Origin of the sequence: Ciceribacter sp. L1K22 (assembly GCF_017599385.1) — a bacterium.
Taxonomy (GTDB): Bacteria; Pseudomonadota; Alphaproteobacteria; order Rhizobiales; family Rhizobiaceae; genus Allorhizobium.
Window position 1 is genome coordinate 1633848 of sequence record NZ_JAGFPK010000001.1, and the last position, 56357, is coordinate 1690204.

Sequence of the window (56357 nt, forward strand, 5' to 3'; positions counted from 1 at the left end):
GGTCGGGTTGGCGGGAACAACGAGGGTCGGATTATCGGGCGACTTGACGTCGATTTCACCGGCCTTCGTGGCGATCACGTCCGTCAATTTGCCGTCGGAGGTGAATTTGAGGAGGTAAGGGCCGAACTCTTCGCCGATCCAGAAACCGTCAGCAACGGGTTGAATCGATTCCACGTCGAAATCCGCACCCGTCAGATAGCGCTGCTCAGCACCTTCCATCACGATCGGGAAGGGCGCCTTCTTGTCGGGATCGGAGAGGAACAGGGTCTCCAGGACCTCTACCTTGCCGGCCTCCCAGTCGAACTTCACATGATGCAGCATCAGCATCGAGTCGGACGAGTTGATCTTCGAACCGAAGCCGTTGTCGGAGAGGCTCCAGAACGTGCCGTCCTCCATGGTCTTGATGCCGGAGAAGCCCTGCATGGCTTGGCCGTCGAACGGCATGGAAAGCCCGGTCGGACGCACGCCGTCCTTGCCTGGTACGGTGCCGAGACCTTCAGCCCGCTTGCGGTCAGCGGTCGTGAATTTCGCCGAGGTCTTCAGGTGTTCCGGCGCATCGGCGGGTGCCGGGATAATTGTGTTGGCCGGCAGGATGGCGTGGCTGACAAGCTTGGCGGTAAAGACCTTTTCTTCTGCAAGCGCGGGGCTGGTGGAGAGGACGAAAAGAGCGACGGAGGCGAGGAAATGTTTGTGCATGGGTCACCTTCTTCATGGAAAAGGGATTGGGACGAGGCATGCATAAGCACGCCCCGTGTCACGTCCGTTGCTGTTCGATGAAGTTTCGGTGACTGTCCTCAGGTCGATGAAAGCGCCTGCCAGCGGCCTGGCGTGATGCCGTAGGCGCGCCGGAAATGCCGCGTGAAATGCGCCTGGTCGGCAAAGCCCGCAGCGTAGGCGGCGTCCGCAAGTCCCAAGCCGTCCCGTACGAAGCGCCGGGCGGTGTCGAGTCGCCGCATCACCAGATAACGGTGCGGGCTGGTGCCGAAGGCGCGGCGGAACTGCCGGGCGATGGTGTAGCGGTCGAGACCGGCTATCTCTTCAAGTTCTTGGGAAGGAACATCGCGGACGACGTTGCTGGCCAGATGCTCGCGGCACGCGATCATTGCAGCGGACACTCCGCGCTGGACCCTTGAACCCGGATCGTCGCTATGGCGACGCAACCCGTCGGCGATCGTCGCCAAGATTCCATCGACAGCAAGCTCAGATGGCTCCTCGTCGAGAGACGCGAGCGCTCCTCCGAGTTGTCCGCGGAAGACCGCGTCACTGACGACAGGATCGGCAACGAAAGGCAGCACGCCGCAATGCCCCAGGGCATCGGCAATCTTTTCCGGCGCCACGTATATCATCCGGTAGACGAGGCCGCTTTCCGTGCCGGCGGCTCCGTCGTGCAGTTCGTCGGGGTGAAGCACGATGATGTTGCCGGGCAGGCTGGCTCGGCGCGAACCGCGATAGCTGAAGGTTTGGACGCCCGACAGCGTGACGCCAATGCCATAGGTGTCGTGTCGGTGGGGTGAAAACCCGTCGCCGCGGAACGCGGCCTCGATGTGTTCGAGCCCCGACAGACCGCCCAGCAACCGCAAACGGTCGCCCGTCACGTCGCTGCACGATCGTTCAAGACCCTTCGAAGGCGCTTTGGCTATAGCCGCGTCCGGGCCGGTTTCGCCCACATAGCCACGAAGGGAATTGTCGCTCATGTTCGATACCAAGATCGTCGTCGTCCTCAGGGAAGACCTGGCCAGCTGGCAGAAGCTCAACGTGACCGCGTTTCTGATAAGCGGCATAGTCGCGCAAGCGCCGTCGGTGATCGGCGAACTTTATCGCGACGCGGTGGGCAACGTCTACAATCCCATGGCCGGACAACCGATCGTCATCCTCTCCGCCGATCAGGAGGTCTTACGCACTATTCACCGACGCTCGCTCGAACGCGAGGTCACCAGTTCGCTTTACATCGAGGAGATGTTTTCGACCGGCCATGATGTCGCGAACCGAGCGGTGTTTGCGGAATTTGGGCCTCAAGACGCCAAGGTCGTCGGCATTGCTCTGCGAACCGACAAGAAGATCGCCGACAAGATCACGAAGGGTGCCAGGCTTCACGCATGAAATCGGTGGCCAGTTCGATGCCGACGGGAGCCAGAACGATAACGGCACCGAACGGCGTCGAAACTCCTGCCAGCAGGAAAGCTGCGACGCTCGCGGCAAGATAGGTTGCCCAGAGCCACCGCTGCCGTGTCCTCAGACCCGCTACACTGACGGCGAGATTCGCCAGCGCCAAGGAAACGGCGATCGCGAATGCCGGCGCCGCCTCAACGAGGTCGCGCTGGCGCAGATCGCTGGTCAGCAGGGCGAGCGCGGCTATGCCAAGTACGAAGACCAGCAGCTTTTTCGAGGAGATCACTCCCGACAATTATGCCTCCAGCGCCAGAACGGCGAAACTCGCCAGCCAGTGTTCACCCATGTAATCGCCGGCGATGTGGGGCAGGGCGGCGTCAAGGTGTCGTTCCGCGGTCGACATCATCGCCGCAGTTCGCGGATCGCCATCGGGCAGGGCGGTTGCCAGGGACCGTAAGCACCAGGCCCGGCTGAGGTTCAGCCCGTCCAGATGCGCGATCTTGCCGTCGGAACGATCGGAGACATTTACGGGCGTGAAGATTGTCCGGGGCCGTTCTTGGTGAAGATCAGGCAGAAATCGATCGAACCAGGGCCGAAAGGCATCGGGCGTGAGTAGCCGCCGCATGCATTCCGCCTCAATCAGCGTCGATGACAGGAAGTCGTCGCCGGATGGCTCTCCCCAGGCCAGACAGTCTGTGTCTGGCCCGTACCAGCGCACGGCCGTCTCCCGCAGAAGCGCGAGCAGGTCCGCGTCCTCGATCGCTTCCGCGTAATCGGCCGCGAGTCGCAGGGCGAATGCCGTGTTGAAATGCGTGCCGACACGAACCGGATACGTGGCGATTGGCAGGAAGTCTCGGAAGCGCTCGACAAACATTGCGGAGAGTGGCGATAGGGCATCAAACCATCTTTGGTCGCGACAGCTAACTAGTTCGGCAGACAGTTTTAGCAGCCAGCCCCAGCCATAGGGGCGTTCGAACCCTCGTGCGGTCGGCGCAGCGAGATAGCGGCATTCGGCGTCGATCTTATTAGGCACGAGATGGTCATCGAACAGGCGTTTGATATCGTCGGCGGACGGCAATCCCGGAAAGCGGTTCAAAAGACGCGCCAGCATCCAGTAGCCATGCACGCAGGAATGCCAGTCGTAGCTTCCGTAAAACACGGGATGAAGATCGCGGGGCGTGCGCGCATCCGCGTCCGACGAGAGCGCGTGGCCGGGCTTGTTGGGATATTCCCGCGTCACATGGGAAAGCGCGATACGCGCGAACCGTTCCGCTGTTTCGGCATCAAGTTCATGGCGCGTCGCCATCGGCTGCCTCCATGTCAAGCGCGTCACCCCAGTCGGCCCGTCTTGCATGCCGGAACAGGTCGCCGTCGCGCCGGCTGACGGTTACATCCGATGCCGTGCCATCGGCCCGGCAAAGCTTCACGCGCGCTACGCCACTCGCGAGCTTCGGCGGCGCCAGCACACGCGCCGCCGGCAACTGCGCCGGCTGACGGGAGGCGGCGATGAAAATGTATTTTTCGTCCTCCCACGGCACCTCGCCACGCTTGGCCAGTCGATGGACACGCGATCGCGCCACCCGGCGCGAGAAATGGCACCAGTCCGGCGAGACGATGGGACAGTCCATCTGGTGAGGGCAAGGGGCTACCAGATTTGCGCCGAGGGTCAGCAGCGCCTGCCGGGCTGCCAGTATACGCTTCCATCCCGCCGGCGTACCCGGTTCGACAACGATGATAGTATGGCCCGTCAGCCTCCAAAGTCTCTCCACGACATCGTGGAGACTGCGCTCCGGCAGTTCGTCCAGCACGTAGCAAAGTGTCACGAGATCGGCCGGCGCAAGTGCCGGTGGCTTGAGAGTAATGTCGCCCTCGAGCCAGTGACAGTCGACGGAAGATGCTAAAGACAGCTTTTGCCCGACAGAGCGGATCGCCGCGCTCGCCTCGACCATGGAGGCGCTTTGCAATGTGGACCAGCAATCGGCAGAAGCCCAGAGCGCCGTTCCCGGTCCGGCGCCGAAATCGGTAAGGCTGACGGGCAGAAAATCTGGCGAAGCGTCCGCTACCATCTCCATCGCAGCCCGAACGGCGGCAAAGGTCGCCGGAAGCCGCGTGGCCAGATAGGCCTTGGCGGCCAGTCCGTCATCGATATGGAAACGTCCGTCGCGCACCTCGCGCCTGTAGCGATCGGAAAGCCGTTCGCCGGCGCGGGCGAGTTTCTCGATCGGCTCACCCTCAAGCATTCTATCTACGGCCTGTCGGAGCGGGGCGGGAAGTTCCACGGCTTTATCCCGCGCGCGCAGCGGCCCATTCGGGTCGCAGGATCGACATCATGATGAGATTGCGCCGGGTGTCGTCCGGCAGCAGCGCTGCTTCGCGCTTGACGCCTTCGATGCTGAAACCGCATTTGCGATACAGTTGCACAGCCGAGGCGTTTCCGTCGATCGCGTGAAGCCAGAAACGGTGCGCAGACGTGTTTTCGAACGTCCAGTCGATGATAGCGGGCAGGATTTGTGATCCGAGACCTTTGCCTGTTTCCACCACGGCCAGCCGCTTCAGGCAGACATTCCCATCGCGACCGCCAAGTTCGTTCAGGATTGCAAAACCGCACTCGGGAGCGATGAGATAGGCCCAGCTGGGATCTACCAGGAGCCGTTGATGCTCCGCTTCATCGAAGCGGCGGACAACCTTGTCATATCCCGGAAGCCGTTCCGTCCGCATGATGAAAGGAATGTCGTGCGCGGTCGCGGCGCGGAGACCAGGCACGCTAGAGTTCCACCGCCTCGATGCGCTTGCCTGCGAAGCGCAGCGCAATGCCGCCGCCGATCAGCTTCAATGCCGCCTCGCCAAACAATTCGCGGCGCCAGCCATGCATGGCCGGCACGTTTGCCTGTTCACCCTCAACCGCAATCTTGTCGAGATCGTCGCTGTTAGCGATCATCTTGGCGGCGACACCGTGCTTTTCGGAGATCAGGCGCAACAGGACCTTGAGTAGCTCCACGGCCGAGGCGGCGCCATCGGGCGTGTGGCTGTGCCGAGGTACTTGCGGCATGTCGGCCTTGGGAAGCGCCAGCGCCGCATTCACGGCTTCTACGATCGCAGATCCGGCCGACGAACGCTCCCAACCCTTCGGAATGGTCCTGAGCCGACCGAGCGCTTCCGTATCCTTCGGCTGCTGCTGTGCGATTTCGAAGATCGCATCGTCCTTCAGCACGCGCGAGCGCGGTACGTTGCGCGAACGGGCCTCGCGCTCCCGCCATGCAGCGACGAATTTCATCACCGCCAGTTCCTGCGGCTTGCGCAAACGCATCTTGAGCCGCTGCCACGCATCATCGGGATGCATGTCGTAGGTCTCTCGCGATTCCAGGATCGCCATTTCCTCGACCAGCCAGCTGGCACGGTCTTCGCGCTCCAGCTCTTCCTTGAGCTTGAGGTAGACGTCGCGCAGGTGTGTGACATCAGCCAGCGCGTAGTCCAGTTGCTTTTCCGACAACGGCCGGCGGCTCCAGTCGGTGAAGCGCGATGACTTGTCGATGTGCACACCCTTCACTTTCTGTACGAGCTGGTCGTAGGAAACGCTGTCGCCGAAACCGCAGACCATGGCGGCCACCTGCGTGTCGAAGATCGGATGCGGAATGAGATTGCCGAGATGGAAGACGATTTCGATGTCCTGCCGCGCGGCGTGGAACACCTTCACCACCGAACCGTCGGCCATCAACTCGAAAAACGGCTGGAGGTCGATACCCTTGGCGAGCGGGTCGACGATCACTTCGAGGTCGGGGCTGGCCATCTGGATGAGACAAAGCTCCGGCCAGAAGGTCGTTTCCCGAAGGAATTCGGTATCGATCGTGATGAAATCGGATTTGGCAAGGATCTGGCAGGCTTCCGCCAGAGCGTCAGTTGTTTCGATCATTTCGGCTCGACTAGGTGGAAAAGACGTATCGTCCTTCCTTTCCCTTTAGGCCCGACATGTCAATACAAAGCACCTGCAACGATGCTGCCCCATGTCCCAGCAGAGATATTTCTGACGTTCTTGTTGTTGTCGTGCGTCAGTGACCGTTGCCACGGTGGACTAGATCACTCTGACATAACTCGTCATGCCCGTCTTCTGGTGTTCGATGATATGGCAATGCAGCACCCAGTCGCCGGGATTGTCAGCGACCAGAGCAAGCTGAACCTTCTCGTCAGGCAAAACCAGATAGGTATCGCTCGGCAGCTTCGTCACCACCTGCTTCGATGAGGAGACCGGCACAAAGTTCATGCCGTGCAGATGGATCGGATGGGCATGCGGGGTGACGTTCTCGAGGTTGATGAGATAGGTCCGGCCGAGTTTCATCTCCGCCAAGGGCGCCGTCGGATCGTCGGTGTCGCCGGGCCAGGGCTTCTTGTTGATTGCCCAGAACGAATATCCAAGCGTGCCACAGATGGACTCGACCGACGCCTGTTCTGCCGTGGCGCTGAGAACGAGAGGTATCTCGGTCGCCGAGCCGAGATCGTACTCGACCGGCGCGTTCGGCGAGAGTGGAGGGACATCCTCAAGTGTCCGTGTCAGCGAAGCGCCGGTCGCTCGGAAGCGCGCCACGATCTTAGGGGTTGACGGGCGCACGTCGACAAGTTGCGCGACGCTTCCTTCGCTTGCGGGCATTCGGACCACCAGATCGAGCCGCTGTCCGGGTGACAAGGTTGCCATACCGAGTGCAGCGGGTGAGGGGAGAGGCTGACCATCCAGCGCCACGATGACGGCGTCTGCGCCTTCCAGTCTCAGATTGTAAAGCCGCGTAACGTCGGAGGCGACCAGCCTCAGCCGGACGAGCCCTCCCGTGGGAGCATCGTAGCTTGGCTCTATCGTCCAGTTGGCGGTCCTGACAGTGCCGAAGGTTCCCGACTTGGCGGCGTCACGCGCCTTGAACTGTTCAATGAACTGGCCGTCACCTCCGAGCCGCCAGTCTCGCAGGTTGAGAGCGATTTCCGCGTCGAAAACCGGATCGGCAGCATCCTCGACGATCAGCATCCCTGTAAGTCCGCGACCCATTTGCGTCAGCGTGTTGCAGTGCGGGTGATACCAGAACGTTCCGGCGTCCGGCGCGCTGAATGTGTAGTCGAAGCTGTCACCGGGGTAGACGTAGGGCTGTGTCAGAAAGGGGACGCCATCGACGGCGTTCGGAATCCGCAGGCCATGCCAGTGAATCGTCGTCGGCTCGTCGAGACGGTTGACCAGACGGGCGGAAAAGGGTTCGCCACGCTTGATCCGGAGCGTCGGTGGCATCAGATCCGCAGAAAGGCTCGATGAGCGGTAGGTCATGGCCTTTTGTGTGGCATTGGGTGCCATGATCGGCACATCGGCGAACGTTGTCTCGATGATAACCGGCTCGGATGCGGCACGTGCGGTGCCACGAACACCTGACAGGCCGAAGCCGACGCCATAGGCACCGACAGCGGCGGCCCCACCTGTCAATAAGGTACGTCGTGTTAGCATGGCGACGGGCTCCGCGCGAAGAATTGGCTTTCCCTGGCCATAAACCTGACGACCGAGGTCATCAATATCCAACTGTCGCGCATCTTGCCGCAGGTTCGATCTATTCCGCGCCGTCACGACCCTTGCCGCTGCCGGCGAGCTTGGCGAAGAATGTCGATGTCCTGAGCAACGAACGGAACCGCATCCGGCGCTCCGAGGTGGGGACCCCCTCGCGAACGTTCATCCGGAGGATCGTGTAGGCCATGAAGCCGCCGAGCACGACGATCATATAGATGAACAGAGCATGCGGTCCGAAAATGTCCATCATCACGGAGGCGAAGAGCGGGCCGATGATGGCGCCGATCGACCAGAAGAACAGAGTGCCCGCCGACACCAGTGCATGTTGTCCCGGCGCCGCATGGTCGTTGGCGTGGGCGGAGCACAGCGAATAAAGGGGCATGGCGAACGCGCCGAAGGCGAAGATGCCGATATAGTTCAGCCAGATGTTCTCACCCGCGCCGAAGGCGATGAAAAGCCCCGCCAGGAAGGACCCGAGGGTCGCCGCGAGGATGATCAGGCGCCGATCCAGTTTGTCGGAATAGTGCCCCAGGGGATACTGAAGCACGACGCCCGCGAAAATGCCGACACTCATGAATGTCGCGATGGACGTGACGGACATGCCGATGCCGTCGGCATAGATTGGGCCGAGGGAGCGGAAGCTGGAATTGGTGAAGCCGACGACCATGCACCCGACCGTGGCCAGCGGCGAGACTTTCCACAACACCCGCAGATCGAAGCGCACGTGTTCGGGAGCCGCCGGACTGGATTTGTCGGTGAGCGAGATTGGCACCAGCGATAGCGTCAGCGCCATGGAGATGATGACGAAAAGCTCGAAGCCGCCGATGCCGACCGCCGGAATGACGTACTGCGCCAGCGTCACCGCTCCCAGATCGACGAACCGGTAGAGTGACAGCGTCCGCGCGCGCGTCGCATTGGTCACCTTGGCGTTCAGCCAGCTTTCCACCACGGCGAAGAGACCGGCGAAGCAGATGCCCTGCACCAGCCGCATGGCAAACCACGACGTTGGATCGATGAAAAGCAGCATCAGGATCGAACCGGCCGAGGCTATGGCGGCCAGCGCCGAGAAGGTCCGGATATGGCCGATCGCCCGGATGATCCGGGTGACGTAGATGCAACCAATGGCAAAACCGATGTTATAGCCGGTCCCCACCACGCCGATCATCGAGGGCGAAAACCCTTCCTGAAGCGCGCGCAACGAGATGAACGTCGCCTGCAGACCGTTGCCGCCGATCAGGATGCCGGCGGTGACGAGCAGTGGAACGAGCGGGCGTATGGACGACATCGTGTCTCGGCGACTGGCTGGACCACGGAATCGTTCCGTGTGGTCCAGCCGTTTTACCGATCATCTCTGGTTGAATACAGGGGGGCGTATCGATGGACCCATCACAAAATGCGATTGGATCAGAATTGGGTGGCACCGGACCTTAACCCGTCAGAGAAACGGCTGCCCGTCGATGGCCTGAAAAAACGTCAGCGCGACGACGACGACGCTGGCAATCGCGCCGGCAACAATTCCCGGCCTTGCCATCGCGGGGGCGGTTCGATCGAGGAACAGTCCCAGAATGGGCAGGGCCTGCATGATATGCGTGGCGAAGAAGTGCGGCACCCTCAGGTCGCCGCCGGTACGCGACCATCCGAACAGGAAAAGCCCGCCCGCATCGCTTCGGACACCGCCAACCCAATGGCCTGGTCCGTCGATCTGGCCGCTGCCGAGCGTGAAGGCGGTGACAAGCGTCAACACGCTGCCGAGTATGAGGCCCCAGCCGCCTCCCAGTCTTAGGCCTGTTCCTGTTCCGGGCGCGGGTCGAAGCAGGAGATAAAGCCCGACAACCAAGCTCGATAGGACGAGAAAAGCCGCGCCGAAGCCCATGAGACTGTAGGCGAGCCGTTCCGCATCCGTGTCGAAGTTGAAGTGCGACGCCCGCCCGCGCGCGGCCTGAAATGTTATGTAAACGATTTCCCCGGTGGACGTCACTGCCGCGGTCAACGCCGCTGCGAGAAGGCCTCGACCGTGTCGGGCTGTCGCGTCGATCCCCGGCAGCAGGAGCAATAGTGTTGCAAGCATCACGACCAGCGAAGCCTGGAACTTGAGCGGTTTTACCCACACGCTGATGTCGTTTAACAGCCGCTCGTCCAACAAGAAGGCTAAGATGCTGGGGAAGGCAAGCGCCAGCTGGAAGCCGATGGCAACGGTCAGAATGTGTTCCGGCGTCGAGGATCTGCCTGGGGGGGCGCTGGCTGACTGCGCCAGAGATTGGGGTCCATCAATAAAGAGCGTCATGGGTCAGGTCCTCTGACGCGCGAGCACCATCTCGGTGACGCGGGTGATGTAGAACAGGAGAAGTCCGATCGGCCCGAACATGAATGTGCCGATCAGCATTGGAACCTGGAGCAGCCGGTTGTAGCCGCGCCGGTCGGCTTCGACCGCGATCCAGGTTCCGATGAACAGATCGAACGCCAGATAGTGCACCCATCCCGCGACCAGGCCGCCGTCGCTTAGAAACAGCGCCCTCACTTCGGCGATGGAGCCGAAACCGCCACCCTCGATCCGAAAGAAGTAGACGAAGATGAGCACCGCATAGGTGAGGCTGAGCGCGCCGATCAGGCCGAAGCGGAGCCCCGCGATCAGCATCGGCCACCGGGGCAAAAGGATCAGGGCGACCCAACCGATCATGGCTGCGGTGCTTGCGAGGGAAAAGAGAGTTTCGAACATCGCATCCTCATCTTGACGGTGACAAGATAAAGATGAGGCAAAACTTGGCAATGTCAAGATCGCTTTTGACAGCGGCCTGCAGGCGGATTAAGAAGACCCATGACCCGGCGGAAGGCGTATCATCACGGAGACCTCAGGAAGGCGCTTGTGGAAGCCGGCCTGTCGATGATCGAGGAGCTGGGATCCGAAGGCCTGTCACTACGCAAGATCGCCGCGCGCGTCGGCGTTTCGCACGCGGCGCCAGAGCACCATTTCTCGACTTTGCGCCATCTGCTGACGGCGCTGGCCGCCGAAGGGTTTCGCGGCTTTCGGCAGTCGATGTTGACGGCGATGCAGGCTTCGCCCGGCGGGCCAGCCGAGCAACTGCGCGCCGCCTTGGAGGGATACCTCGCCTTCGCCCGGTTGCAGCCCCACCTGTTCAGGCTTATGTTCGACAAGACCCGGCTCGACTGGGAGGATCCTGTCCTCGGCGAGGCGGGGCAGGCTGCCCGTGACGTGCTGAGCGACATCTGCCGCCCGGCGGTGGTCCGCCTCGGACTGGACACGCCGGCCGGCCGGCTTTCGGTCGAGCATCTTGTCTGGTCATATGCGCACGGCTATGCGCATCTCTTTATCGACAAGAAGATCGAAAGCGATAGCGAAAGGATCGGAGTCCCCGTAACAACGCCGCTGGACCTAGCGAGGCTGCTTGTGCCGGATTGACCATCGTATTGCATGGAACAAATGCTCCTGACAGGTCGACAAGGTCGTGGTCCGATCCGCTTCCGCCGATGACGCGATCGTTTCCGCGCCTGATGGTGTCACAGCCTGCGCCGCTATCGTACCGATCAGGATGCCGGCGGTGCTAAACGGGAGTATGAGCGAAAGGACGGATGACAGTATATCGGGAAATAGTGGAATGCGGCACGAGTCCGAACCTCCTCCGCGCGCGGCGGTAATTCGAGAGGTCAAGCGCGGAAAAAAGTGTAGGACTGTGTGCCTTTGAACTCAACGCGAAACGCAACAAAGTCGTTTACGTCTCGTGAACGACCACAACGACAGGGATAGCGTCGAAATGAAGACGGATGCAGCCGCGCGCTGGTCTGTGGATACGTACCGGACCCTTCTTTTCTTCTAGCCGACGCATGAGCAGCGCCAGCCGGGTTTCAAGATTGTCTTTGAATTCCGGTAGTTGCAGGCTTTTGGCTCGGCGTAGTTCGCGGTTGAGGAACTCGCGGCGACCGGTGCTGAGTAGTTCGTCCGCGAAATATTTGAGTAGCCGGCCACCCACGCCACGGATCACATACACATCATTGATGAAGATAGATCCGTCGCGCGGATAGAAACGCAGGTGGACCCGCCGGGCAGGCTGGTGGACGAGAGGCGGCAGTTGGAGAGGCGCGGCGTCGGCCCAGTCGTTGCGATCCGCCATGGCGATCGAAAACGAAAGGTCAAATCTTCTTCCTATTGTCGAATGACAGCCTCTGTCCCACTGTACGGCAAATGAAATGCCGCCCATGGCCGGGCAGGACGGTTGCGGTGTCTTGTCCGACGGTGACCCGAATGCGGGGCCGGGGCCAAAGAGATAGTTTTTGGCGATCATGGGGCCTCACTCGCATTTCCCGATCGGCGCCCGTTCAGCCGAGCATCGATATGCCGTGGCGGGCGCAGGCTTCTTGCACTTGCGCGATTTCGGCGGCGCTCGGTGGACCATATTCGGGCTCCTCGACGCGGCCGAGATCTTTGAAGAACTGTTTCATCGCGGTATCGACGATCACCAGCATTTCCGCCGGCCTGCCTCCCGTGTTGACATAATTGTGCGGTTCGCCTGAGCCGATGGTGACGACGCTGCCCGGGCCGGCGACGATGTGGCGCGGCGGCAGAGTGTCGAAGAGGCCGAAGGTGATCTCGCCGTCGAGAACGCGGAAAATCTCGGCGGAGTCATGCATATGCGGAGGTGTTCCGGAACCCGGCGGCACCATCACTTCAAGAACTGAGAGGTTTTTTCCTTCGACATCGCCCATGAAACGGACCTTGTCGCGGACGACCCACAGGGTCTCCGCGCTATCCGGGCTTACGAAAGTTGCAGACATGTTCATTTCTCCTTGATGGGCGTTTCGCCCCTTGCGGTATTGATGAGGGTTTCAATTGCCCAGGACGCGGCTTCTCCCGCCTTTTGACCATCGATGCCGGCATAATCCTTGAGCGTCTCCCAGGCGCTGGCGCTGTAGAGGAGGTGGACTAGCGCTTCAATTTTCGCGGCGTCTTCCGCGCTTGCGCCTTCAATCCGATCCTTGAGGCAGTCATGGAAGGCTGCACGACGCGCGTCAACCGAGCGGAGCCGCATTGCTTGCCCAGCAGGCGTGTGCAAACTAGCGCGGATGATGCCCTCATGTTTGTCGAAGGCCGGGAAGGTGGTCTTCGGCCCGGATGCTAATTCCTCAAGCGAGGATGGCCGGGCCTGCGCCTCTAGCTGGTCGTTGATGTGGACCCATAGCTCGTCGAGTAGCGCGTCCTTGTTTGAGAAGTGACGGAACACCGTCCGCCGTTCAACGCCTGCAGTCTTGGCGATGTCATCCATCGAGAAATCGGCATGTGGGCTCCGCTCCAACAGATTCATCGTCGCATTGAGGATTTTTTCGCGGGTCTCGGTGGTCTGCTGTTCGCGAAGGGGGCTCGTATATTTGCGGGTCTGTGACACTGCCGACTCCTAACGACGTAAATTAATGTCACTGCACGTATCATCAATTCATCATGTGTGTCAATTGGTGTTTCGGCGAGCCGAGAATTTTCCAGGTTCCTTTCGCGGTCGCCCCCGCGCTTATGCGAACATCGGATTAATGGCGTGCGAGGGCGCACGGCGAACGGTGCCGTCTATGCACGCCCCGGACAGGTGTGCATCTGTCCGGGGCGCATTGGTCGAGGGTTCGCGGGGGAGAGTATGAACCTCGACCAAATCGGTGTCAGAACAGAAAGTCTCCGGCATCGAGGTTCTTGATGGAGACGTGTTCGAGGGTGATGGAGTGACCCGAGGTGATGTCGATCACGACACTGCTTCCGACCTGATGCATGTGGTTTGCCTTGAGGTCGGAATAGCTTGTGATGGCGGAGACGGCCGAGAGGTCGAGGATGTCGTGGTCCGATCCGGTGGCATCGAAGTCGGTGATCCTGTCCTTGCCCTCGCTGTTGCGGAAGACGAAGCGGTCTGTGCCGGTTCCGCCGGAGAGCTTGTCGTTGCCGCTTTGGCCGTAGAGCGTGTCGTTTCCGGCCCCGCCGCTGATCTTGTCGTTTCCGGCTCCGCCCGACAGCTTGTTGTTTCCGCTGTTGCCGGTGATGGTGTTGGCGAGCGCATTGCCGGTGGCGCTGATATTGGCTGAGCCGGAAAGCGAGATGTGCTCGACATTGCCGAGCTTGGCGATGGAGTAGGAGACGGTGGAGATGATCTTGTCGGTTCCCTGGCCGTTGCTTTCCTTGATGACGTCGGCGGTGGTGTCGACATAATAGGTGTCGTTGCCGGTCCCGCCGGCCATGGTGTCGGCTCCCTTGCCGCCGTTCAGCGTATCGTTGCCGGCGCCGCCGTTGAGAACGTCCTTGCCGTCGAGGCCGTAAAGCCTGTTGTCGTTACCATTGCCGGTGATAACATTGTCCAACGCATTGCCGGTGCCGTCGATCTTCCCGCTGCCGGTAAGGGATAGACGCTCGACCGAACCTTTGCCGGTGAGGTTGAAGCTTATCGAGCTTTTCACGGTGTCAGTGCCCTGTCCGACCATCTCGCGAATGACATCACCGGCCGAATTGATGACATAGGTATCATTGCCGTAGCCACCGATCAGGGTGTCGTCGCCGCCGCGACCGTCCAGCACGTCGTTGCCGCCATAGCCGACAATCGTCTCATCCCAATCGGTACCGCGCAGGCTCTCGCTCTGGCCGCTACCGCGAATATCCGGTGCAAAATGGCGCTGATAGATCCCATAGGACGAGCCGTCTTGCCCGAACGACACCCACGATACGACCCAGCTTCCGTCCGATAGAGCGGAGAGGACGGGCGAATACTGGGCGTTCGCTGTGGTGACGCTGATAAGCGTCTCCGAGCCGACCGCACGTCCCTCGGCATCGTATCGCTGCATATAAACGTCGTTGCTCGCATCGTCGCTCGGCTTGTTCTGCCAGGCGACCACCCAGCCGCCATCGGCAAGGGCCACGGCGCTGGAGTTGAACTGGTCGCCGGCAATCGTCGAGTTGACCGTGAGTTGCGCTCCGTCGGTGCTCCCGTCGGCGGCGTAACGCTGCTGATAGACATTGTAGCCTTCGGTGCCGTCGTCGGATGTCCAGGTGACGAGCCAGCCTCCGTCTCCAAGCGCGATGGTGGTGGGAATGAACTGCGTCCGTTCCGTTCCGATATTGATGCGGGTTTCGGTTCCGATGTGCTCGCCGTCGGATCCGAAACGCTGTTGAAACACGTCGTAGGAGGTGTCTCCCGCGCCGACCCAGCTGACGACCCAGCCACCATCCGCAAGACCGGTCACGGTCGGCGAATACTGGTGACCTGCACGGGTGGTGTTGGCGATCGTCTCGCCGCCGACCTTGTTGCCCGAGGCGTCGTACCTCTGCATCGAAACGCCCGAGGACGAGCCGTCGACCTCCGGGCTCTCCCAGGCGACAATCCACCCGCCATCCGCGAGGGTCGCGACCACCGGCGTACGCTGGTCACCGGTGCCGAACTCGTTGACCAGGGTTTCCGTGCCGACCTTCCGGCCGTCTGCGTCAAAGCGCTGCTGGTAGACCTCGCCAAAGTTCTGCGCGTCGCGGCCGGCCCAGGTGACGATCCAGCCGCCGTCGTCCAGCGCGAAGACGCTGGTTTCCTGCTGGCTGCCGATGGTCGAGGTGTTGATCAGCGTTTCCCCACCGATCGGCTGACCATTGGCGCCGTAGTGTTGCTGGTAAGTCCCGTAGCTCGAGCCGTCCTGGCTCTCGGAGGACCATGTTACGATCCAGCCACCATCGGCGAGGCCGGTGACGGCCGGCCAGGTCTGCGCGCCCGAGGTGAATGTGTTGACGCGTGTTTCCGCGCTGCCGGTTGCAAGCGTGGTCATGATTTTGCTCCTTATCCCTTTTCAAATCGCAGGCCGTAGCCGGTACGGTTCCGGATTCCGCTTTGCATTGGGTTCAAAAAATGAAGTCTCCGGCATCGAGGTTCTTGATGGAGATGTGTTCGAGGGTGATGGAATGACCCGAGGTGATGTCGATCACGACATTGCTTCCGACCTGATGCATGTGGTTTGCCTTGAGGTCGGAATAGCTGGTGATGGCGGAGACGGCCGAGAGGTCGAGGATGTCGTGGTCCGATCCGATGGCATCGAAGTCGGTGATCTTGTCCTTGCCCTCGCTGTTGCGGAAGACGAAGCGGTCTGTGCCGGTTCCGCCTGTAAGGATGTCGTTTCCGCTTTGGCCGTAGAGCGTGTCGTTTCCGGCCCCGCCACTGATCTTGTCGTTTCCGGCTCCGCCCGACAGCTTGTTGTTTCCGCTGTTGCCGGTGATGGTGTTGGCGAGCGCATTTCCGGTGGCGCTGATATTGGCTGAGCCGGAAAGCGAGATGTGCTCGACATTGCCGAGCTTGGCGATGGAGTAGGAGGCGGTGGAGATGACCTTGTCGGTTCCCTGTCCGCTCGCCTCCTGGATCACGTCGCGGGAGGAATCGACATAGTAGGTGTCGTTTCCGGTTCCCCCAGCCATGGTGTCGTTACCGGTACCGCCGATCAGCTTGTCGTTGCCGCCGCCGCTCTTGAGGACGTCGTTTCCGGCGCCGCCGTTGAGGGTGTTTGCCGCATTATTCCCGGTGATCGTATTGGCAAGAGCGTTGCCGGTGCCGTTGATGGCCGACGACCCTGTCAGGACAAGGTTCTCCGTCGCGCCCGCATTGGCTAGGCTGTAGCTGATCGTCGAACGAACCGTATCCGTGCCCTGATTGGCGTATTCGAGAACCTTGTCGCCACTGCTGTTGACGTAATAGGTATCGTTCCCCGTTCCGCCATAAATTGTGTCATTGCCGCTGCCGCCGGACAGCGTGTCGTTGCCGGCGTAGCCCATAATCTTTTCGTCCCAGTTCGTTCCGCGCAGCGTCTCGCTTTGGGCGCTGCCAAGGATGTCCGGAGCAAAATGACGTTGGACGATATCGTAGTCGCCCGTGCCTCCAGTGTCGGAGCTCCAGGTGACGACCCAGCTTCCGTCGGACAATGCCGTTACCACCGGAAGTTCCTGAGCATTGGCGTGAACGGCGTTGACCTTCTCTTCTGAGCCGACGGTTCGTCCGAAAGCATCGTAGCGTTGTTGGTAGATGTCGATGCCGTCATCGTTGGCATTAGCGGTGGATTGCCACACAACCACCCATCCGCCGTCGCTTGTTGCCGCCACCTGGGCGTAACGTTGCAAGCCGGGGCAGACATGTTCACCCGGGTTTCGCCGCCTTCTTCGAGGCCGGCCTCAGTGTAGCGTTGGAAATAGACGTCGGTTCCGCCGTGAACTGGGTCGGTGGAGTGCCAGGTAACAATCCATCCGCCGTCTGCCAGCGCCGTCACTGCAGCGGCGGATTGGTTGTCGTCTGTGGTGCTGTTGACCTGTATTTCGTCGCCGACGCGCTGGCCTGAAGCATTGTAGCGTTGTTGGTATACGCCGCTGCTGTCGCCGTCCTGACTAAAAGATTCCCAGGCAATGACCCACCCCCCGTCGGCGAGCCCGGTTACCGCCGGAAACGCCTGAGTGCCGGCATGGTAGCTGTTGACGATGTTGATCGAGCCGATTTTACCGCCGTTGGCGTCAAAGCGCTGTTGGAAGACTTCCTGTCCGTTCGACCCACCTTGACCGAACCAGGTTACAATCCATCCACCATCGGCCAGTCCGGCGACCACCGAGTAATCCTGATCGGATGAGCCGTTGGAGACGAGCGTCTCCGTACCAACTGGGTGACCGTTTGCGTCATAGCGTTGCTGGCGTATCTCGTGCCATGTTCCGTAGTGGGTAAACGTGACAACCCAACCGCCGTCGTTCAATGCGGCGACAGACGCGTCTTCCTGGAAGCTCGACGTGGTGCTGTTGACGATCTGTTCGGCGCCGCGGGCATTGCCCCTGGCGTCGTAGCGCTGTTGATGAATGCCAAAGCCGCTGTCGTCCCAACCCATCCACGTTGTGACCCAGCCACCATCGGAGAGAGCGGTCATCTTTGGAAGGTACTGGGCGCGATCGGTATCCGTATTGACGAGTGTTTCGTCGCCCGCTGTTGAAAATGTCGACATCAATCCCTCCAAAAGATCTCCGGCCCATTCGGCCTTGCCGCGCCAATTACGATTCATATTTATGAGACTTATGTCTCATTAAATGTTCCCCTACATGCAGGGCGTGATAAGGTCAATGCGTTCGTGAGACGTAAGTCTCAAAAAAAGATATGCGGCGAACTCGAAGCGACCCTGGCTTCATCGCGCAGCAGGGTGATTTCCTTGCGCCCCGAACAGGTGTGCATCTGTCCGGGGCGCATTGGTCGAGGGTTCGCGGGGGAGAGTATGAACCTCGACCAAATCGGTCTCAGAACAGGAAGTCTCCCGCATTGAGGTTCTTGATGGAGACGTGTTCGAGGGTGATGGAGTGACCCGAGGTGATGTCGATCACGACATTGCTTCCGACCTGATGCATGTGGTTTGCCTTGAGGTCGGAATAGCTTGTGATGGCGGAGACGGCCGAGAGGTCGAGGATGTCGTGGTCCGATCCGATGGCATCGAAGTCGGTGATCCTGTCCTTGCCCTCGCTGTTGCGGAAGACGAAGCGGTCTGTGCCGGTTCCGCCGGAGAGCTTGTCGTTGCCGCTTTGGCCGTAGAGCGTGTCGTTTCCGGCCCCGCCGCTGATCTTGTCGTTTCCGGCTCCGCCCGACAGCTTGTTGTTTCCGCTGTTGCCGGTGATGGTGTTGGCGAGCGCATTTCCGGTGGCGCTGATATTGGCCGAACCGGAAAGCGAGATGTTCTCGACATTGCCGAGCTTGGCGATGGAGTAGGAGACAGTGGAGATGACCTTGTCGGAACCCTGTCCGCTAGCCTCCTGGATCACGTCGCGGGAGGAATCGACATAGTAGGTGTCGTTTCCGGTTCCCCCAGCCATGGTGTCGTTACCGGTTCCGCCGATCAGCTTGTCGTTGCCGCCGCCGCCCTTGAGGACGTCGTTTCCGGCGCCGCCGTTGAGGGTGTTTGCCGCATTATTCCCGGTGATCGTATTGGCAAGAGCGTTGCCGGTGCCGTTGATGGCGGAACTGCCGGTCAGCGTCAGATTCTCCACCGAGCCAAGGGCTGCCAGGCTGAAGCTGATAGAGGAATGGACCTTGTCGACGCCCTGATTGGCCAGTTCCTGGACGCGGTCACCGCTGTTGTCGACGATATACAGATCGTTGCCGGCGCCACCGATCAAAGTGTCGGCACCTGCGCCGCCATTCAACTGGTCGTTGCCGCCGTGACCGATGATAGTTTCGTCCCATGCCGATCCCGTCAGCACGTTGCTAAGGCCGTCGCCTTCGATATCAGGCGCGAAATGGCGTTGCTGGAGTTGGTAGCTTCCGTTGGCTTGATGGGTGATCCACGTCACGATCCACGTGCCGTCCGCCAGCGTCGTAGTTGAGCCCCGTACCATTTGACTGACGCCTGGCTGGCTCAGCACGGAGGTTTCTGTTCCCACTTTCTGACCGTCAGCGCCGAACCGCTGCTGGAAATGTCCAGGCACACCGTCGCTATCCTGGCCAGCCCATACTACGATCCAGCCTCCGTCCGGCAGGGCGCATACCGAGGATGTGATGTATCCTGACGACGCGCTGTTGGCGAGAACCTCCTCGCCAACGGCCTCGCCATGACGGTCGTAGCGCTGGAAATATATGCCGTCCGGTGTTTCATCATTGGCATTCAATCCCCATGACACGACCCATCCGCCGTCGCTGAGTGCAGTGACCGACGGTTCGCCGAAAGATCCGTTGGAGCCAGCGGTGATATTGATTTCTCCGCCGGATGCTCGCCCGCTGCTATCGAAACGCTGCTGATAGATGTCCAGCGACATGCCGGCATGCTTATAGGTCACAACCCAGCCACCATCGGGCAAAGCGGTGATCGTCGGAGCGTATTGGGCGCCGGCTGTGGTTGTGTTGACGCGGCTCTCGGTGCCAACGGCATGACCGGAGGCATCGAAACGTTGCATCGCAATATCGATACCATCGCCGTCGGGCTGGCCGTAGGAGTGCCACAGCACGACCCATCCGCCATCCGCCAGGGCCGTGACCTCGGGGGAATACTGCTCGTCGGCCGTGAACGTGTTTATTTGTGCTGCCGAGCCGATGGCGACGCCGTCCGCCGAAAAGCGCTGCTGGTAGATTTCGGAGGTCTGGTCGTCCAGCGAAGCGCTCCAGGTCAGCACCCAGCCGCCGTCGCTAAGCGTCGTGGCCTTCGCGCCCTCGATATATTCGAAATGGCCGGCGGAAACGGTGACGCGCTCTCCAACGGGTGCGCCTCCAGCAGCGAAGCGCTGTTGATAGAGCGCGGTCGTGTCCTCACCTTCGACCGTCCATGACGTGATCCAGCCTCCGTCTTGGAGGGCGGTTGTCGAGGTGTGCCACAACATGGCGGTGCTGGAATCAACAATGAGGAGGTCGCTTGCGGTGGCATTCGATGACATTTCTTTCTCCAGTCCTGACCGTCCTGCGGGCTCGACCCGGGCGGCCTTTCGATCCAATCCTTCACCACGCCCTCTCGGCACGGCTCCGCCATCCCGCCGCCAAGAGGCGGAGAGGTGTATTGTTCTCAATCGTCCCGAGGTCGCCGTTCGTCAGGGGGCGCAAGCACCGCCTCCGCGCGCGGCGCGAAGGTTCCGGTCCCTGTCTCGGGTTGTCTCGTTCGGTCGCAGGCGGCGATACTGCCGACCGGCGGGCGCACCGCCATCAGCCGCGACGGCGCTCCTGTAGTCGCTGCACGTCATGGTGGCTTCCTAAATCTTCACTAAACACGTCTCGGATTTGCCGACCTGCTCATTTGTGAGACTTAAGTCTCATTTTGTGGCAGCTTCTATCGCTGGGAAAATCATTCGTCAACATCATATGAGACAATTGTCTCGTTAGGTTGCGGCGAGGTGCCGCCCGCGAGGCCGGTTGGGGAGGCAGGGCGGTCGGGCGAGGTCTTCAGGATTGACAAACGGGACGCACCATGCGTTTGTCCGCGCGATTTAAAGTCTGAGAATCCGTGCCCTTGCCGGATCACCATCAAGAAATATGCAGGATAAAACCATGCACCGTTACCGCAGCCACACCTGCGCCGCCCTTCGCAAGTCCGATGTCGGCTCCACCGTCCGCCTGTCCGGCTGGGTTCACCGCGTTCGCGACCATGGCGGCGTGTTGTTCATCGATCTTCGGGACCACTACGGCATCACGCAGGTGGTCGCTGATCCGGACAGCCCGGCCTTCAAGACGGCTGAAGCCGTACGTGGCGAATGGGTCATTCGCATCGATGGTCTGGTGAAGGCGCGTTCTGAAGACACGGTCAACAAGAACATGGCGACCGGCGAGATTGAACTCTATGCTCAGGAGATCGAGGTTCTCTCGGCCGCCAAGGAATTGCCTCTGCCGGTCTTCGGTGAGCCCGATTATCCGGAAGACGTGCGCCTCAAGTACCGCTTCCTCGACCTGCGTCGTGAGACGCTCCACCGGAACATCGTCAAGCGCACGCAGATCATCGCCGCGATGCGCTCCGGCATGGCCGATGCCGGCTTTGCGGAATATTCCACGCCGATCCTGACGGCATCTTCTCCGGAAGGCGCGCGCGACTTCCTCGTGCCCTCGCGTATCCATCAGGGCAAGTTCTTCGCCCTGCCGCAGGCCCCGCAACAGTACAAGCAGCTCTTGATGGTTGCCGGCTTCGACCGTTATTTCCAGATCGCGCCGTGCTTCCGCGACGAGGACCCGCGCGCCGACCGTCTTCCCGGCGAATTCTACCAGCTCGACGTCGAGATGAGCTTCGTTACCCAGGAAGACGTCTGGAACACGATGGAGCCGATGATGACGGCGGTGTTCGAGAAGTTCGCCGACGGCAAGCCGGTTACCAAGGAATGGCCGCGCATTCCCTACGACGTCGCGATCCGCAAGTACGGCTCCGACAAGCCGGATCTGCGCAACCCGATCGTCATGGAAGGTGTGACCGAGCACTTTCGCGACTCGGGCTTCAAGGTCTTCGCCGGAATGATTGCAGCGAACCCGAAAGTCGAGATCTGGGCGATCCCCGCCAAGACCGGCGGTTCGCGCGCGTTCTGCGACCGTATGAACGCATGGGCCCAGCAGCAGGGCCAGCCCGGCCTCGGCTACATCTTCTGGAAGGAAGAAGAGGGCAAGGTCGGCGGCTCCGGTCCGCTCGCCAAGAATATCGGCGAGGAGCGTACGGAGGCGATCCGCCAGCAACTCGGGCTGGACGCGGGCGATGCTTGCTTCTTCGTCGCTGGCGAACCCTCTAAGTTCTACAAGTTCGCGGGCGAAGCCCGCACGCGCGCCGGCGAGGAACTGAACCTCGTTGACCGCGACCGCTTTGAAATGTGCTGGATCGTCGACTTCCCGTTCTACGAATGGAGCGAGGAAGAGAAGAAGATCGATTTCGCTCACAACCCCTTCTCTATGCCGCAGGGCGGCCTTGAAGCGTTGACGACTGAAGATCCGCTGAGCCTCAAGGCCTATCAGTACGACGCGGTGTGCAACGGCTTCGAGATCGCCTCGGGCTCGATCCGTAACCAATCGCCGGAACTGATGGTGAAGGCGTTCGAAAAGGTCGGTCTGTCGCAGGCCGATGTCGAGGAGCGCTTCGGAGGCATGTATCGTGCCTTCCAGTACGGCGCACCTCCGCACGGCGGTTGCGCCTTCGGCATCGACCGCGTGGTCATGCTGCTGGTCGGCGCCAAGAACCTGCGTGAAATCTCGCTGTTCCCGATGAACCAGCAGGCCCAGGACCTCCTGATGAACGCGCCTTCGGAAGCGACGCCGACACAGCTGCGCGAACTGGCGCTGCGGGTAATCCCGCCGCAGAAGAAGGACTGACACGTCCTGCTGTGAAGCATTCGAAAAGCCCTGCAAAGCATCTGCTTCGCGGGGCTTTTTGCTGTCAGCCCTTCGGCAGCGCGTTGTCGAGGAAGAACCATTGATCCAGGTGTTGCCGGATCACGGCCTCGATCGCATCGTTCAGCAACTGGATGTCCTCCAGCAGGCGCTCCCCGGATTTCTGTTCTGGCGGAAGCGTGATCGGGGGCAGGGCTCGGCAGACGAAACGGAAGCCGTCTGTCCGCAGATTGTACCACGGGCAGATCGTCGCGCCGGTCATCCGCGCGAGACGGATCGTCATCGCCAGATTTCCTTCCAGATGCGGTTTTCGCCCGAACAGAGGTCCACGGATTTTGCCGTTCACGCCCTCATCGCAGAAAGCCGAGACGATGCCGCCGCTCTTGAGAACACGCACGGCCGGCCGAATCCCCTCCAGGCCCGGCGGCAAAAAGTTGAGGCCATTCTTCCGGCGCACGCGTTCCGAGATCCACGCCTTGGCACGCCCCGGTGGAGGCGTGTAATTGATATAGGGGACGAGACCGGCGCGCTGCAGCACAAGCGGGCCGATCTCCCAGTTTCCCAGATGCATGCCGACAAAGATGACAGGACCGCGTTTGGCTGCCTCGGTTACCCATTCGAGGTGATGCACCTCGATCCGTTCGGGATGGTTTGCCAGTCGGTTGACCACGGAAAATTCCGTCATCAAACGGCCTTGGGTCCGGCAGTTCTCGACAAACAGCTTGTCCTGGTCGGCTTTGGAGAGGTCAGGACGCAGCTTGGCGATCGTCGCGCGCGCCCGTTTCTCAGCCGATTTGTGAAAACGCGGGATCGCATAGACGCCGAGCTTTGCTCCGAAGGCGGAGCAGGCGTCCATCGGCAGAAGCTTGAGGCCGAAATGCCCGATGAGATGCAGTGCGTTCCAGACATTATCGGAGACCCAGTAGCGGAAGAACCGGCCGGAACGTTCGCCGCCGGCGAAAAGGTCTGCCAGACCCGGAGCGGCTTCCTTCTCGTAGACCCAGGCCTTGCGCTTGGCGAGATCTATGGTCTTCGGGGTCTTCTCGTCTGCCATGGGACGTCCTTTATCGACGGGGATGCAGGGTAACCGGCAGCCCGCCCTTCGGCCGCAGCGTCAGACGGCACTGGGGTTCAACCTTGTGCTCGTGGGGAACCCTGACGACGAAGCGTTGCGCGAGTATGGCAAGGCACAGGATCGCTTCCGTGAGCCCGAACTGCAACCCGGGACATACGCGGGGACCCGCCGCGAACGGCACATAGCTGTAGGGGATTGGCCTTTTACCGTCGAGGAAGCGTTGCGGCAGGAAATGATGCGGCTTTTCGAAGAGGCTGGCCGTGCGGTGCAGGATCCACGGCACGATCAGGACCAGCGAAGCGGGCTTGACGTCGATGTCGCCGATGCGGTCCGCCTCCTTCGTCTGACGGGCAAGGATCGGCACCGGCGGATAGAGACGAAGCGTCTCCTCGATCACGGCGCGGCACCATTCAAGTTGCGGAACATCATCGATCGTCGGCGCGCGTTTTCCGCAGACCCGCTTGATCTCCGCATGGATTTCCTTCTCAACCCAACGCGCCTTGGAGAGCAGGTACCAGGCCCAGGTCAGCGTCGCGGCCGTCGTCTCGTGACCGGCCATGAAAATGGTCGCGGCCTCGTTTCGCAGCGCCACCATGTCCAGGTTGAGTTCGGGGTTCTTCTGCTGCCGGCGGATCAGCAACTCGACCATTGAGTTATGGTCGCCTCGACCCGCAAGGTGATCTTCCACAACCTTGTCGATGATCTGGTGAATGCGTTTGACCGACCGGCGGAGAGAAGGAGTTCGCAACACCGGCAGACCTTCGTCGAATCCCAAAAAGTAGCCGATGTTGATGGAATCGATCAGCGCCTGATAGCTGGTGAAACTGTCAGTCACCGCGTCGGCACTGTCCTTGCCGAGATTGTTGCCGAAGACGCTGCGGGAGATGATTTCCGCCGTCAGGCCCGCCATCTCGTGCAGGACGTTCACGTTCGCGCCGGCACCGAGAGAGGACCATCTCTGCACAAGTTCTCCGGCCGTCTGCTCCATGACGGGACCAAAGGCGGGCACGCGGTTCTTGTGGACGATGTCATTGACGAGCGAGCGTCGCTGCTTCCAGGTCTCGCCATCCGAAATGAACAGCCCGTCGCCCAGTAGATACTCCAGAGCCCTCCGCATCTGTGGGCTCTTCCGCTCGAAATTCTCATGGCGCTTTGCCACGACATATCTGATCGCATCCGGCGAATTGACGACGACAAGCTGCCGTCCGAGGAGTTTGTTCGACGCGACGTGGTCGGTATAGTCACGCTTGCGCCAGACCGAAAGAAAATCGGTACGTGCCTGCAGGATAAGGCTGAGTGGATTGCCGGATTTCTGCCTATAGTAGGCTGCGTGCGCGGGAACGAAATTCCGGCCGCGCAACTTTTCTTCGATTTCGACGGGCCGGTTGAGCCAGGAGAGCATATTTCATCCATTCGTGGGCGCTTGCCGCTTCGGTTTAACGCCTTCCACGTGTGGGTCAAGTCGAGGTTTCCGGCTTCGGCGTCGCACCGTCGATCGAGAGGAGCGCCCCGCAGGACGGGCAATGAAAGCTCCCGCGGGGCGCAACCGGAATGGCGGCTTTTTATTCCTCGTTTGCCGTGACGGTAACGCCGAGCAATTTCGGAAGCGTCTCAGGCGCACCCATGCCGGCACCCATGATCATCGGGAAGGGGACAGGCTTTTCCGGTGCCAGGCTGATCGTCAGGTTCTGCGGATCGTCGACATAGGTATTTACGGCTGCCGGTACTGTCGCCTGCAGTTCGGCGAGCTTGAATTGTCCAAGCAGCACCGGAACCATGGCCTTGACCATCTGCGCCATCTGTTCCCCGCTGGTGCCCTGCTGTTTGCCGGCAAAGTCCAGCCCGCGCTTTGTGATGCCGTCATCATCGAAGCTGATTTCAGCGCTGTTGAAGGACATTTGCTGCATCAGGCCCAACATGGCGAGGCCCGCCGCCTGCTGTGCCTGTTCGTTGCCAGGCTGCGACTGCATCTGTCGCGAGGTTTCCTGCAACTGCTTGATCAGGTCCATCGTGTAGCCCGACAGGCTGAAAGCGAGATTCAGGGTGCCGATATTGGCGAACTCGAAGGCGTATTCTTCGACTTCGATCGTGCCCGTCGGCACTTCCCAGCTGCCGGCCATGGTAACGTTGCCGTCGATGGACTCCAGTCCCAGGGCTTGAATGGTTTCCTTGGCCTTGGCGTCCTCCACCGTGGAGAGGTCAGCCTTGATGCCCGTGATGTCACCCGCGAAGGACAACGTCGTCTCGTCCTCGCTGGTTTCCATTGTGCCGGTAGCTCCCTGCATGGAGAACACCTCCTTGCCGTCGACGCTGATGGAGATCGGACCGCTATGGGCTTCCTCGTAGATGGGGAGCGAATTGATGTCGCCCGTCGTCACGTCGCCGGGGATCCATATTCCCGAAAGGTAGAGATCGCTGACCTTGATGGACGCCTTGTCCTGCGTCATATCGATGTCCGGAAACTCGAGCAGGCCTATGTGATAGGCACCCCCATCCTCTTCTGTTACGTCCTGGAGGGTCAGCTCACCGATATCAAGCGGCTTTGCGTCCGGTCCGACCGGGGTGATGCTGACGCCCTTGAGGACCACATTGCTGCCGTCAACCTCGACGGACTGGGCCTTCACCGTCCCTCCATCGGGACCGTAGATCGCATTGATCTTGTTCAGCAGATCCTGTCCGTCCAGCGCAAATGCGGGTGAAAGGCTTCCAACAAGCGCGACGCTTGCAAGCAGGGCGGTGACTTTTGGTGCACGGATCATAGGGCTGTCCTCTGTTGATCGGCTGAGCTGTTCTATCTGGCGCAAGCAATATACTGGCTGCTTGTCGACTTCCACCGCTTTTGAAATCACCCCATCGTGCCGCCATTGTGGCTTTGACGTCTGGTACATCCTTCATCCACAGGGCGTTTGGTCGATTTTCTTGCCGTCGGAAGGCTTCTCGGCTAGGCAGGAATCATGGGAAAAAACCTTGAACCGCCGGGCGAGGGCGGAGACAATATCGAGCCGATCGATCTGCGGGCCGCGCTGGAAGAGCGCTATCTGGCCTATGCTCTGTCGACCATCATGCACCGGGCGCTTCCGGACGTTCGTGACGGCTTGAAGCCGGTTCACCGACGCATCATTCATGCCATGAGCGAGATGGGCATCCGGCCCAACTCCGCTTTCAAGAAATGCGCGCGTATTGTCGGCGACGTCATCGGTAAGTTCCACCCGCACGGCGACCAGTCCGTCTACGATGCGCTGGTGCGCCTGGCGCAGGATTTCTCGCAGCGCTACCCTGTCGTCGACGGTCAGGGCAATTTCGGCAATATCGATGGCGACGCCGCTGCAGCCTATCGTTACACCGAAGCGCGCATGACCGACGTTGCCGCGCTTCTTCTGGAAGGTATCGACCAGGACGCCGTCGATTTCCGGCCTACCTATAACGAGGAAGACGACGAACCCGTCGTTCTTCCTGGTGCATTCCCGAACCTACTGGCGAACGGCGCGTCAGGCATCGCCGTCGGCATGGCTACCTCTATTCCGCCGCACAATGTGCATGAGATCTGCGACGCCGCGCTTCATCTGATCAAGAACCCGGACGCGCCGGTTGAGGAACTCTTGTTCGACCCCGCAAACCCGCAGCGTGGCGGTATCGAGGGACCGGACTTCCCGACGGGCGGCGTAATCATCGAGAGCCGCCAGAGCATGCTCGAGACCTACCGCACCGGTCGCGGTGGTTTCCGCGTGCGGGCGAAATGGGAGGTCGAAGATCTCGGCCGCGGTGGCTACCAGATCGTCATCACGCAGATTCCTTTCCAGGTTCAGAAATCGCGCCTGATCGAAAAGATTGCCGAGCTTCTGATCGCTCGCAAGCTGCCGCTGCTGGAGGATATCCGCGACGAGTCGGCCGAAGACGTGCGTGTCGTCCTGGTTCCGAAGAGCCGAACGGTCGACGCGACACTCCTGATGGAATCGCTGTTCCGGCTGTCCGAGCTCGAAAGCCGCATTCCGCTGAACATGAACGTTCTTTCCCAGGGCAAAGTGCCGAAGGTCATGGGCCTTCGCGACGTGCTCGTCGAATGGCTCGGTCACCGCAAGGACGTGTTGATCCGTCGTTCAAGGTTCCGCCTTGCTGCGATCGATCGCCGCCTCGAAATCCTCGGCGGCCTGCTGATCGCCTACCTGAACCTCGACGAGGTGATCCGTATCATCCGCGAGGAAGATGAGCCGAAGCCCGTCATGATCGCGAAATGGGATCTGACCGACGTACAGGCTGAAGCGATCCTCAACATGCGGCTGCGCAATTTGCGCAAGCTCGAGGAGTTCGAAATCCGCAAGGAGCACGACGAATTGTCCGCGGAAAAGGCGGAGATCGAGTCGCTGCTCGCCTCGGATGCCAAGCAATGGCAGACGATTTCCTGGGAAATCGGCGAAGTGAAGAAGAAATACGCCAAGGCGACCGAACTCGGCCGCCGCCGCACCGCCTTTGCCGATGCGCCCGAGGCGGACGTCGAGGCTATCCAGCAGGCGATGATCGAAAAGGAACCGATCACCGTTGTCGTCTCTGAAAAGGGCTGGATACGGGCGTTGAGAGGGCATCTCTCCGACACGTCGAGCCTGACCTTCAAGGAAGGTGACGCGCTGAAGGTCGCATTCCCTGCCCAGACCACAGACAAGATCATCCTCGTGACGACAGGCGGCAAGGTCTATACGCTCGGCGGCGACAAGCTGCCCGGAGGGCGCGGCCATGGCGAACCGTTGCGCATCATGGTCGACATGGAAAACGATCAGGACGTGCTGACGGCTTTCGTCCACGACCCGAACCGGAAGCTGTTGATGGCATCGACGGCCGGAAACGGCTTCGTTGTGCCGGAAAGCGAGATCGTCGCGAACACCCGCAAGGGCAAGCAGGTCATGAACGTTGGCATGCCGGACGAAACGAAGCTCGTCGTGCCGGTATCGGGTGATCATGTCGCGGTCGTCGGTGAAAACCGCAAGCTGCTGGTGTTCCCGTTGACGCAAATGCCCGAGATGAGCCGCGGTAAGGGCGTCCGCCTGCAGCGCTACAAGGACGGAGGCATCTCCGACGTGAAGTGCTTCGCGATGGCCGATGGGCTCAATTGGATCGACACCGCCGGTCGAACGTTCTCGAAGACGAAAGATGAGCTGCTGGAATGGATGGGCGACCGTGCCTCGGCAGGGCGAGCCGTTCCTAAAGGCTTTCCGCGCAGCGGCCGTTTCGACGGCTGAGATAGGCGTATTGGTGTCCTAAGCCGTGTGTGGTCACGATTTGACCAAGGTCATGGAGATCTGTCTCGCGGCGGCGCATTTTTGGCTGCGCGATGCGGGCAAAAGGACAGGACATGCCGACGAGACGAGCTTTGTTATCGGCAACGGCTGGGGTGTTGGCGCTCGGAGTGGGTGGAACGGCTGTCTTGGCGAGCCGTGAAGGTCAGCGATACAGCGACTATGCGGCGGCTCTGCGAGCACCCCTGGACGGAAGTGGCATGGCGGGTTTTATCCGCTACGCCTGCCTTGCTGCCAACGGACACAATACGCAGCCCTGGCTGTTCTCAATCAAGGGAAACACGATAGATATCGTTCCGGACGTTGAACGCCGGACTCCAGTCGTCGATCCGGATGACCATCATCTCTATGTGAGCCTCGGCTGCGCCCTGGAAAATCTCCTGCTTGCCATCGAAAGTCGTGGTCTTGCGACGACGGTAAATCTGCTGGATCAGGGGGCAGGTGGTCTATCGGTTGTCCTGGAGGATAACAATGCGGCGATCGATCCGCTCGACCAGGCGCTCTTTGCCGCCATCCCGTTCCGGCAATCAACGCGATCCGTCTATTCCGGTGCGGCCGTCAGTACCGAACGCCTCGCCACGCTTGGACGCGCTTCGCGGATCAACGGCGTCAGTCTTTCGCTTCTGACCGACCGCTCGCGCATAAACCTTGTCCGTGATCTCGTCATAGAGGGGAACAATCGGCAGATGGACGACCCTGCCTTCGTCCGAGAGTTGTTGCATTGGCTCCGGTTCAGCCCTTCCCATGCGATGGCGGCGGGTGATGGGCTCTATTCGGCAACGACTGGAAATCCGTCTCTTCCCGAATGGCTTGGGCCACTCGCGTTCCGCCTTGCTTTTACAAAGTCGGGTGAGGCGGACAAATACGCCAGACAGATGGACAGTTCCGCCGGCGTCGCCGTTTTGGCGGCGGAACAGGCGGACCCGGCGGGCTGGATTTCTGTCGGACGATCTTGCCAGCGCTTCTGCCTTGCGGCCACTGCCCTCGGCCTGAAGACGGCCTTCGTCAACCAGCCCTTGGAGGTCGCGGAGCTTCGCCCCGCTCTCGCCGAGACGGCCGGATTAAGGGGGCTCCGACCCGATGTCGTCTTGCGGTTCGGGTATGCGGATGTGCTTCCCTTCTCCCCACGCCGGCCGGTGGCGGACGTGATTCGCACCTAAGCAAAGGGCAGCTATCAGGTTTTTGGAGCGCTATCCCGCTTCGACGCCGTCGGCCATCGCCTCGTCCGGAAGGTAACGTTCCCATCCTTGCATGGTGAGATGCTCTTGCGGCAAGAAGCGGGTCTTGTAGCCCATCTTCCGCGAGCCGTTGACCCAGTATCCAAGGTAAACGTGGGGCAGACCGAGGTTGCGGGTCCGCTCGATGTGATCGAGCACCATATACGTCCCCAGGGAGCGCTTCGTGAGGGTCGGATCGAAGAACGAATAGACCATCGACAGCCCGTCGCCCATCATGTCCGACAGCGCAACCGCAACCAGTTCGCCCTTCTGGTCTATCGGGGAATCCTGTGGTCGGCGCTTCCGGTATTCGATCACCCGGGTCTGCACATGCGTATCCTCGACCATGATCGCATAATCGAGCGCCGACATGTCTGACATGCCGCCCGTTTGGTGCCGGTGGTCGAGGTACCGACGGAACAGCGAGAACTGCTCTGTCGAGGGCTGCGCAGGGTATACCGTGGAGACCAGGTCGCTGTTGTCGGCAAGCACCCGGCGCATTGATTTCGTCGGTTCGAACTCGTCCGCGAGGATCCGGACAGACACGCAGGCGCGACACAATTCGCAGGCCGGCCTGTAGGCGATGTTCTGTGACCGGCGGAATCCGCCCTGCGTCAGCAGATCGTTCATCTCGTTGGCACGTGGACCGATCAGATGCGTAAACACCTTCCGCTCCATCTTGCCAGGCAGGTAGGGGCAGGTGGCTGGTGCCGTCAGGTAGAACTGCGGAGATAGCGTCGTTTGCGTGTTCATCGGGCTCCGGTCGGCATCATGGATCGCGCCTGATCTGACAATACCATGGAGCAAGATAGCAAAACGTCAACTGTGTCATTACAGGCGTGGTACTTTTGATGCGGTCGGTACGCCCTACAAAAGACTAGTACGTCCGCGCCATGGCCGTTCCAAGCAAAAGGTCATGAACAAGTCGGGAGCGTTCGATGAAGAGACCTGCCAGCAGGATCAGCGGCGTCAGCACGGAGTTCAGTATCCAGAAGAGAGCCAGATGCGCGATCGCCGTGATGAAGTCCAGCTTTCGTCCGTCGAGCCGTACCATCGCGATCCCCATCGCGCGCATGCCCGCTGTCGCCTGCGATGGGCCGGCAAGGGAAACGCCGAAGTAGAGGCCCGCCACGATGAAGAAGAGTATTGGATAGAGCATCCAGCCGAGGCCCAGCGTCAGAATGCCCAGAAAGAACACGACCACTGCCGCCGGTACCCAGAGCAGGGCGACGATCATGTAATCGATGATGAATGCGAACACGCGCCGCGACAGTACTCCGCTATAGGCGCGCCAGTCGTCGGGTGCGGCGTAAGCAGGATTGGGGTCGAGGGCCATCACGATCTCCTTCTCGGTTTTCTCCGATATGGTGGGTGGCCAGCGTCCGCGCAATGCCCGAGCCCCGCTCCGTCGCTATTTTGCCAGCAAGCGCGCCACGGCCGGCGCGAAATACGTCAAGATGCCGTCGCATCCGGCGCGCTTGAAACAGAGCAGCGTTTCCATCATCGCGCGTTCTTCGTCCAGCCAGCCGTTGGCCGCGGCCGCCTTGATCTGGGAATACTCTCCGGACACCTGGTAGGCATAGACCGGTAGACCGAATGCTTCCTTCAGGCGCCAGCATATGTCGAGATAGGGCAGGCCGGGCTTGACCATCAGCATATCAGCGCCTTCCTCGACATCGAGAGCGGCATCACGGACCGCTTCGGTGCCATTCGCCGGATCGATATAGTAGCTCTTCTTGTCCCCCTTGAGCAGCCCGCCGGTCGATATGGCTTCACGGTAGGGCCCGTAGAAGCCGGAGGCGAACTTCGTCGCATACGACATGATGCCGACCGACTGGTGACCGGCTGCATCCAGCCCGCGACGGATGGCGCCGACACGACCGTCCATCATGTCCGATGGCGCGATGATATCCGCACCCGCGTCCGCCTGCGTTACGGCAGCTCTGACGATCTGGTCGACCGTCTCGTCGTTGACGATCTCGCTGTCGCGGAGGATGCCGTCATGGCCATGGCTGGTGAAGGGATCAAGGGCGACGTCGGTGATGATGCCGATATTGGGCACGGCTTTCTTGATCGCCGCCGTCACCTGATTGATCAGATTGTTGGCCTCAAGGATCTGGGACCCCGTTTCGTCGCGCAACTCCATCTCGATGTTTGGGAAGGTGGCGAGGGCCGGGATGCCGAGATCGGCCGCTTCCTTGGCCGCCTCGACCGCCTTGTCCAGGCTCAGACGGTTGACGCCCGGCATGGCGGGAATGGGATCGACGATATTCGAACCCGGCACAACGAAGATCGGCCAGATCAGATCATCGACAGTCAGGCGATTTTCCTGCGTCAGCCGACGTACCCAGTCTGCCTTTCGGTTGCGGCGCATTCGCCGATGGCCGGTAATGTCGTCGACCAGATGAGTCTTGTTCATGGTGACCGTCCTTGTGCACTGTCCTTGGGAACGGTGCATATCACGCGGCTCCCGCTTTCCAAAGCCGAACCACCCATCTGGCAAGGCACTGGAAGCGCGCCTATTGTCGCGGCATGGACGATGATTCTTCACACCTTCCGCAAGCGACACTGACGGGAAAGCTCTTCCTGGTTTTTCTGCGGGTCGTCGCTGTCACGTGCCTGTGGTTCGGCTTGCAGTACTGGGCGATGCTCGTCGGCTATTCGCTAGGAGGCCATGGCCGTTTTGATCTCCTGACCGTTCCCTGGCAGATCGCGAGCGCCAGTCTCGCCGTCGTCTTCCCGGTTGCCGCTCTCGGGCTCTGGCTTGCCGGCTCTTGGGGACCCGTGATCTGGGTCCTTGCGGCGGGCACGCAGATTGCCATGTACGGTTTCTGGACGGACATCTACGGTGTCAATCGCCTGGTCATCGTCATGCACTGCGTCGTCGCGATCGTCTACATCATCTTCCGGGCCGCGATTTGGCTCGAAGGACGGGAGCGTCCGCAACTGAATAAGGTTTGATTTACCGTGATGAAAGAGTACGCCTCGGTAAGGTGCTGTTAAGCCTAGGTTTTAAATAGAATTTTATCGGCATTCGATAAGGTCTCTCACAAGGCGGGAAGAAAAAACAGCCGCCACAACAAACAGTGAGGCAGACCGATGAACACCAAGATCAAGCCGCAGGCGGCAACGCTTGACCCGCAGGAAGAGACGATCCGTTCGCTCTATCTCGAATCCCTTCACCTCGTCGAGCGGCTTCACCGTCGCCTGCTCGACGTCATCAAGGATGAGTTCGACCGTCAGGGTCGTTCGGACGTCAACGCCGTTCAGGCGCTGTTGCTCTTCAATATCGGCAATTCGGAGTTGACCGCCGGCGAGTTGCGCTCGCGTGGCTACTATCTCGGCTCCAACGTTTCCTACAACGTGAAGAAGCTGGTCGATCTCGGCTTCATCAATCACCAGCGCTCGCGCATCGACCGCCGCTCCGTTCGCATCAGCCTGACGGACGAAGGCCAGAAGATCGCCGAGACGGTTGCTCGTCTCTACGAACGTCATATCGGTTCGATCCAGAAGGTCGGCGGCATCGGCCAGAATGAATTCACCGAGATGAACAAGCTGCTTCAGCGTCTCGACCGGTTCTGGAACGACCAGATTCTCTATCGCCTCTAGGCGGTCCCTTTAAGAGGGAGGATGGGCCGGGTGCGCTTTGCGTGCCCGGCTCGCTCACGTTTCTCCAGCCGGCGCAACACGCCTTCGTGAGTCTCGTCCAGGTGACACGAATTGGCCATATTGCTATGAGAGCCGCAGACATGTGTTTGGTGGGGAAAGCCCTGCCAATGCCCAGTCGTAAAACGGTCGCGGGCCAATGCGTTGTTTGTTAACCACGCCATCTTATGGCTTGGGTCTCACTGCTCGGGAAACGGTAGGAAATATGTCGCATAAGTTCGAATTCGTCGCCTTGTCGCGTCGCTCTTTGCTTCGCGGAGCCGCAACAGCCGCTATGTCGGCCGTCGCCGGCACCGCAATGGCTCAGACCGCAATCGACGAAGTGATCAATGCGCCGCGTCGTGGTAATTGGGACGATCAGTTCGATGCCAAGGCATCTCGTGTCACCGCGGCAGTCAATTCCAACACGCCGATCCTGAGTGAAAGCAACCAATTCAATTTGCTTCAGGCGATCGGCGACTATCAGGCGATTGTCGCAAATGGCGGTTGGCCTCAGGTAAACCCGGGTGTCAAGTTGAAGATCGGTGTCGTCGATCCCTCCGTCCGTGTCTTGCGTCAGCGCCTGATGATATCGGGAGACTTGGCTCGGTCGGCCGGCGTCTCCGACAGCTTCGATTCTTACGTCGATGGTGCAGTAAAGCGCTTCCAGGCGCGTCACGGTCTGCCGGAAGATGGCGTGCTTGGCGAGTTCACGCTGAAGGCCATGAATGTCTCGGCTGACGTCCGCCTGCAGCAACTCAACAAGAACATGCAGCGCTTCCAGGAAATGAAGCCGGACCTTGGCTCTCGCTATGTGTTGGTCAATATTCCCGCTGCCTATGTGGAAGCCGTTGAAAACGACCGTGTTGCCCTGCGAAACACCGCGGTCGTCGGTCGAATCGATCGCCCCACGCATGCCATCAGCTCCAAGATCTACGAAGTTATTCTGAACCCTTACTGGACCGCCCCCCGCTCGATCATTGAGAAGGACATCGTTCCATTGATGCGGAAGGATCCGACCTATCTGACGCGCAACCAGATCAGGCTGTTCGACGGCAACGGTCAGGAAGTGGCGCCGGAGACGGTCGACTGGAACGCGGAGAAGGCTCCGAACCTGATGTTCCGCCAGGATCCGGGTAAGATCAACGCGATGTCCTCGACGAAGATCAACTTCCACAACCCGAACAACGAGTACATGCACGACACGCCCCAGCAGGGGCTGTTCAACAAGCTCATTCGCTTCGAGTCCTCCGGTTGCATCCGCGTCCAGAATGTCCGCGACCTGAACGTCTGGCTGCTGAAGGAGACGCCGGGCTGGTCGCGCCAGGAGATGGAGCGCGTCATCGCGAGCCGTGTGAACACGCCGATCACGCTTGCGCAGGAAGTTCCTGTTCATATCGTCTACATCACCGCGTGGTCCGCCAAGGACCGTGTCGTTCAGTTTCGCGACGACATCTATCAGCTCGACGGCTACCAGGAATTGGCGCTGCAGACGAATATCGGTGTCGAGCAGATTTCCGGTTCCGTGGAAGACGATCTCCTTCCTCAATAAACGCGCGAACATTCCCAAGTTGACGGCGTCCGAGAGGGCGCCGTTTCTCGTTGTGCCGCCATCATATGCTTCTTGAGCCACGATCGGCTTAGGGATATCGGCAGCTCTCGTCTTGCCGGGCGGTGGTCGTTCTGCTTGATTGCCGTTCGTTGCGAAACGGAGGATGGCGCGTGGGCGTGAGAGGTTGCGGCTTTGGATCGATGTCGGCTTTGTCCCTCGCACGGGGGATGCTTTGCCTCATCGCTGCGCTGACGGTCGTTCTCGCACAAGCATTTGCAACTGAGGATCGTCAGGCGAAGTTCGATGCCTGGGAGCAGACAGCCCAGAGGGCCGAAGAGGCTCTTCAGAGCGGCATGGCATCAACGCAAGCCTTTGAAATACTGCGGGCTGAACTGGCCGGACAGAGATCTGAAGCCGAGGCGCTGGCCAACAGCGGCAGCATCAGTGTCCGGACAATCCGTGCGCAACTTCTGACGCTGGGAGCGCCACCTGGAAAGGATGGAAGCGAACCGGCCAACGTGGCGAGCCGCCGCGAGGCACTTACGAACGCGCTCGCTCTGGCGGAAGACCCCGTTCTTTCGGCAAGGCAGGCCTATGCCCGCGCCAATGTGTTGATCGAGGAGATTGACAGGCTCGTCCGCTCCCGCTCGGCCTCCGATCTTCTCGAACGCGGACCGTCTCCACTCAATCCATCGAGCTGGACGTCAGCGGGCGCCGACCTCGCCCGTTACATGGAAGGCATTGCGGTCGACACCCGTCGCAGCTTGCGGCTCACGGGAACGGATGTAGATTTCACGTCGGAGCGACTGGTTCCGGCATTGCTTCTCATTGCCAGCGCCATACTGTTTCCGCTTTGGCTCGGCCACGTCCTGCTCGTTAGGCTGGAGCGGGCGGTGAGGGGACGGCCTGGTTCGGGCCGCTTTTTTCTGCGCGCTGCACTGGTTCACCTTCTCCGGCTTGTCCTTTCGACCTCGGGCGCCGCTTTGTTCATTGTTGCCGTCGTTCTTATGGACATCGGCCCTACCACCGCCGTCAATTTGACAGGCGGGGTACTGGCCGGCGCCCTGGGTCTGGTGTTGATGAACTGGATCGCCAATATCCTGTTTGCGCCCAATCAGCCTTCGATTCGTCTGGTCGAACTGAGTGACCGCCTCGCTCGAACTTGCTACTGGCTGGCTATGGTTTTTGGGCTCGCGTTGACACAGGAAGCCATCGTCGACGGTGCGGCGGAAGACTTCTCCTTCGCTCCGGCCAGTATATCGGTGCTGAAGGGCTTCAGCATCCTCGTCGGCTGCATCGTGTTGGCTGGCTTGTCGCGTGTCTTGCTTGCGGTTGCAGCTGAGAGGCGAACCGCCTTACAAGCGGAGGACGATACGCCCCTCGGGCCCGAATTCCTCGCGTTCCTGGCAAGAGCGATACAGGCATTGGCGGTCGTCTCGCTTTTGGGAGCGTTGATCGGCTACGTTCCCGCCGGAAGCGAGGTTATGTCTCCCATCATTGGGACCCTGGCGCTGGCGGGTCTCGCTTACATCGTGCATCACGCGCTCATGGTCCCTGTTCGCGTGGCGCTCGGCGACACGAACTCCACCGCAGGACTGGTCTCGGTCCTCCTCGGTTTTGCCCTGACCCTGGCGGTCATCCCGCTACTTGCGCTCACGTGGGGTGCGCGGGTGTCCGATGTGTCGGAAGCCTGGCGCATCGTCCGCGAAGGTTTCGACCTCGGCGGCGTAAGGCTTTCGCCGGAGGTCCTTGTCGTTCTGGCAATCACGTTCCTCATCGGCCTTTTCATTACGCGCTGGATTCAGCGGATCGTGGACCGAATCGTATTGCCGAGGACGCGGATTGATCCCGGCGGACGCAATGCAATCAGGACCGGTCTGGGCTATGTCGGCATTATTGTTTCTGCCCTATTGGCCATCTCAACGGCTGGACTTGATCTTTCCAATCTCGCGATCATCGCTGGCGCCTTGTCAGTCGGCGTCGGCTTCGGCATGCAGGCCGTCGTCTCGAACTTCGTGTCGGGCATTATCCTCCTCGTCGAGCGGCCAATCAAGGAGGGCGACTGGATCGAGGTATCCGGGTTTTCGGGCATCGTGAAGAAGATCGCCGTTCGTTCCACGCGTATCGAAACCTTTGATCGCCACGATGTCATCATACCGAACGCCGATCTGGTGGCCGGAACGGTGAAGAACATGACGCTGAGCTCGCATGTCGGGAGAATGATTGTTCCCGTCGGGATCGGCTACGGCAGCGACGTCGGGAAGGCGAGGGAACTCATGCTGAGTGCCGCAAGGGAACATCCGGCGATCCTGTCAAAGCCGGAGCCGCAGGTCTTCTTCATGCGCTTCGGCAATAACGCTCTCGAATTCGAGTTGCGATGCTTCCTGAAGGATGTCGGAACCGAAATCGGGACCCGATCGGATCTCCTCTACACGCTACACCGCGTGTTCGACGAGAACGGTATAGACATCCCGTTCGCGCAGAGCGATGTCACGATCCGCAATCTCGATCAAATTGTCGCAGTCCTTGGCCGACACGGTGACATCACCGGCGGAGACCAGGACGGAAAGCCATTTGCCACGTGACGTCAGGCATTGTCGTTTGCGACATCGTTCTTTGATCGGCAAATGTCGCGTCCCGTATTGCCCTCCAACGAACGGAACGCTAAGACCCCTCAGCATCAACCCTTCGAGGAGCCTGCGACATGTCGAATTCCGATGCCTTCTTCTCCCGTCCGCTTGCCGAATCCGATCCGGAAATCTTTGGCGCGATCGAGAAGGAACTTGGTCGCCAACGCCACGAGATCGAGCTGATCGCCTCTGAAAACATCGTTTCCCGCGCCGTGCTCGAGGCTCAGGGCTCGATCATGACGAACAAGTATGCGGAAGGCTATCCGGGCAAGCGCTACTATGGCGGCTGCCAGTTCGTCGACATCGCGGAAGAACTCGCGATCGAGCGCGCCAAGAAGCTCTTTGGCGTCAACTTCGCCAACGTTCAGCCGAACTCCGGTTCGCAGATGAACCAGGCGGTCTTCCTGGCGCTCTTGCAGCCGGGCGACACCTTCATGGGCCTCGACCTGAACTCGGGCGGTCACTTGACCCACGGTTCCCCGGTCAACATGTCCGGCAAGTGGTTCAACGTCGTCTCCTACGGCGTTCGTGAAGACGATCACCAGCTCGATATGGATGACGTTGCCGAAAAGGCCCGCACCCACAAGCCGAAGCTGATCATCGCCGGCGGTACCGCTTACTCCCGCATCTGGGACTGGAAGCGCTTCCGCGAGATCGCTGACGAAGTCGGCGCTTACCTGATGGTCGACATGGCCCATATCGCGGGTCTCGTCGCCGGTGGCCAGCATCCGTCGCCGTTCCCGCACTGCCATGTCGCGACCTCCACAACGCACAAGTCGCTGCGCGGCCCGCGTGGCGGCATGATCCTCACCAACGACGAGGATCTGGCGAAGAAGTTCAACTCGGCCGTTTTCCCGGGCCTCCAGGGCGGCCCGCTGATGCATGTCATCGCCGCCAAGGCCGTTGCCTTCGGCGAAGCGCTGCAGCCGGAATTCAAGGACTATGCCGCGCAGGTCGTCAAGAACGCGAAGGCGCTGGCCGAGACCCTGATCAAGCAGAACCTCGACATCGTCTCGGGCGGCACCGACAACCACCTGATGCTGGTCGACCTGCGCAAGAAGAACGCCACCGGCAAGCGTGCGGAAGCCGGCCTCGGCCGCGCCTACATCACTTGCAACAAGAACGGCATCCCCTTCGACCCGGAAAAGCCCTTCGTCACCTCCGGCATCCGTCTCGGTACGCCGGCCGGTACGACCCGCGGCTTCAAGGAAGCGGAATTCACCGAAATCGGCAACCTGATCGTCGAGGTTCTCGATGGTCTGAAGGTCGCCAATTCCGATGAAGGCAATGCCGCCGTCGAGGCGGCCGTTCGGGACAAGGTCGTCGCCCTGACGGACCGCTTCCCGATGTATCCCTACATGTGAGGGTCTGAAGCAATATGCGATGCCCGTTCTGCGGCTCCGACGATACGCAAGTGAAGGATTCACGCCCGGCGGAAGACAATACCTCCATCCGCCGGCGGCGTATCTGCCCGGACTGTGGTGGCCGCTTCACGACTTTTGAGCGCGTTCAGTTGCGTGAACTGATGGTGGTCAAGAAGACGGGGCGCAAGGTTCTCTTCGATCGCAACAAGCTTGTACGTTCATTCCAGATTGCCCTGCGAAAACGGCCGATCGACAATGAACGCATCGAGCGTGCGGTCTCCGGGATTGTCCGTCGCCTGGAAAGCTCGGGAGAGACCGAGATTTCCTCCGAGGAGATCGGCCTTCAGGTGCTCGAAGCGCTGAAGAGCCTCGACGACGTCGGCTTCGTGCGCTATGCGTCGGTCTATCGCGACTTTTCCCACGCCGAGGACTTCGAGAACCTGATCAAGGAGATCAGCGCCAAGATCTCGCGTGACAGCGGGATTGAGTAGGCGTGAGCGTGCGTCCTGAGGACGAGCGTTTTATGGCCGAGGCGATAAGCCTGTCTCTTGAACATCTTGGCCAGACCTCGACCAATCCCTCGGTGGGATGTCTCATCGTCAGCCATGGAGAGGTCGTGGGTCGCGCGGTAACGGCGGTCGGCGGTCGTCCTCATGCCGAGACACAGGCACTCGATGGTGCCGGCGAAAAGGCCAGGGGAGCGACGGCCTATGTCACGCTTGAACCTTGCTCTCACTACGGTCGGACACCCCCTTGCGCAAACGCGCTGATCGCGGCCGGCATCAAGCGCGCTGTGATCGCGCTGGTCGATCCGGACGAGCGCGTCGCCGGACGGGGGCTGAAGCTGCTCATTGATGCCGGCGTCGAGGTGACCACCGGTGTTCTGGAAAAGGAAGCGCGGCGTGCGCTCGCCGGCTACCTCTCGCGCCAGACGAAAAAGCGCCCGCAAGTGATTCTGAAGCTTGCCGTTTCACAAGACGGCATGATCGGCCGGCGCCGCGCAGGGCAGGTAGCGATCACCGGCCCGGCCGCGCGCGCCGAGGTTCACCGGTTGCGATCGGTCAGCGATGCTATCCTGGTCGGCATCGGCACCGTGATTGCGGACGATCCGGAGTTGACGGTTCGGCTACCTGATCTTGAAGACCGATCCCCCGTCCGGATCGTACTCGACGGCCAGTTGCGATTGCCGCTGTCGTCGAAGCTCGCCAAGAGTGCCCGACAGGTGCCGGTCATCGTCGCTTGTAAGCCCGAAGCCGCCGGCACCCGACAGCACGCCGACCTGCAGGCCGCCGGGGTCGAGGTGTTGCCGGTCGCCGATTTTCGTTCATTGCTGGGCGAGCTGGCCGCGCGTGGTCTGTCGACCCTTGTTGTCGAGGGAGGTGCGTTCGTTGCACGAGCCTTTCTCGATGCGGATTATGTTGACCGGATCGATCTTTATACCGGTTCTGTGTCGCTCGGTGCGGGCGGGATTGAATCGCCGGTCTCGCGGACCAATATTCCTGCCGGCTTCGAGCTTTTCCATCAGGAAGATCTCGGAGGGGATATTCTCCAGCAATATGAAAGAGCGTCCTGATGTTCACCGGAATTGTCACCGATGTGGGAAAGATCGAGTCGGTTACACCTCTCAATGAAGGTGTGCGCCTGCGGGTCCAAACAGCCTACGATCCCACAACTATCGCCATGGGAGCGTCCATCGCCCATTCCGGTACCTGCCTGACGGTGACCGCGCTCCCCGATGAAGGCTCGAACGAGCGTTGGTATGAGGTGGAGGCGTGGGAAGAAGCCTTGCGCCTCACGACGATAGGCTCATGGACGAGCGGAACGCGCATCAACCTCGAGAGATCGCTGAAGATCGGCGACGAGTTGGGTGGTCATATCGTTTCCGGTCACGTCGACGGCACGGCAGAGATCATATCTGTTGTGGCGGAAGGGGATGCGACGCGCTTTCGCCTGCGTGTCCCTGAAACGCTTGCGCGATTCGTTGCCCCGAAGGGATCGGTCGCTCTTGACGGCACCTCGCTGACCGTCAACGCGGTTGACGGTTGCGACTTCGACGTCTTGCTCATCCGCCATACGCTCGACGTTACGACGTGGGGCGAACGAAAGGCTGGCGATATGGTGAATTTTGAGGTGGATACGATGGCACGCTATGCAGCCCGCCTCGCCGAATTTCCAGCTTCAAAACGGTAGCGCTTCTGCGTTTTTAGCGCAGGAAAAGGAAATAGAGCACGATAACGATCGGAAGCGGAATACCGATCAGCCAGAGCAACAATCCTCGAAACATATAAGCCTCCTGTTGTTAAGTGACACCCGCAGGTGTTCGCCGCCCTAACAACAGTCGATGGAAGGATTTGGTTCCGTCAGAGACGGCAACACCTCCCCGGATGTGCCGGGGAGGTGCGGTTATTTTATCTGTGTGTCCGGTTTCAGCGAACGTAGAAGGTCAGGCCGCCGTCAGCTGCCTTCTCGGCGCCGACGATGTTGCCAATCTCCACCTTTTGCGCCTTCAACGCTCCGCTGAGCTTTTTGTTTGCGATGATCGAGGCCTGCAGTGCGTGTGCCTCCGCCGATGTCGGGCTCTTCGCTTCAAGAGCCACCCTGTCCGGATTGTTCCGGTCAAGGCTGTCGACAGTCTCGACCGTGAATTTCGGGTTCTTCATGTGGGCGATCGTCGCATCGAGATTCTGCGCTGCGTTGGCGGCGAAGCTTGCTCCGGCGATCGAGGTTACGCTGATGATGGTAGCGGATGTGAATTTTGCAAAGCGGTTCATTGTCTTTCTCCTTTTCAATGAAGCCAGTGGGAGGCGCATCAAGGCGTGTCCCGCTTGCATTGTTGAGATAGCGCCGCGGATGCCGCGTTTTTAGGGCGTAACAAGCTGAAATATAATTAAAAATTGTTCATTTGGGGTGCCCGGAATTTGACACGTTTGTGGCGGACCTGGGCCTCGGAAAACCAGGCGTTCAGGGGGCTTTGGATAAGGTTATGGCTTAGGCCAGCCGCATTTGGCCGCGCGGGGCCTAAAAACACTTGCCATTCATGGCTCGCCGTGGTTTGACCGCGATCTCTCCGGGGCCCGAAGCACTCCGTCGCATGTTCGAAAAGGTCTGGTCATGCCGAACAGAAAATCCGCACCGCATCTCCTGATCGTCGAGGCAAGGTTCTACGACGACATGTCCGATGCACTGCTCGAGGGGGCGAAGGCCGCGCTCGATGAGGTCGGTGCAACGTATGACATCGTCACTGTTCCCGGCGCACTCGAAGTGCCGGCCGCGATTTCCATGGCGCTTGACGGTGCCGACAACGGCGGAACGGAGTATGACGGGTTTGTCGCACTCGGCATGGTGATCCGTGGAGAGACCTACCACTTCGATATTGTCGCGAACGAATCCTCGCGTGCCCTGATGGACCTCGCCGTGTCGGAGTCTCTGCCAATCGGCAACGGAATTCTCACGGTGGAGAACGACGAGCAGGCCTGGGCTAGGGCGCGCCGAACCGATAAGGACAAGGGCGGGTTCGCGGCCCGCGCTGCATTGACAATGATCGAACTGAAAAAGAAACTGAGCGGCTAACCATGAGCGGCGACGACAAGAATTCCGGCGTGAAGCCCGCAAACCAGCGCGGTGCAGCCCGATTGGCAGCCGTACAGGCCCTTTATCAGATGGATGTCGGTGGAAGCGGCGTGCTCGAAATCGTAGCGGAGTACGAAACGCACCGGTTGGGACAGGAACTCGACGGCGACACCTATCTGAAGGCTGATCCCTCGTGGTTCCGCTCGATCGTGTCCGGTGTCGTGCGCGACCAGAAATCCATCGACCCCTTGATCAACCAGTCCCTCCAGGACGACTGGGCGCTCTCGCGCATCGACAGCACCGTCCGCGCGATCCTGCGCGCGGGCACGTTCGAGCTCCTGGAGCGCAAGGACGTGCCTGTGGCTGTGATCGTTACCGAGTACGTGGATATTGCCCGCGCCTTCTTCGAGGAAGACGAGCCGAAGCTGGTCAACGCGGTTTTGGACAGGATTGCCAAGCAGGTTCGGCAGGGCTGACAGGACGGCACGAATGGCGACTGCGGATCAGACGGGTATGGACGCGCGCTTCGGCGAAGCGCGGCGCAACGTGGCAATTCTGACCGTAGCGCAGGCCATCCTCGGCTCCGCCGCTCCGATGGCGTTTTCCGTCGGCGGCCTGGCCGGCTTCCAGCTTCTTGGCGCTGACAAGTCGCTCGCGACTGCTCCACTCACCGGGTTCAATATCGGCGTCGCCCTCGGAGCGATCCTCGTAGCCGCCACCGCGCGTTTTTTTGGCCGCAAGCATGGTTTCATGTTCGGCGCGCTGATGGGTGCGCTCGGTGGGATGCTGGCCGCTTTTGCCCTGTTTCAGGGAAACTTCTGGGTCTTTGTAAGCGGATTGGTGATGATCGGCCTCTCCGGCGGCTTTACGCAGAAAATTCGCTTTGCGGCTGCGGACGCTTCGCCGAGTTTCTACAAGGGCAAGGCAATCTCGTGGATCTTGGCCGGCGGTATCGTCTCTGCGATTGTCGGTCCCCAGCTCGCGATCTGGCTGAAGGATGCGATGGCGCCGGTCACCTTCGCGGGGGCCTTCGTCGGTCTTGTGCCGCTGATGCTGCTTGCCATCGGCGTTCTCTCGTTCCTGAAGCTTCCCGCCAATGTCACAGCCGGTTCAGCCGATGGTCTGCCCAGCCGGTCTCTTGGGGAAATCGTGCTGACTCAGCGGTTCATCACGGGGATGATCTGCGGCATAAGCTCCTATGCGCTGATGACGTTCATGATGACCGGGGCACCGCTGGCAATGGTGGTTGGTTGCGGTTTTTCCAGCGAGCTCGCCACACTCGGTATCCAGTGGCACGTGATCGCCATGTTCGCGCCGAGCTTCTTCACCGGCATGCTGATTTCGCGGTTCGGAACCGAGAAGGTCGTTGCGATGGGCCTGCTCATCCTGATCGCTTGCGCCATTGTCGCCCATATGGGCGTTGAGCTGTGGAATTTCTGGCTCGCCCTGATCCTGCTGGGGGTCGGCTGGAACTTCGGCTTCATTGGTGCGACCGCCATCGTAGCTTCCAGCTATCGTCCTCAGGAGGCAGACAAGGTTCAGGGCTTCCACGACATTATCCTGTTCGGCACTGTCGCTCTGTCGTCGTTCTCCTCCGGCAAGGTCTTCACCGCTTACGGCTGGTCTGTCATGAACTTCGTCATATGGCCCGTGGCCATCACGTGCCTTGTCCTCGTCTTCCTCCAGATGCGTGCCTCCACACGCAAGGCAGCCGCTTGACCCCCTTCTGATCGGTTCGCTGGGCAGGGCTTGACGCAAAGGAAACCGCGACGCAATCTCGCCCCCGTCCGGCGGCTTCTGAGGGGGAGTCGGGTCCGGATAAGTTCGCCCGCGATGAGTGAGGCGCGGGCAATACGGGAGGGTATTGCGAATGACGATTACCTTAGGCGTAATCCTGTGCGGTTTGCTATCGGTCGTGTACGCGATCTGGGCGACACGATCGGTTCTAGCAGCCGATCAGGGCAACGCGCGCATGCAGGAAATCGCGGGTTTCATCCGCGAAGGTGCGCAGGCTTATTTGACCAGACAATATATGACGATTGCCATCGTCGGCGCGGTCGTGTTTATCGCGGCATGGGTCCTGTTGTCCGCCACCGCGGCTTTTGGCTTCCTGATCGGAGCGGTTCTTTCGGGCGTCGCAGGTTTTATCGGGATGCATGTTTCGGTGCGGGCAAATGTGCGGACGGCACAGGCAGCATCGCAGAGTCTTGCAGCCGGCCTGGATATCGCCTTCAAATCCGGCGCGATCACAGGTATGCTGGTCGCGGGCCTCGCTTTGCTCGGCGTCTCAATTTATTACCTCATCCTGACATCTGTGCTAGGCCACGCCAGCTCGTCTCGTGAAGTCATCGATGCGCTCGTGGCGCTCGGGTTCGGCGCTTCGTTGATCTCGATCTTTGCTCGTCTCGGCGGCGGCATCTTCACCAAGGGTGCGGATGTGGGCGGTGACCTTGTCGGAAAGGTCGAGGCCGGCATCCCCGAGGACGATCCACGCAATCCCGCCACCATCGCCGACAATGTCGGTGACAACGTCGGCGATTGCGCCGGCATGGCGGCCGACCTTTTCGAAACCTATGCGGTCTCCGTGGTCGCGACGATGGTTCTGGCGGCGATTTTCTTCGCCGGTACGGCGGTCGTCGAGACGGCGATGCTTTACCCGTTGGCCATCTGCGCCGCGTGCATCGTGACGTCGATCGTCGGCACCTTCTTCGTCAAACTCGGCGCAAATGGTTCCATCATGGGCGCTCTATATAAGGGCCTGATCGTCACCGGCCTCTTGTCCATCGTGGGACTGGGCGCGGCAACATCGCTGACCATTGGCTGGGGCTCAGTCGGTGTCGTTGGCGCGACCGACATAACCGGCTGGAACCTCTTCCTGTGCGGCATCCTTGGCCTTGTCGTCACGGCGCTGATCGTTGTCATCACGGAATACTACACCGGAACCAACAAGCGGCCGGTCAACTCCATCGCCCAGGCATCGGTCACCGGTCACGGCACCAACGTCATCCAGGGTCTGGCTGTTTCTCTGGAATCGACGGCCTTGCCGGCAATCGTCATCGTCGGAGGCATCATTTTCACCTATCTGCTGGCAGGCCTTTTCGGCACGGCGATTGCGGTGACCACCATGCTCGGCCTCGCTGGCATGATCGTCGCGCTGGATGCCTTCGGTCCCGTGACGGATAACGCCGGTGGTATCGCCGAGATGAGCCACCTGCCGCCAGAGGTGCGCAAGTCGACCGATGCGCTCGACGCTGTCGGGAACACCACCAAGGCGGTGACCAAAGGCTATGCGATCGGTTCGGCAGGCCTCGGCGCGCTGGTGCTGTTTGCCGCCTATTCCTTCGACCTGCGCTACTATGCGGCAAATCCGGCGGACTATCCGTATTTCGCTGACCTCGGCAACATCTCGTTCGATCTGTCGAACCCGTATGTCGTCGCGGGCCTGATCTTCGGTGGATTGATTCCCTACCTCTTCGGCGGCATCGCCATGACGGCGGTCGGCCGTGCTGCAGGCTCAATCGTCGAGGAGGTTCGCCGCCAGTTCAAGGACAAGCCTGGAATCATGCAGGGCACCGAACGGCCAGACTACGGTCGTGCGGTCGATATGCTGACCAAGGCGGCGATCCGGGAAATGATCATCCCCTCGCTGTTGCCTGTACTGGCGCCGATCGTCGTCTACTTCGGCGTGCTGTTCGTATCCGGCTCAAAGGCGTCGGCCTTCGCGGCCCTTGGAGCGTCGCTTCTTGGCGTGATCGTCAACGGCCTGTTCGTGGCGATCTCCATGACCTCGGGCGGCGGCGCCTGGGACAATGCGAAGAAAAGCTTCGAGGACGGCTTCGTTGACAAGGACGGGGTGCGCCATCTGAAGGGCTCCGATGCGCACAAAGCCTCAGTGACCGGTGATACGGTTGGAGACCCTTACAAGGATACGGCAGGTCCTGCGGTCAACCCGGCGATCAAGATCACCAATATCGTGGCTCTGCTGCTGCTGGCGATCCTCGCCGGCTAAGACAGGAAAACGGATCAAAAGAAAACCGCGGATTTCGGTCCGCGGTTTTTTTGTGAGCAGATATTCCGCAGACCGTTTAGCTGCCGCCGAAAATGTTTCTCACCGAGCTGGCAGCGCCACCACCGCCCGACAGAATTTGCTGAAGGAAAGTGAGGTCCTTGCCGCCGGTTGGCGTCGTGCGCGAAATGTTGTCGAACACCTTTCCGTCCTGGAGCGTGTAGTCCGCCCGCTGGCTGACGACGCCATCCTTGTCGAAATAGATCGCCAGGATATGCTGATCGACCAGGCGTTGCTTCATGAACGCGACGGAGCGTTTCCGGGTCTGGGAAATATAGTAGAAGACCTCGCCTTCGCCGTCGAAGGTTTGCGTCGTCGACGGCGTGCCAAGCGACAGGACGACCTGTTCGCGGCTCGAACCGACGGGCACGAGCGCCAGCGCCTGTTCATCGACCACGTATCCGTTGTGGAAGGTCTCGCTCATCTGCAGCGAATTGCTGTTGCAACCCGCAAGGGCGAGCCCGGACAAGGTGAGCGCAAGTGCCGTAGAGCGGAACGCATTATTTTTGGGGTTGAAATACCGCATTATCAAGCACACGTCTCCCATGATGCACGAAGGCCAAGGTCCGGCCTCCGCTTGTTGCGCATATCATTATGGCCTTTCCGGGGACGCGCGATCGCCATATTCGACCGTGTGATCCGGATGCCGCAATCTGCGCGTCGGCTCTGGCATTGCAATTCACGCCTGCTTCGGTAAACCAGCTTTCGCAATCATGCAACAACGCCATGGGGACGGGACGGCCGTCTGTCAGCCGGATTTTGGGTTCCTCGATGATTTTTGGGTTTCTACGGCAGAAAAAGAACAACCGCATCATCGTCGATCGTCAGTACTCGGCGCTGACCTCGATGGCGCGTGATCCTTTCTTCTACACTGACCTGAACGTTCCGGACACTGTCATGGGCCGTTTCGAGATGCTGTCTGCCGTAATGATCCTGTTTTTTCGCAGGACCCGAAGCTCGGAGCGGAGCGGTCAGGAACTGGCGCAGGAGATCGTCGACGCCTTTTTTCAGGACGTCGATCATTCCATCCGCGAGCTCGGTGTCGGCGACCAGGGCGTGCCCAAGCGCATGAAGAAACTGGCCGGAATGTTTTACGGCCGGCTCGAAGCCTATGCCGCTGCCCTCGACACGGGTGATCGGCCAATGTTGGCAGAGGCGCTCCGGCGCAATATATATCCCGAACCAGGTGCCCAAGCCCCCGATATGAATGGTTTGGCGGACTGGATGATGAAGATGGACGGCTACCTTGCCAGTCGGCCCGAAGATGATGTGACGGCAGGCAAACTGTCGCTTTTGCCTCCCCGGAGCGCGTAACGATGACGAATGACAATATCCCTCACGACAGGGCGCCTTTTTCCTATCTGGTGAAGGTAGGACATATTTCGGCCAATCCGGTCCAGGTGCGAGTCGAGGCGGATGAGCGGGAACGGAACGCTCTGGCCAAACTATGGAACATCGAAGGGGTCAACAGTCTTTCGGCCGAGCTGCAGATTGCGCGCTGGAAGAAGGATGGCGTGAGGATTCGCGGTCGCGTTTCCGGAGAAATCGTTCAGGCTTGCGTCGTTACCTTGGATCCCGTTGTTTCCCGCATTGATTCGGACATAGATCAAATCTACGTCCCTGAGGGGTCGAAACTGGCGCGCATCGTGACGGAAGAATCGGCCGAGATGGTTCTAGATCCCGACGGTCCCGACCTGCCGGAGTCCTTTTCGGGAGACACGATCGACGCCGGCGCGCTTGTCAGCGAATTCGCTGCCCTCTCCATCGATCCCTATCCGAAGAAGCCGGGTGTCGAGTTTGTAGCCCATGTCGAGGACGACGCTGTGGAAAATCGCAAACCCTCGCCATTTGCCGTGCTGAAAGACTGGAAAAACGACTGAATGGGGCGGAGAGGTGCCGAAAACCGGTGACAAAGCGGTTGTGTGGCATCTGAAAACGGCTATTTTGGCCGAAATTTCGCCCACGGGGCGACGCAGGAGGATCAGGCGAGCGTGATCAGAATTTCTCTCGACGCAATGGGCGGTGACTTCGGCCCGGAAGTCGTCATTCCAGGTGCGGCCAAGGCTCTTGAGCGTCATCCCGACGTTAATTTCCTGCTGTTCGGCCAGAAGGCCAGATGCGAGGGTATCCTTGCAGCCTATCCAAAGCTGCGGGAGAAATCGGTGTTCCACGACTGCGAAGTCGCCGTGGGTATGGACGAAAAGCCGAGCCAGGCACTAAGGCGCGGCCGATATGTGTCCAGCATGTGGCGATCGATCGAGGCCGTGAAGACCGGGCAGGCCGATGTCGTTGTTTCTGCCGGCAATACCGGTGCGCTGATGGCGATGTCGAAATTCTGCCTGCGGACGATGGCCAACGTCGAGAGACCGGCGATCGCAGCCATCTGGCCGACCTTGAAGGGCGAGAGCATCGTTCTCGATGTCGGGGCGACAATTGGTGCCGATGCCCAGCAACTGCTGGATTTCGCCCTGATGGGCGGCGCCATGGCGCGAGCGCTGTTCGATCTTGATAGGCCTCTCGTCGGCCTTCTCAACGTTGGTGTTGAGGAGATCAAGGGTCAGGAAGAGGTCAAGGAAGCCGGGCGCCTCATCCGCGAGGCCGGCCTCGATACCATGGATTACTACGGCTTCGTCGAAGGCGACGACCTTGGCAAGGGAACCGTGGACGTGGTCGTCACCGAAGGCTTCACCGGCAATATCGCCCTGAAGACGGCGGAGGGAACCGCGCGCCAGATCGCCCAGTATCTCCGCTCCGCGATGTCGCGGACGCTTCTTGCGAAGATCGGCTATATCCTGGCCAAAGGTGCGTTTGATCGCCTTCGCGAAAAGATGGATCCGCGCAAGGTCAACGGCGGCGTTTTCCTTGGTCTGAACGGTATCGTCATCAAGAGCCATGGGGGTACGGACGCGGAAGGGTTCGCGGCCGCCATCGACGTTGGCTACGATATGGCCCGCAATGGCCTCACTCAAAAAATCGAAAATGATCTTAAAAAATATCATGCCCGGCACCCGTCCAATGCGGGGCCGGAGGCTGCATGATAGACGAGGTATCAAAGACATGATCCGCTCTGTAGTGCGTGGTTTCGGAGCAGCGCTTCCGAAACGGGTGTTGAGCAACCGTGAACTGGAAAGCATGGTCGAGACATCCGACGAATGGATCGTGCAGCGGACAGGTATCCGCCAGCGTTATATAGCCGGTGAGGGCGAGACGACGGCATCGCTTGGTGCGGATGCGGCTCGGGCCGCTTTGACGAACGCTGGTCTGTCCGCCGAAGATGTTGATCTGATTATTTGCGCCACCTCCACGCCGGACAATACCTTTCCGGCCACCGCGGTGAATATCCAGAACAGGCTTGGTATTACGCACGGCTTCGCCTTTGATGTGCAGGCTGTGTGCTCCGGCTTTGTGTACGCCGTCGCCACAGCCGACCTCTATATCCGAGGTGGCATGGCGAAACGTGTCCTGGTCATAGGTGCGGAAACGTTCTCCCGCATTCTGGACTGGACCGATCGCACCACATGCGTGCTGTTTGGCGACGGGGCGGGTGCGATTGTTCTTGAGGCTCAGGAAGGGCAGGGAGGACTTGCCGATCGCGGGATTCTCACATCCCAGCTTCGCTCTGACGGCTCTCACAAGGAAAAGCTCTATGTCGACGGCGGGCCGTCGACCACGGGGACAGTCGGCCACCTGAGGATGGAAGGCCGCGAGGTGTTCAAACATGCCGTCGGCATGATTACAGACGTCATCGAACAATCGTTCGAGGCAACCGGGATCAGCGCGGCGGACGTTGACTGGCTCGTGCCGCATCAGGCGAACAAGCGCATTATCGATGGCTCTGCCAAGAAACTCGGAATACCGCCGGAAAAGGTCGTGGTGACGGTCGACCAGCATGGGAATACGTCCGCGGCGTCCATTCCGCTCGCTCTTGCCACTGCGGGCGCGGATGGCCGCATCAAGAGGGGCGATCTTGTGCTGCTGGAGGCCATGGGTGGAGGCTTCACGTGGGGCGCTGTGCTGTTGCGCTGGTAAGGGTGCGGAGTCGAAATTAAGGATTTCGAACAAGCGCTTGACCGTCCGCTGCAAGGACAATACTCTCACAGCGCTTTCATACGATCACCTTTATAAATACGGGCGGAGAGCAATGGCCGGGAAGACAGTGACGCGGGCAGATTTGGCGGAGTCCGTCTTTCGCAAGGTAGGATTGTCCCGCACCGAATCGGCGGAACTGGTTGAGACCGTCATCGACGAGATCTGCAACGCGATCGTGCGTGGAGAGACTGTAAAACTGTCCTCCTTCGCCACGTTTCAAGTCCGCAGCAAGAACGAGCGTATCGGCCGCAATCCCAAGACCGGCGAAGAGGTTCCGATTTCTCCGCGTCGCGTGATGACCTTCAAGGCGTCGAACGTCTTGAAGCAGCGCATCCTGCGTGCCCATACGGCGCGAAAGGCCAAGCAGAAGCCACAATCCCCGACAAGTTGAGGGAAACCTCCTCTGAGTGTGATGCGTGACTTGAATTACCGCCGGTAAATCGTTGAAATGATGCCGTGAGTCGCAGGAGTGCGACCGTCTTTACTCGCATCATCGAGGTCAGCAGCGTGGACAAGAGCCCAGACGCGTTTAGGACCATCAGCGAGGTTGCTGACGACCTCGACCTGCCGCAGCACGTATTGCGCTTCTGGGAAACCCGCTTTCCCCAGATAAAGCCGCTCAAGCGTGGCGGTGGCCGCCGTTACTATCGGCCTGACGATGTCGAGCTGCTCAAGGGGATACGGCATCTGCTCTATGATCAAGGGTACACGATCAAGGGCGTACAGAAGCTTCTGAAGACCAATGGAAACAAGTTCGTGATGGCGATCGCCAGCGGCGACCTTGCGACTATGGAGGCGCTTGTCGCGGCAACGCCAGCTAAGGTCGACGAGCCGCGATTGGCGACGGGGCCTGAGGATGACCAGATTGTCGGTCGAGCGAAGGCAAAGGTCAGTGGACGTTTCTTTGGCTTCGGCAGCGGCAACAATGAGGATGACAGCTTCGTTGCGCCGCCGGCAGGCCAGGCCGTGGGTAGAGAAGACAGGGCACTGCTTCAGGAGGCCCTCTATGATCTTCTCGAGTGCAAACGTCTTCTCGATCAGGTGCGCTGAGACTTCAATCCAAAAACACGGTGTCAGACATCCAAACTCCGAAGCGACACCACCCGACCGCAAAGCGACGTCTAGGCGACCATTTTCGGAAGTAATTGCTTCACCGAGTTGACATGCCCCGCGGTCCCCGAGATGTATCCGGTCGGCAAGTGGGGAGATGGTTTGTCTGTGAAAGTGAAATCGGAAGTTCTCGGCTTCGTGCAACGTGTTGCTGATGCCGGTGGGGAAATGTCTGTCACGGAAGACGGACTTGACCATGTCGTTAGAGATGCAGAAAAGCAGGGCTTTGTATTGATATCCGCCGATAGCGGAGGGTGGGGCGTAAGCGTTGGCGTCGCACTGACCAATGCCGGACGTCGACTGGTGGGGCTCCATGTCATAACGCCTGATATCGAGCGCCGTTCTTTTTGGGGAATGCTACCCGCGAGGCTGAGGCGTCTTCGGGCTCTAAGAAACTGAAAGCCCACTAAGTTGAAAAAGCAAGTTTCAACGCGCATCGCACCTCGACGCGGTCCCCGGTGACTAAACTCATGTGTGACTGGAATATCAAGATTTTAATGGTCGGGGCGGCGGGATTCGAACCCACGACCCCTTGACCCCCAGTCAAGTGCGCTACCGGGCTGCGCTACGCCCCGACCTGCTCAAAGAGCACGATCCACTTAGTCTGTTGACCTTCGTGGCGCAAGCGCAAATTTTTCATTGTCCTCAAAAAGGGAAGCCCCAGCGACAGATTTCGTTCAGGCGGGAACGTCAGACCTTCTCCGCTCTACAGGCAGTGCGGCGTCCATCTCTCGTCAGTTGCTCACCATCGGAATTGCGGATCGCGCTTCGCATTCATTAGAAGCTCATGCTGCGTCGCGAAGTCGCCGAGCAGCACCTTCAGTCGCCGCTCCTCCTTTGAATCCAGCCTGTAGCGCTTGCAAAATTCCGAAACGCTGAAGATTTCCCTCAGCCCGGGCTTGCGAATATCCTCATCATCGACGCGCTGCATGAGCACCTCCCACTTAACCCACTATGAACGACACTCCTTAAGAAAAGTTCCAGATTTCACCGGCTTGAACGCTTGGTTTGTCCGCTAGCGTACAGTGGTGCGACTGGCGGAGTTACAGGGGGAACCGCCAGTCGCCCAAGGCCTAGTTTTGGATCGTTTCGGCCTTGCTGTCGTCAGAGGTAGTGACGGGTGGGACCATCTGGTCCTGTGCGGCAGTGTGTGCCTCGGTTTGGACGCTTGCCGTGATGATTGTCTGGTCGACGTCGGCGGCAGCGGTAATGGGCGTGTGCCCCGCGCAGTCGGCCATGGCGGCCGATGCAGTCAGCCCGAGGGCTGCGGCGATTACGAGAACTTTCATGCCATTCTCCTTTCGCGTTTATGCATGAACAGCCTAATGCCCGACTGCCTCCCTGACAAAATCACAAATTCCGGAGGGCCATGACTTTTGCCGCAAATAATCGGTTTGCCCGTCTTGCCTATGCTGCATTGCAGCATTACCTCCTGTCTCGTCGTCGGCACCGGTTACTCCCCGTGCGCGGCTAATCGGGATACCCAATCCATGCGTTTCACCCTGCCGCGTTTCATTTCCTCCGTCCTTCGGAGCAACCGCCGCGCCATGCGTCGAACCGAGGATTGGCAGCGTCTGATCGGAAAGGCACTCACGCCGGATATCTCTGCGGTTCGGAAAAAAAGGAGCCCGCCGACCAAGCTCCTCGAGATCAGAACGTTCGGCCACAACCCTGGCAATCTCAACATGCTCGAATATGTGCCTCAGGCACTTCCTGCGGGGGCGCCGTTGGTGGTGGTGCTGCACGGCTGCCTGCAGACGGCGAAGAACTTTGATCGGGCGGCCGGCTGGACGCAGATGGCGAGACAAGGCGGATTCGCAGTCCTTTATCCGGAGCAGAAAAAGGTCAACAATTCAAATTGTTGCTTTAATTGGTTCCGGCCAAGCGTTGCGAGCCGCGATCGGGGCGAGGTGGCGTCGATACGTCAGATGATCGAGAGCATGCAGCGTCGCCATAAGTTGTCGCTCGACCGTGTCTATGTCTTCGGGTTGTCGGCCGGCGGGGCGATGGCGGCTGCGGTCATGGCGGCCTATCCGGATATCGTTTCGGGCGGAGCAATTGTCGCGGGGCTGCCGTTCGGCGCGGCGCGCGATGCAATGGGTGCTCTGTCGGTCATGAGACAGGGGGCTAAGCGGGAACCTCGCGCCTGGGGCGATCTTGTTCGGCACAATGCTCCCGATGACGTGAAGCGCTGGCCGACCGTATCGATCTGGCAGGGTCAGGATGACCAAGTTGTGTCTCCAGCGAACGCTGAAGCTCTGCTCGCGCAATGGTGTGACATTCATGGTCTCGGGGACGAGCCGACCCAGAATGGCGTCATTGGTAACCGTCAGGTGCGTCGCTGGCTCGACGACAACGGCGAGACAGTGGTCGAACAGCACCTTATCGCCTCCATGGATCATGGATTGCCCATTGCGGCAGCTAAGCTCAAGCGGCTGACCGAAAAGCGCTTCTATCTGGACGCCGGTGTGTGTGCGTCAACCGAAATGGCGCGGGCCTGGCGCCTTATTCCCCGAAAGAAAAGCTAGTCCGCAACCAGCTCGCGATAGACCTGAAGCGTCCGTTCAACCATTGTCTCCAGGGTGAATTGATGACGCCGCGCGGCCGCTGCTGCCGCGAAAGCGGTCCGACGGTCCGGATTTACGGCGGTCAACATTGCGTCAACCAAAGCATCGGTACGATCTTCGTTGGGAATGAGAACACCGTTGACACCATCCGCCAGCACGACCGAACTCCCGCCCGTTTCCGTCAGGATCATGGGCAGACCCGAAGCGGCGGCTTCGAGCGCGACGTAGGACATTGCCTCGTAGCGGCTCGGCATGACGAGGATGTCGAAGGCCTGCATGGCCGTGCTGCCCGGTATGTCGTGGCGCAGGAGGAACCGATCGGAGAGACCGGCTCTGTCGATGGTTTCGCGCAGCATCGCCTCCATCTCTCCAAAGCCGATCATGGCGAGGTGAATATCAGGCGCCGCCGAGGCAGCCTTAACGAACGCATTCACCAAACGCTCCGGTCCCTTCTGGGCGGAAAGCCGTCCGACAAATCCAAAGACCACCGCGTCTTCTGGAACGCCCATGGATCGCCTCAGGGCTAGACGATCCTCCCGCGGCGGCGTTAGCACGCCATTGATCACGACGCGCAACTTGTTCGCCGGAATGTCAAGCGTTACCGCATGATCGCGCTCGTCCTCCGAAACGCAGATGATCCGGTCGGAGAAGTACCGTCCCAGAAAGCTTTCGATGGTGCCGAACAGCGTCCGGCCCTTGCGCCCAAGCGTCGGGTCCATGGTTCTAAGAGCGTGCGGCGTGTAAACGCGCGGAACATGCCGACCCGGCAGCCGCACCCGTGTCAGGGCACCGGCCTTGGAGCTGTGGCCGTGAATGAGGTCGAACGGGCCGAGCGTCTTGATAAGACGATGAAGGTCGAACCAGGCGGCTGCATCCCAGGGGCCGACGGCCCGCCGCATCGGCAGGGCTACGACATTCTCAAGCTCAAGAGCCGTCAACTCCCTTACGAAACGATCCTCCGCGCGAACCGGAGAATAGACGGCGGTGACCTGATGGCCTCGATCCTTCAGCGCGCCGCAGAGATCGATGAAATGCCGTCCCGAACCGCCGCCGCTTGGTTCCAGAACCTGCAGCAGCCGCATCGGCCTATCGATCATAGCTGGCATGGTGATGTGTGCCCTGTTCGTCCCCCGACCGGCGGCGAAGGTGATTGTGCTCAAGCGCGATGCATCCCCAGATGATCCCGAGCAGCATGTAGAAATGCCGCCAGTGGTCCGTATCAATCACGTTGCCGATGGCCGTGTGGCCGACGATGACGATCCACGCGATCATCAGGTAGGGCTGCCATGGTCTGTTGCGCAGGAGATAGCGGAATCCTAGGGCGATGGTTGTAGCGATCAGGCCGACATAGGTCACGAAGCCGAGCCAGCCATAGGTCGTCAGCGACTTCAGCCAGATATTGTGTTCGTCTTCCGGAAAGATCTGACTGAACACCATGGGCCCGATGCCGAGCGGCTTTTCCATCGACATCAGAAAGCCGATCCTATGACGGTCGAAGCGCCCGAGATGGCCACCGTCATACTCCTGCACCAGCTGGGTGCGGCTCAGGAACAGGTCGGCCACCTTGTCGAACTGGAGCGCGATCAGCATGGCGGTCACCATGAAGGCGATGGCGGCCAGTGACAGAATAAGGATTTTCAGCCGAAAAGCGCCCGTCCTTTCCTTGAGCAGGAGCACGAAGACCAGCATGACCGCGGAGAGAAGAAACAGGCCCCAGGCTGCGCGAGAGAAGGACAGGAAGATG

At 60.2% G+C, this 56357-nt stretch carries 54 protein-coding genes and 1 tRNA gene (2 of these 55 cut by a window edge); 24 read left to right on the forward strand and 31 right to left on the reverse strand.

The window, feature by feature from the left end:
* Positions 1-696, reverse strand: the 5' portion of a protein-coding gene (locus tag J5J09_RS08210; RefSeq protein ID WP_208549167.1) for an esterase-like activity of phytase family protein. It extends 663 nt beyond the left edge of the window; 696 of the gene's 1359 nt are visible here — the first part of the coding sequence; it begins with the start codon at positions 694-696; its stop codon lies off the left edge, out of view.
* Positions 697-794: 98 nt separating this feature from the next.
* A complete protein-coding gene (locus J5J09_RS08215; RefSeq protein WP_208549168.1) occupies positions 795-1694 on the reverse strand; it encodes an AraC family transcriptional regulator in 900 nt (299 codons plus the stop codon).
* On the opposite strand from J5J09_RS08215, the gene J5J09_RS08220 reads away from it, so the two are divergent.
* Positions 1693-2100, forward strand: a complete 408-nt coding sequence (locus J5J09_RS08220) for a DUF2000 family protein (protein WP_208549169.1) — start codon at positions 1693-1695, stop codon at positions 2098-2100. The two genes, J5J09_RS08215 and J5J09_RS08220, sit on opposite strands and share 2 nt — an antisense overlap.
* Here the strand turns inward: J5J09_RS08220 and J5J09_RS08225 are convergent.
* From J5J09_RS08225 to J5J09_RS08265, 9 genes are all read right to left on the reverse strand, one after another.
* Positions 2072-2404 carry a hypothetical protein gene (locus J5J09_RS08225; RefSeq protein WP_208549170.1) on the reverse strand — a complete coding sequence of 111 codons (333 nt, stop codon included), beginning with the start codon at positions 2402-2404 and terminating at the stop codon, positions 2072-2074. The two genes, J5J09_RS08220 and J5J09_RS08225, sit on opposite strands and share 29 nt — an antisense overlap.
* On the reverse strand, positions 2405-3415 hold the full coding sequence (locus J5J09_RS08230; protein WP_208549171.1) for a DUF2891 domain-containing protein: 1011 nt from the start codon (positions 3413-3415) through the stop codon (positions 2405-2407).
* Positions 3399-4388, reverse strand: coding sequence for a small ribosomal subunit Rsm22 family protein (locus J5J09_RS08235; RefSeq protein WP_208549172.1), 990 nt, complete (start codon positions 4386-4388; stop codon positions 3399-3401). Before J5J09_RS08235 ends, J5J09_RS08230 begins: the two co-directional genes overlap by 17 nt.
* A gap of 4 nt (positions 4389-4392) precedes the next feature.
* Positions 4393-4872 (reverse strand): GNAT family N-acetyltransferase, encoded by a 480-nt coding sequence (locus J5J09_RS08240; RefSeq protein WP_208549173.1) that lies wholly within the window; start codon positions 4870-4872, stop codon positions 4393-4395.
* A 1-nt stretch (position 4873) separates the two neighbouring features.
* Positions 4874-6019: a ribonuclease D gene (gene rnd, locus J5J09_RS08245; protein ID WP_208549174.1), complete on the reverse strand. Its 1146-nt coding sequence runs from the start codon at positions 6017-6019 to the stop codon at positions 4874-4876.
* Between the two features lie 159 nt (positions 6020-6178).
* A complete protein-coding gene (locus J5J09_RS08250) occupies positions 6179-7582 on the reverse strand; it encodes a multicopper oxidase family protein (protein WP_208549175.1) in 1404 nt (467 codons plus the stop codon).
* Between the two features lie 100 nt (positions 7583-7682).
* Positions 7683-8924 (reverse strand): MFS transporter, encoded by a 1242-nt coding sequence (locus J5J09_RS08255; RefSeq protein ID WP_208549176.1) that lies wholly within the window; start codon positions 8922-8924, stop codon positions 7683-7685.
* Between the two features lie 150 nt (positions 8925-9074).
* On the reverse strand, positions 9075-9923 hold the full coding sequence (locus tag J5J09_RS08260; RefSeq protein WP_208549177.1) for a hypothetical protein: 849 nt from the start codon (positions 9921-9923) through the stop codon (positions 9075-9077).
* Between the two features lie 3 nt (positions 9924-9926).
* Positions 9927-10355: an ABA4-like family protein gene (locus J5J09_RS08265; RefSeq protein WP_208549178.1), complete on the reverse strand. Its 429-nt coding sequence runs from the start codon at positions 10353-10355 to the stop codon at positions 9927-9929.
* A 99-nt stretch (positions 10356-10454) separates the two neighbouring features.
* On the opposite strand from J5J09_RS08265, the gene J5J09_RS08270 reads away from it, so the two are divergent.
* Positions 10455-11057, forward strand: a complete 603-nt coding sequence (locus J5J09_RS08270) for a TetR/AcrR family transcriptional regulator (protein WP_208549179.1) — start codon at positions 10455-10457, stop codon at positions 11055-11057.
* A gap of 310 nt (positions 11058-11367) precedes the next feature.
* Here the strand turns inward: J5J09_RS08270 and J5J09_RS08275 are convergent, their stop codons facing one another.
* From J5J09_RS08275 to J5J09_RS08300, 7 genes are all read right to left on the reverse strand, one after another.
* Entirely contained in the window at positions 11368-11766 is a 399-nt protein-coding gene (locus tag J5J09_RS08275) for a hypothetical protein (protein ID WP_208549180.1), read from the reverse strand.
* Between the two features lie 205 nt (positions 11767-11971).
* Positions 11972-12427 (reverse strand): cupin domain-containing protein, encoded by a 456-nt coding sequence (locus J5J09_RS08280; RefSeq protein ID WP_208549181.1) that lies wholly within the window; start codon positions 12425-12427, stop codon positions 11972-11974.
* Positions 12428-12429: 2 nt separating this feature from the next.
* A complete protein-coding gene (locus J5J09_RS08285) occupies positions 12430-13035 on the reverse strand; it encodes a TetR/AcrR family transcriptional regulator (RefSeq protein ID WP_348646428.1) in 606 nt (201 codons plus the stop codon).
* A 262-nt stretch (positions 13036-13297) separates the two neighbouring features.
* On the reverse strand, positions 13298-15427 hold the full coding sequence (locus J5J09_RS08290; protein WP_208549182.1) for a calcium-binding protein: 2130 nt from the start codon (positions 15425-15427) through the stop codon (positions 13298-13300).
* Between the two features lie 73 nt (positions 15428-15500).
* Positions 15501-16421: a calcium-binding protein gene (locus J5J09_RS08295; protein ID WP_246745938.1), complete on the reverse strand. Its 921-nt coding sequence runs from the start codon at positions 16419-16421 to the stop codon at positions 15501-15503.
* 152 nt (positions 16422-16573) lie between these two features.
* Entirely contained in the window at positions 16574-17623 is a 1050-nt protein-coding gene (locus J5J09_RS22840) for a hypothetical protein (RefSeq protein ID WP_246745808.1), read from the reverse strand.
* A gap of 286 nt (positions 17624-17909) precedes the next feature.
* On the reverse strand, positions 17910-20027 hold the full coding sequence (locus J5J09_RS08300; RefSeq protein WP_208549184.1) for a calcium-binding protein: 2118 nt from the start codon (positions 20025-20027) through the stop codon (positions 17910-17912).
* Positions 20028-20631: 604 nt separating this feature from the next.
* On the opposite strand from J5J09_RS08300, the gene aspS reads away from it, so the two are divergent.
* Entirely contained in the window at positions 20632-22422 is a 1791-nt protein-coding gene (gene aspS, locus J5J09_RS08305; protein ID WP_208549185.1) for an aspartate--tRNA ligase, read from the forward strand.
* Positions 22423-22486: 64 nt separating this feature from the next.
* On the opposite strand, the gene J5J09_RS08310 is transcribed toward aspS, so the two are convergent.
* From J5J09_RS08310 to J5J09_RS08320, 3 genes are all read right to left on the reverse strand, one after another.
* Entirely contained in the window at positions 22487-23494 is a 1008-nt protein-coding gene (locus tag J5J09_RS08310) for a lipid A biosynthesis lauroyl acyltransferase (RefSeq protein WP_208549186.1), read from the reverse strand.
* 10 nt (positions 23495-23504) lie between these two features.
* On the reverse strand, positions 23505-24917 hold the full coding sequence (locus tag J5J09_RS08315) for a cytochrome P450 (RefSeq protein WP_208549187.1): 1413 nt from the start codon (positions 24915-24917) through the stop codon (positions 23505-23507).
* Positions 24918-25077: 160 nt separating this feature from the next.
* On the reverse strand, positions 25078-26274 hold the full coding sequence (locus tag J5J09_RS08320) for a hypothetical protein (RefSeq protein WP_208549188.1): 1197 nt from the start codon (positions 26272-26274) through the stop codon (positions 25078-25080).
* Positions 26275-26469: 195 nt separating this feature from the next.
* Between J5J09_RS08320 and parC the strand changes: the two genes are divergently transcribed.
* Complete coding sequence (parC, locus tag J5J09_RS08325) at positions 26470-28746, forward strand: DNA topoisomerase IV subunit A (RefSeq protein ID WP_208549189.1); 2277 nt, start codon at positions 26470-26472, stop codon at positions 28744-28746.
* Between the two features lie 257 nt (positions 28747-29003).
* On the forward strand, positions 29004-29963 hold the full coding sequence (locus tag J5J09_RS08330; protein ID WP_246745809.1) for a nitroreductase family protein: 960 nt from the start codon (positions 29004-29006) through the stop codon (positions 29961-29963).
* A 30-nt stretch (positions 29964-29993) separates the two neighbouring features.
* Here J5J09_RS08330 and J5J09_RS08335 read toward each other — a convergent pair whose 3' ends face one another.
* The 3 genes from J5J09_RS08335 to hemB form a co-directional block, all read right to left on the reverse strand.
* A complete protein-coding gene (locus J5J09_RS08335) occupies positions 29994-30773 on the reverse strand; it encodes an arginyltransferase (protein ID WP_208549191.1) in 780 nt (259 codons plus the stop codon).
* Between the two features lie 124 nt (positions 30774-30897).
* Positions 30898-31356, reverse strand: a complete 459-nt coding sequence (locus J5J09_RS08340) for an RDD family protein (RefSeq protein WP_208549192.1) — start codon at positions 31354-31356, stop codon at positions 30898-30900.
* A 75-nt stretch (positions 31357-31431) separates the two neighbouring features.
* Complete coding sequence (hemB, locus tag J5J09_RS08345; RefSeq protein WP_208549193.1) at positions 31432-32439, reverse strand: porphobilinogen synthase; 1008 nt, start codon at positions 32437-32439, stop codon at positions 31432-31434.
* Positions 32440-32552: 113 nt separating this feature from the next.
* Here hemB and J5J09_RS08350 point away from each other — a divergent pair, with 113 nt between their 5' ends.
* From J5J09_RS08350 to J5J09_RS08385, 8 genes are all read left to right on the forward strand, one after another.
* A complete protein-coding gene (locus J5J09_RS08350; protein WP_208549194.1) occupies positions 32553-32981 on the forward strand; it encodes a DUF6163 family protein in 429 nt (142 codons plus the stop codon).
* A gap of 138 nt (positions 32982-33119) precedes the next feature.
* Positions 33120-33629: a winged helix DNA-binding protein gene (locus J5J09_RS08355; RefSeq protein ID WP_208549195.1), complete on the forward strand. Its 510-nt coding sequence runs from the start codon at positions 33120-33122 to the stop codon at positions 33627-33629.
* A gap of 262 nt (positions 33630-33891) precedes the next feature.
* Positions 33892-35217 (forward strand): L,D-transpeptidase family protein, encoded by a 1326-nt coding sequence (locus J5J09_RS08360; protein WP_208549196.1) that lies wholly within the window; start codon positions 33892-33894, stop codon positions 35215-35217.
* A gap of 200 nt (positions 35218-35417) precedes the next feature.
* Positions 35418-37802 carry a DUF3772 domain-containing protein gene (locus J5J09_RS08365; RefSeq protein WP_208549197.1) on the forward strand — a complete coding sequence of 795 codons (2385 nt, stop codon included), beginning with the start codon at positions 35418-35420 and terminating at the stop codon, positions 37800-37802.
* Between the two features lie 119 nt (positions 37803-37921).
* Positions 37922-39211 (forward strand): serine hydroxymethyltransferase, encoded by a 1290-nt coding sequence (glyA, locus tag J5J09_RS08370; RefSeq protein WP_208549198.1) that lies wholly within the window; start codon positions 37922-37924, stop codon positions 39209-39211.
* A gap of 14 nt (positions 39212-39225) precedes the next feature.
* Positions 39226-39702 (forward strand): transcriptional regulator NrdR, encoded by a 477-nt coding sequence (nrdR, locus tag J5J09_RS08375; RefSeq protein ID WP_208549199.1) that lies wholly within the window; start codon positions 39226-39228, stop codon positions 39700-39702.
* Positions 39703-39704: 2 nt separating this feature from the next.
* A complete protein-coding gene (gene ribD, locus J5J09_RS08380) occupies positions 39705-40784 on the forward strand; it encodes a bifunctional diaminohydroxyphosphoribosylaminopyrimidine deaminase/5-amino-6-(5-phosphoribosylamino)uracil reductase RibD (RefSeq protein WP_348646429.1) in 1080 nt (359 codons plus the stop codon).
* Positions 40784-41401: a riboflavin synthase gene (locus J5J09_RS08385; RefSeq protein ID WP_208549200.1), complete on the forward strand. Its 618-nt coding sequence runs from the start codon at positions 40784-40786 to the stop codon at positions 41399-41401. Before ribD ends, J5J09_RS08385 begins: the two co-directional genes overlap by 1 nt.
* 236 nt (positions 41402-41637) lie before the next feature.
* Here the strand turns inward: J5J09_RS08385 and J5J09_RS08390 are convergent, their stop codons facing one another.
* A complete protein-coding gene (locus J5J09_RS08390; protein ID WP_208549201.1) occupies positions 41638-41982 on the reverse strand; it encodes a hypothetical protein in 345 nt (114 codons plus the stop codon).
* A gap of 340 nt (positions 41983-42322) precedes the next feature.
* Here J5J09_RS08390 and J5J09_RS08395 point away from each other — a divergent pair, with 340 nt between their 5' ends.
* The 4 genes from J5J09_RS08395 (at position 42323) to J5J09_RS08410 (ending at position 46790) form a co-directional block, all read left to right on the forward strand.
* Positions 42323-42781 (forward strand): 6,7-dimethyl-8-ribityllumazine synthase, encoded by a 459-nt coding sequence (locus J5J09_RS08395; RefSeq protein WP_208549202.1) that lies wholly within the window; start codon positions 42323-42325, stop codon positions 42779-42781.
* Positions 42782-42783: 2 nt separating this feature from the next.
* A complete protein-coding gene (gene nusB, locus J5J09_RS08400) occupies positions 42784-43257 on the forward strand; it encodes a transcription antitermination factor NusB (protein ID WP_208549203.1) in 474 nt (157 codons plus the stop codon).
* Positions 43258-43270: 13 nt separating this feature from the next.
* Entirely contained in the window at positions 43271-44500 is a 1230-nt protein-coding gene (locus tag J5J09_RS08405) for an MFS transporter (protein WP_208549204.1), read from the forward strand.
* Between the two features lie 151 nt (positions 44501-44651).
* On the forward strand, positions 44652-46790 hold the full coding sequence (locus tag J5J09_RS08410) for a sodium-translocating pyrophosphatase (protein WP_208549205.1): 2139 nt from the start codon (positions 44652-44654) through the stop codon (positions 46788-46790).
* A gap of 76 nt (positions 46791-46866) precedes the next feature.
* On the opposite strand, the gene J5J09_RS08415 is transcribed toward J5J09_RS08410, so the two are convergent.
* On the reverse strand, positions 46867-47373 hold the full coding sequence (locus J5J09_RS08415; RefSeq protein WP_208553368.1) for an outer membrane protein assembly factor BamE: 507 nt from the start codon (positions 47371-47373) through the stop codon (positions 46867-46869).
* A gap of 245 nt (positions 47374-47618) precedes the next feature.
* On the opposite strand from J5J09_RS08415, the gene J5J09_RS08420 reads away from it, so the two are divergent.
* The 6 genes from J5J09_RS08420 (at position 47619) to J5J09_RS08445 (ending at position 51986) form a co-directional block, all read left to right on the forward strand.
* Positions 47619-48161, forward strand: a complete 543-nt coding sequence (locus J5J09_RS08420) for a ubiquinol-cytochrome C chaperone family protein (protein WP_208553372.1) — start codon at positions 47619-47621, stop codon at positions 48159-48161.
* A 2-nt stretch (positions 48162-48163) separates the two neighbouring features.
* On the forward strand, positions 48164-48727 hold the full coding sequence (locus J5J09_RS08425) for a DUF177 domain-containing protein (protein WP_208549206.1): 564 nt from the start codon (positions 48164-48166) through the stop codon (positions 48725-48727).
* Between the two features lie 111 nt (positions 48728-48838).
* The gene (gene plsX / locus J5J09_RS08430) at positions 48839-49885 is read left to right on the forward strand and encodes a phosphate acyltransferase PlsX (RefSeq protein WP_208549207.1); all 1047 of its coding nucleotides are present in this window, start codon (positions 48839-48841) and stop codon (positions 49883-49885) included.
* Positions 49886-49904: 19 nt separating this feature from the next.
* On the forward strand, positions 49905-50876 hold the full coding sequence (locus J5J09_RS08435) for a beta-ketoacyl-ACP synthase III (RefSeq protein WP_208553374.1): 972 nt from the start codon (positions 49905-49907) through the stop codon (positions 50874-50876).
* A 112-nt stretch (positions 50877-50988) separates the two neighbouring features.
* Positions 50989-51327 (forward strand): integration host factor subunit alpha, encoded by a 339-nt coding sequence (locus tag J5J09_RS08440; RefSeq protein WP_208549208.1) that lies wholly within the window; start codon positions 50989-50991, stop codon positions 51325-51327.
* 116 nt (positions 51328-51443) lie between these two features.
* Positions 51444-51986, forward strand: a complete 543-nt coding sequence (locus J5J09_RS08445) for a MerR family transcriptional regulator (protein ID WP_208553383.1) — start codon at positions 51444-51446, stop codon at positions 51984-51986.
* 558 nt (positions 51987-52544) lie between these two features.
* Here J5J09_RS08445 and J5J09_RS08450 read toward each other — a convergent pair.
* The 3 genes from J5J09_RS08450 to J5J09_RS08460 form a co-directional block, all read right to left on the reverse strand.
* A tRNA-Pro gene (locus tag J5J09_RS08450) sits at positions 52545-52621 on the reverse strand.
* A gap of 167 nt (positions 52622-52788) precedes the next feature.
* Entirely contained in the window at positions 52789-52977 is a 189-nt protein-coding gene (locus J5J09_RS08455) for a hypothetical protein (protein WP_208549209.1), read from the reverse strand.
* 142 nt (positions 52978-53119) lie between these two features.
* Positions 53120-53335, reverse strand: a complete 216-nt coding sequence (locus tag J5J09_RS08460) for a hypothetical protein (protein WP_208549210.1) — start codon at positions 53333-53335, stop codon at positions 53120-53122.
* 396 nt (positions 53336-53731) lie between these two features.
* Here J5J09_RS08460 and J5J09_RS08465 point away from each other — a divergent pair, with 396 nt between their 5' ends.
* The gene (locus J5J09_RS08465; protein ID WP_281436268.1) at positions 53732-54574 is read left to right on the forward strand and encodes a PHB depolymerase family esterase; all 843 of its coding nucleotides are present in this window, start codon (positions 53732-53734) and stop codon (positions 54572-54574) included.
* On the opposite strand, the gene J5J09_RS08470 is transcribed toward J5J09_RS08465, so the two are convergent.
* Both J5J09_RS08470 and J5J09_RS08475 read right to left on the reverse strand, forming a co-directional pair.
* Positions 54571-55719: a glycosyltransferase gene (locus tag J5J09_RS08470; RefSeq protein ID WP_208549212.1), complete on the reverse strand. Its 1149-nt coding sequence runs from the start codon at positions 55717-55719 to the stop codon at positions 54571-54573. The two genes, J5J09_RS08465 and J5J09_RS08470, sit on opposite strands and share 4 nt — an antisense overlap.
* On the reverse strand, positions 55700-56357 hold the 3' portion of the coding sequence (locus tag J5J09_RS08475) for an O-antigen ligase family protein (protein WP_208549213.1). It continues 614 nt past the right edge of the window; only the last 658 of its 1272 coding nucleotides appear in the window; its start codon lies beyond the right edge, outside the window; it ends in the stop codon at positions 55700-55702. Before J5J09_RS08475 ends, J5J09_RS08470 begins: the two co-directional genes overlap by 20 nt.

What these genes read in the sequence shown, in the direction of transcription:
- J5J09_RS08440 (WP_208549208.1), top strand. Translation starts at nt 50,989, where the DNA reads ATGGCCGGGAAGACAGTGACGCGGGCAGATTTGGCGGAGTCCGTCTTT.
- glyA (WP_208549198.1), top strand. Translation starts at nt 37,922, where the DNA reads ATGTCGAATTCCGATGCCTTCTTCTCCCGTCCGCTTGCCGAATCCGAT.
- J5J09_RS08260 (WP_208549177.1), bottom strand. Translation starts at nt 9,923, where the DNA reads ATGACGCTCTTTATTGATGGACCCCAATCTCTGGCGCAGTCAGCCAGC.
- J5J09_RS08340 (WP_208549192.1), bottom strand. Translation starts at nt 31,356, where the DNA reads ATGGCCCTCGACCCCAATCCTGCTTACGCCGCACCCGACGACTGGCGC.
- J5J09_RS08465 (WP_281436268.1), top strand. Translation starts at nt 53,732, where the DNA reads ATGCTCGAATATGTGCCTCAGGCACTTCCTGCGGGGGCGCCGTTGGTG.
- J5J09_RS08290 (WP_208549182.1), bottom strand. Translation starts at nt 15,427, where the DNA reads ATGACCACGCTTGCAACCGGCAGCGCGGAAACACGCGTCAACACATTC.
- J5J09_RS08405 (WP_208549204.1), top strand. Translation starts at nt 43,271, where the DNA reads ATGGCGACTGCGGATCAGACGGGTATGGACGCGCGCTTCGGCGAAGCG.
- hemB (WP_208549193.1), bottom strand. Translation starts at nt 32,439, where the DNA reads ATGAACAAGACTCATCTGGTCGACGACATTACCGGCCATCGGCGAATG.
- J5J09_RS08385 (WP_208549200.1), top strand. Translation starts at nt 40,784, where the DNA reads ATGTTCACCGGAATTGTCACCGATGTGGGAAAGATCGAGTCGGTTACA.
- J5J09_RS08420 (WP_208553372.1), top strand. Translation starts at nt 47,619, where the DNA reads ATGATTTTTGGGTTTCTACGGCAGAAAAAGAACAACCGCATCATCGTC.
- J5J09_RS08365 (WP_208549197.1), top strand. Translation starts at nt 35,418, where the DNA reads ATGTCGGCTTTGTCCCTCGCACGGGGGATGCTTTGCCTCATCGCTGCG.
- J5J09_RS08455 (WP_208549209.1), bottom strand. Translation starts at nt 52,977, where the DNA reads ATGCAGCGCGTCGATGATGAGGATATTCGCAAGCCCGGGCTGAGGGAA.
- J5J09_RS08350 (WP_208549194.1), top strand. Translation starts at nt 32,553, where the DNA reads ATGGACGATGATTCTTCACACCTTCCGCAAGCGACACTGACGGGAAAG.
- J5J09_RS08460 (WP_208549210.1), bottom strand. Translation starts at nt 53,335, where the DNA reads ATGAAAGTTCTCGTAATCGCCGCAGCCCTCGGGCTGACTGCATCGGCC.
- J5J09_RS08355 (WP_208549195.1), top strand. Translation starts at nt 33,120, where the DNA reads ATGAACACCAAGATCAAGCCGCAGGCGGCAACGCTTGACCCGCAGGAA.
- J5J09_RS08265 (WP_208549178.1), bottom strand. Translation starts at nt 10,355, where the DNA reads ATGTTCGAAACTCTCTTTTCCCTCGCAAGCACCGCAGCCATGATCGGT.
- J5J09_RS08320 (WP_208549188.1), bottom strand. Translation starts at nt 26,274, where the DNA reads ATGATCCGTGCACCAAAAGTCACCGCCCTGCTTGCAAGCGTCGCGCTT.
- J5J09_RS08390 (WP_208549201.1), bottom strand. Translation starts at nt 41,982, where the DNA reads ATGAACCGCTTTGCAAAATTCACATCCGCTACCATCATCAGCGTAACC.
- parC (WP_208549189.1), top strand. Translation starts at nt 26,470, where the DNA reads ATGGGAAAAAACCTTGAACCGCCGGGCGAGGGCGGAGACAATATCGAG.
- J5J09_RS08335 (WP_208549191.1), bottom strand. Translation starts at nt 30,773, where the DNA reads ATGAACACGCAAACGACGCTATCTCCGCAGTTCTACCTGACGGCACCA.
- J5J09_RS08425 (WP_208549206.1), top strand. Translation starts at nt 48,164, where the DNA reads ATGACGAATGACAATATCCCTCACGACAGGGCGCCTTTTTCCTATCTG.
- nusB (WP_208549203.1), top strand. Translation starts at nt 42,784, where the DNA reads ATGAGCGGCGACGACAAGAATTCCGGCGTGAAGCCCGCAAACCAGCGC.
- J5J09_RS22840 (WP_246745808.1), bottom strand. Translation starts at nt 17,623, where the DNA reads ATGTCGACATTTTCAACAGCGGGCGACGAAACACTCGTCAATACGGAT.
- J5J09_RS08275 (WP_208549180.1), bottom strand. Translation starts at nt 11,766, where the DNA reads ATGGCGGATCGCAACGACTGGGCCGACGCCGCGCCTCTCCAACTGCCG.
- J5J09_RS08255 (WP_208549176.1), bottom strand. Translation starts at nt 8,924, where the DNA reads ATGTCGTCCATACGCCCGCTCGTTCCACTGCTCGTCACCGCCGGCATC.
- J5J09_RS08295 (WP_246745938.1), bottom strand. Translation starts at nt 16,421, where the DNA reads ATGGGCTACGCCGGCAACGACACGCTGTCCGGCGGCAGCGGCAATGAC.
- J5J09_RS08330 (WP_246745809.1), top strand. Translation starts at nt 29,004, where the DNA reads ATGGCGGGTTTTATCCGCTACGCCTGCCTTGCTGCCAACGGACACAAT.
- J5J09_RS08435 (WP_208553374.1), top strand. Translation starts at nt 49,905, where the DNA reads ATGATCCGCTCTGTAGTGCGTGGTTTCGGAGCAGCGCTTCCGAAACGG.
- J5J09_RS08470 (WP_208549212.1), bottom strand. Translation starts at nt 55,719, where the DNA reads ATGCCAGCTATGATCGATAGGCCGATGCGGCTGCTGCAGGTTCTGGAA.
- J5J09_RS08310 (WP_208549186.1), bottom strand. Translation starts at nt 23,494, where the DNA reads ATGGCAGACGAGAAGACCCCGAAGACCATAGATCTCGCCAAGCGCAAG.
- J5J09_RS08395 (WP_208549202.1), top strand. Translation starts at nt 42,323, where the DNA reads ATGCCGAACAGAAAATCCGCACCGCATCTCCTGATCGTCGAGGCAAGG.
- J5J09_RS08360 (WP_208549196.1), top strand. Translation starts at nt 33,892, where the DNA reads ATGTCGCATAAGTTCGAATTCGTCGCCTTGTCGCGTCGCTCTTTGCTT.
- rnd (WP_208549174.1), bottom strand. Translation starts at nt 6,019, where the DNA reads ATGATCGAAACAACTGACGCTCTGGCGGAAGCCTGCCAGATCCTTGCC.
- J5J09_RS08220 (WP_208549169.1), top strand. Translation starts at nt 1,693, where the DNA reads ATGTTCGATACCAAGATCGTCGTCGTCCTCAGGGAAGACCTGGCCAGC.
- J5J09_RS08415 (WP_208553368.1), bottom strand. Translation starts at nt 47,373, where the DNA reads ATGCGGTATTTCAACCCCAAAAATAATGCGTTCCGCTCTACGGCACTT.
- J5J09_RS08270 (WP_208549179.1), top strand. Translation starts at nt 10,455, where the DNA reads ATGACCCGGCGGAAGGCGTATCATCACGGAGACCTCAGGAAGGCGCTT.
- J5J09_RS08410 (WP_208549205.1), top strand. Translation starts at nt 44,652, where the DNA reads ATGACGATTACCTTAGGCGTAATCCTGTGCGGTTTGCTATCGGTCGTG.
- J5J09_RS08230 (WP_208549171.1), bottom strand. Translation starts at nt 3,415, where the DNA reads ATGGCGACGCGCCATGAACTTGATGCCGAAACAGCGGAACGGTTCGCG.
- J5J09_RS08300 (WP_208549184.1), bottom strand. Translation starts at nt 20,027, where the DNA reads ATGTCATCGAATGCCACCGCAAGCGACCTCCTCATTGTTGATTCCAGC.
- J5J09_RS08250 (WP_208549175.1), bottom strand. Translation starts at nt 7,582, where the DNA reads ATGCTAACACGACGTACCTTATTGACAGGTGGGGCCGCCGCTGTCGGT.
- nrdR (WP_208549199.1), top strand. Translation starts at nt 39,226, where the DNA reads ATGCGATGCCCGTTCTGCGGCTCCGACGATACGCAAGTGAAGGATTCA.
- aspS (WP_208549185.1), top strand. Translation starts at nt 20,632, where the DNA reads ATGCACCGTTACCGCAGCCACACCTGCGCCGCCCTTCGCAAGTCCGAT.
- J5J09_RS08280 (WP_208549181.1), bottom strand. Translation starts at nt 12,427, where the DNA reads ATGTCTGCAACTTTCGTAAGCCCGGATAGCGCGGAGACCCTGTGGGTC.
- J5J09_RS08215 (WP_208549168.1), bottom strand. Translation starts at nt 1,694, where the DNA reads ATGAGCGACAATTCCCTTCGTGGCTATGTGGGCGAAACCGGCCCGGAC.
- J5J09_RS08315 (WP_208549187.1), bottom strand. Translation starts at nt 24,917, where the DNA reads ATGCTCTCCTGGCTCAACCGGCCCGTCGAAATCGAAGAAAAGTTGCGC.